36 protein-coding genes (1 of these 36 running past the window's edge) are annotated in these 44,393 nt (G+C 40.6%); 12 read left to right on the top strand and 24 right to left on the bottom strand.

Going from position 1 to position 44,393, the window contains the following annotated elements; translation table 11 throughout:
* Positions 1-640: 640 nt before the first annotated feature.
* The 5 genes from PULV_RS18155 to pomA form a co-directional block, all read right to left on the bottom strand.
* Positions 641-1,498, bottom strand: a complete 858-nt coding sequence (locus PULV_RS18155) for a tetratricopeptide repeat protein (protein ID WP_193332448.1) — start codon at positions 1,496-1,498, stop codon at positions 641-643.
* A gap of 174 nt (positions 1,499-1,672) precedes the next feature.
* On the bottom strand, positions 1,673-3,595 hold the full coding sequence (locus PULV_RS18150) for a DNA topoisomerase III (RefSeq protein WP_193332439.1): 1,923 nt from the start codon (positions 3,593-3,595) through the stop codon (positions 1,673-1,675).
* 50 nt (positions 3,596-3,645) lie between these two features.
* Positions 3,646-4,134, bottom strand: a complete 489-nt coding sequence (locus tag PULV_RS18145) for a hypothetical protein (RefSeq protein WP_193332438.1) — start codon at positions 4,132-4,134, stop codon at positions 3,646-3,648.
* A 174-nt stretch (positions 4,135-4,308) separates the two neighbouring features.
* Positions 4,309-5,235: a flagellar motor protein MotB gene (locus PULV_RS18140; RefSeq protein WP_086744477.1), complete on the bottom strand. Its 927-nt coding sequence runs from the start codon at positions 5,233-5,235 to the stop codon at positions 4,309-4,311.
* A 5-nt stretch (positions 5,236-5,240) separates the two neighbouring features.
* A complete protein-coding gene (pomA, locus tag PULV_RS18135) occupies positions 5,241-6,002 on the bottom strand; it encodes a flagellar motor protein PomA (protein ID WP_086744476.1) in 762 nt (253 codons plus the stop codon).
* Positions 6,003-6,259: 257 nt separating this feature from the next.
* Here pomA and PULV_RS18130 point away from each other — a divergent pair, with 257 nt between their 5' ends.
* The 3 genes from PULV_RS18130 (at position 6,260) to dxs (ending at position 9,365) form a co-directional block, all read left to right on the top strand.
* Positions 6,260-6,505, top strand: a complete 246-nt coding sequence (locus PULV_RS18130) for an exodeoxyribonuclease VII small subunit (protein WP_086744475.1) — start codon at positions 6,260-6,262, stop codon at positions 6,503-6,505.
* Positions 6,505-7,395, top strand: coding sequence for a (2E,6E)-farnesyl diphosphate synthase (gene ispA, locus PULV_RS18125; RefSeq protein WP_086744474.1), 891 nt, complete (start codon positions 6,505-6,507; stop codon positions 7,393-7,395). Before PULV_RS18130 ends, ispA begins: the two co-directional genes overlap by 1 nt.
* A 107-nt stretch (positions 7,396-7,502) precedes the next feature.
* Positions 7,503-9,365: a 1-deoxy-D-xylulose-5-phosphate synthase gene (gene dxs, locus PULV_RS18120; protein WP_193332437.1), complete on the top strand. Its 1,863-nt coding sequence runs from the start codon at positions 7,503-7,505 to the stop codon at positions 9,363-9,365.
* A gap of 81 nt (positions 9,366-9,446) precedes the next feature.
* Here the strand turns inward: dxs and PULV_RS18115 are convergent, their stop codons facing one another.
* The 11 genes from PULV_RS18115 to PULV_RS18065 form a co-directional block, all read right to left on the bottom strand.
* Positions 9,447-12,563 carry a ligand-binding sensor domain-containing diguanylate cyclase gene (locus PULV_RS18115; RefSeq protein ID WP_405127506.1) on the bottom strand — a complete coding sequence of 1,039 codons (3,117 nt, stop codon included), beginning with the start codon at positions 12,561-12,563 and terminating at the stop codon, positions 9,447-9,449.
* 20 nt (positions 12,564-12,583) lie between these two features.
* Positions 12,584-13,072, bottom strand: a complete 489-nt coding sequence (locus tag PULV_RS18110; RefSeq protein ID WP_405127505.1) for a phosphatidylglycerophosphatase A family protein — start codon at positions 13,070-13,072, stop codon at positions 12,584-12,586.
* The gene (gene thiL / locus PULV_RS18105; protein ID WP_086744470.1) at positions 13,069-14,037 is read right to left on the bottom strand and encodes a thiamine-phosphate kinase; all 969 of its coding nucleotides are present in this window, start codon (positions 14,035-14,037) and stop codon (positions 13,069-13,071) included. Before thiL ends, PULV_RS18110 begins: the two co-directional genes overlap by 4 nt.
* Positions 14,038-14,076: 39 nt before the next feature.
* On the bottom strand, positions 14,077-14,487 hold the full coding sequence (gene nusB / locus PULV_RS18100; RefSeq protein WP_086744469.1) for a transcription antitermination factor NusB: 411 nt from the start codon (positions 14,485-14,487) through the stop codon (positions 14,077-14,079).
* A 9-nt stretch (positions 14,488-14,496) separates the two neighbouring features.
* Positions 14,497-14,961: a 6,7-dimethyl-8-ribityllumazine synthase gene (ribH, locus tag PULV_RS18095; protein WP_086744468.1), complete on the bottom strand. Its 465-nt coding sequence runs from the start codon at positions 14,959-14,961 to the stop codon at positions 14,497-14,499.
* A 108-nt stretch (positions 14,962-15,069) separates the two neighbouring features.
* Entirely contained in the window at positions 15,070-16,179 is a 1,110-nt protein-coding gene (gene ribBA, locus PULV_RS18090) for a bifunctional 3,4-dihydroxy-2-butanone-4-phosphate synthase/GTP cyclohydrolase II (protein WP_193332436.1), read from the bottom strand.
* Positions 16,180-16,238: 59 nt separating this feature from the next.
* Positions 16,239-16,901 carry a riboflavin synthase gene (locus tag PULV_RS18085; RefSeq protein ID WP_193332435.1) on the bottom strand — a complete coding sequence of 221 codons (663 nt, stop codon included), beginning with the start codon at positions 16,899-16,901 and terminating at the stop codon, positions 16,239-16,241.
* A 9-nt stretch (positions 16,902-16,910) separates the two neighbouring features.
* Positions 16,911-18,038 (bottom strand): bifunctional diaminohydroxyphosphoribosylaminopyrimidine deaminase/5-amino-6-(5-phosphoribosylamino)uracil reductase RibD, encoded by a 1,128-nt coding sequence (gene ribD, locus PULV_RS18080; protein ID WP_405127504.1) that lies wholly within the window; start codon positions 18,036-18,038, stop codon positions 16,911-16,913.
* The gene (gene nrdR, locus PULV_RS18075; protein WP_086744464.1) at positions 18,031-18,480 is read right to left on the bottom strand and encodes a transcriptional regulator NrdR; all 450 of its coding nucleotides are present in this window, start codon (positions 18,478-18,480) and stop codon (positions 18,031-18,033) included. Before nrdR ends, ribD begins: the two co-directional genes overlap by 8 nt.
* Before the next feature lie 152 nt (positions 18,481-18,632).
* Positions 18,633-19,889, bottom strand: a complete 1,257-nt coding sequence (glyA, locus tag PULV_RS18070) for a serine hydroxymethyltransferase (protein WP_086744463.1) — start codon at positions 19,887-19,889, stop codon at positions 18,633-18,635.
* A gap of 198 nt (positions 19,890-20,087) precedes the next feature.
* Entirely contained in the window at positions 20,088-22,307 is a 2,220-nt protein-coding gene (locus PULV_RS18065) for a patatin-like phospholipase family protein (protein ID WP_086744507.1), read from the bottom strand.
* Positions 22,308-22,647: 340 nt separating this feature from the next.
* Here PULV_RS18065 and ettA point away from each other — a divergent pair, with 340 nt between their 5' ends.
* From ettA to PULV_RS18035, 6 genes are all read left to right on the top strand, one after another.
* Positions 22,648-24,312: an energy-dependent translational throttle protein EttA gene (gene ettA / locus PULV_RS18060; RefSeq protein WP_086744462.1), complete on the top strand. Its 1,665-nt coding sequence runs from the start codon at positions 22,648-22,650 to the stop codon at positions 24,310-24,312.
* A gap of 205 nt (positions 24,313-24,517) precedes the next feature.
* Positions 24,518-24,880, top strand: a complete 363-nt coding sequence (locus PULV_RS18055) for a PilZ domain-containing protein (RefSeq protein ID WP_086744461.1) — start codon at positions 24,518-24,520, stop codon at positions 24,878-24,880.
* A gap of 50 nt (positions 24,881-24,930) precedes the next feature.
* Positions 24,931-26,223, top strand: a complete 1,293-nt coding sequence (locus PULV_RS18050; protein WP_193332434.1) for a MipA/OmpV family protein — start codon at positions 24,931-24,933, stop codon at positions 26,221-26,223.
* 88 nt (positions 26,224-26,311) lie between these two features.
* Entirely contained in the window at positions 26,312-26,908 is a 597-nt protein-coding gene (locus PULV_RS18045) for an XTP/dITP diphosphatase (RefSeq protein WP_193332433.1), read from the top strand.
* A complete protein-coding gene (gene hemW, locus PULV_RS18040; RefSeq protein WP_193332432.1) occupies positions 26,905-28,041 on the top strand; it encodes a radical SAM family heme chaperone HemW in 1,137 nt (378 codons plus the stop codon). Before PULV_RS18045 ends, hemW begins: the two co-directional genes overlap by 4 nt.
* A 92-nt stretch (positions 28,042-28,133) precedes the next feature.
* The gene (locus tag PULV_RS18035; protein ID WP_193332446.1) at positions 28,134-29,969 is read left to right on the top strand and encodes a DUF885 domain-containing protein; all 1,836 of its coding nucleotides are present in this window, start codon (positions 28,134-28,136) and stop codon (positions 29,967-29,969) included.
* A 74-nt stretch (positions 29,970-30,043) separates the two neighbouring features.
* Here the strand turns inward: PULV_RS18035 and PULV_RS18030 are convergent, their stop codons facing one another.
* The 4 genes from PULV_RS18030 to PULV_RS18015 all read right to left on the bottom strand — a co-directional run bounded on the left by PULV_RS18030 (position 30,044) and on the right by PULV_RS18015 (position 34,931).
* A complete protein-coding gene (locus tag PULV_RS18030; protein ID WP_193332431.1) occupies positions 30,044-31,522 on the bottom strand; it encodes a hypothetical protein in 1,479 nt (492 codons plus the stop codon).
* Positions 31,519-32,682 (bottom strand): hypothetical protein, encoded by a 1,164-nt coding sequence (locus tag PULV_RS18025; RefSeq protein ID WP_193332430.1) that lies wholly within the window; start codon positions 32,680-32,682, stop codon positions 31,519-31,521. Before PULV_RS18025 ends, PULV_RS18030 begins: the two co-directional genes overlap by 4 nt.
* Before the next feature lie 37 nt (positions 32,683-32,719).
* Entirely contained in the window at positions 32,720-33,583 is an 864-nt protein-coding gene (locus PULV_RS18020) for a hypothetical protein (RefSeq protein ID WP_193332429.1), read from the bottom strand.
* Positions 33,584-33,668: 85 nt separating this feature from the next.
* Positions 33,669-34,931 (bottom strand): hypothetical protein, encoded by a 1,263-nt coding sequence (locus PULV_RS18015; RefSeq protein WP_086744455.1) that lies wholly within the window; start codon positions 34,929-34,931, stop codon positions 33,669-33,671.
* A gap of 781 nt (positions 34,932-35,712) precedes the next feature.
* Here PULV_RS18015 and PULV_RS22030 point away from each other — a divergent pair.
* Positions 35,713-36,405 (top strand): helix-turn-helix transcriptional regulator, encoded by a 693-nt coding sequence (locus PULV_RS22030; protein ID WP_227009442.1) that lies wholly within the window; start codon positions 35,713-35,715, stop codon positions 36,403-36,405.
* A gap of 81 nt (positions 36,406-36,486) precedes the next feature.
* On the opposite strand, the gene PULV_RS18005 is transcribed toward PULV_RS22030, so the two are convergent.
* Genes PULV_RS18005 through PULV_RS17995 form a run of 3 tightly spaced genes read right to left on the bottom strand, consistent with a single transcriptional unit; the run spans position 36,487 to position 38,417 of the window.
* A complete protein-coding gene (locus PULV_RS18005; RefSeq protein WP_193332428.1) occupies positions 36,487-37,320 on the bottom strand; it encodes an RNA polymerase subunit sigma-24 in 834 nt (277 codons plus the stop codon).
* A gap of 14 nt (positions 37,321-37,334) precedes the next feature.
* Positions 37,335-38,054, bottom strand: coding sequence for an SIMPL domain-containing protein (locus PULV_RS18000; RefSeq protein ID WP_086744452.1), 720 nt, complete (start codon positions 38,052-38,054; stop codon positions 37,335-37,337).
* Between the two features lie 27 nt (positions 38,055-38,081).
* A complete protein-coding gene (locus PULV_RS17995) occupies positions 38,082-38,417 on the bottom strand; it encodes a cupin domain-containing protein (protein WP_086744451.1) in 336 nt (111 codons plus the stop codon).
* Positions 38,418-38,573: 156 nt separating this feature from the next.
* On the opposite strand from PULV_RS17995, the gene PULV_RS17990 reads away from it, so the two are divergent.
* Complete coding sequence (locus tag PULV_RS17990; RefSeq protein WP_193332427.1) at positions 38,574-41,243, top strand: bifunctional acetate--CoA ligase family protein/GNAT family N-acetyltransferase; 2,670 nt, start codon at positions 38,574-38,576, stop codon at positions 41,241-41,243.
* 85 nt (positions 41,244-41,328) lie between these two features.
* Complete coding sequence (locus PULV_RS17985; RefSeq protein WP_086744449.1) at positions 41,329-42,279, top strand: ion transporter; 951 nt, start codon at positions 41,329-41,331, stop codon at positions 42,277-42,279.
* A gap of 86 nt (positions 42,280-42,365) precedes the next feature.
* Here the strand turns inward: PULV_RS17985 and PULV_RS17980 are convergent, their stop codons facing one another.
* Positions 42,366-44,393, bottom strand: partial view of an EAL domain-containing protein gene (locus PULV_RS17980; RefSeq protein ID WP_086744448.1) — the end only. It continues 2,472 nt past the right edge of the window; only the last 2,028 of its 4,500 coding nucleotides appear in the window; its start codon lies off the right edge, out of view; it ends in the stop codon at positions 42,366-42,368.

Genomic DNA, 44,393 nt, shown 5'->3' with positions numbered 1-44,393 from the left:
TGATCAAACTCTTCAATTAAAAGTTTTTAGTCTTTCGACTGCTCAATGAATTCTGATTTTTTCCACAACTCTTAATAAAAAGAGAAAGTGAAATCAAATTGACTGTATAGCCACTCTTTCATTATTGAGACTCTAAATTTTTTGCTTCATTACCGAAGTAACGTAGCTGTTAGAACTCAACCTGTACGAGTGCCCACACAGATGATTGCTTTATATTGTTAAAGAACGTTGCAGCGCCAACTCTAGGAGCTTGCTGCGAAGTGGAGCGCCATAATAAACGCTTCACTTTTCAAGTCAACACTTAATTTGAATTTCTTTTTGAAACCAAACTCAGTTTTACGTAACTCTCTGATTCGACTCTTGCCTCGCTAAGCGTTGCTGTCTGCCGTCTCAGTGGGGTCGCATTATAGAGCGGCGAACTTTTTTGGCAAGGGTTATTTTAATAAAAATGTAAAAAAGTTCACTTTCAGTAAAAATTGCCTATAAACCACTCAAAAAAGCATGTTAAGTATAATTAAACTACTTAACATTGCTTTTTTAAGGTGGAGATTAAGTATCGCTCAACCTTTTATTATTTCAAGGCTTGATGACAAATAAATTACAACACCTTAATAATACTGATTATATTTTTCTGCGTGAATTAATATAACAGGCTGTATAGTTTTCTTCTAAATGTTGCCGCTATCGAATCTCCTTGGGGTAGGGATTCTATAATGGCTAAGTAGTCTTTTTTAGCTTCGCCAAAACTTAGATCTTTTTTAAGCACAATAAACAGCTCGCTCAACGCATCTTCTTTTCGACCTGCTTCTGACAGTAATGATGCTAACTCTACTTTTAAAGATAAATCTTCTGGATTCGTTTCAACATTTAACTGTGCTAGCTTAATTTCTGGCGAATCTAATTCTTCTTTTGCATGTGTTAATTTACTTTGGATGTTTAAAAAATAAGGATCTCTTTCATTTTCTGCGATCGTCTCTAATAAGGCACTTGCATCATCTAGCTTTTTAATGTTTACACATATATCAGCAAAGACTAGCTTTACTTTGGTATTGTTTGAATCCATTTCGTAAGCTTGTTTTGCATATATAAACGCTTGATTATGATCTTCAGATAACAGCGCTTGTTTTGCATTTTCTAGTAATATGTCGATTGGGTTAGGTAAATGCTTCGATAGTGCTTCTTTTAATTGAAGTTCTGTTTGCGGCCCAGACAACATATCAACTGGTCCTGCATTTTTTAACAACACAGTTGTTGGAATAGCTTGCAAACCAATTTGCTGAGCTAATTGAGAAGCCAATGCTTGCTCTACATCACAATTTAACTTAGCGAGCACTAGATGATCTGGATAATCAGCAACAACCTTTTCAATTAATTGATTAAAAACTTGGCACTCAGGGCTTTGCGGAGACCAGAACATCAACGCCACCAATTTAGTTTGTGATACTTCACCTAATATTTGTTGAAAATTATCTGCGGTTAAATCTAGGATATTGCTCATCATTATTTGCCAATTATTTGAATATGATATGTTATATGGTGGTAAAGCTTGATTTTACAAGCAACAAAGAGGCTCTTAATCTATTTTACCAATTCAAAATGTCGAAAGTTACTTTCATATTATGAAGGTTGCTGCAAAATACATTTCACTAAATAATAGCGCTTCTGTACACCATTAGTCTTTTTTATAGGGTTTCTTTATTGGAGTTTTTCTTTTACGTTTATAGCGCTTGGAAGGCATTGGCCCTTTAATCGCTTTAAAAGCACTCGCATCACAACTCGATGATAGCAATATCAGTTGCTTTAGTTGCTCTAATAATGGTTGCATAAATCCTTGGTAGTTTTGCTCTTTACGAGCAATATTTGCTAGCGTTGCCTCCCATTTAGCCGTTAAGTCTGGCCGAGTAATCAAATCAGGGAGCATAGCTATCAAACTTCGACCCGCTATTGTCGATACAATTTTTTTACCTTCTCGTTTTAAAAAATCACGCCTAAAAAGCAATTCAATAATTCCCGCCCTCGTCGCTTCAGTTCCTAATCCATCGGTTTCTTTGAGTATTTTTTTAATATCAGGATCAGTGACAAATCGGCTAATGCCAGTCATCGCGGCCAATAAACTAGCATCATTAAAATGAGATGGCGGTTGGGTCATTTTTTCGAGAAGCTCCCCGTGGGAACAAAGTAAACGTTGACCTAAAGTAAGCGAAGGCAAAAGCTGTTCAGGTTGAAGTTCTGTTTTCCCCATAAGAGCCTTAAACCCAAGCTGAAGTTCTTGCTTAGCTGTTGTAATAAACTTTCCACCAGACACTTCTACTTCAACTTTAGTTTCATTGAATATATATGGAGGAAAAAATTGAATCAGATAATGCCGAGCTATTAGTTGATAAAGTTTTAATTCATCTTTATCAAGACTACCCGCAGCTAGCTTTTTACTCGTAGGAATGATGGCATGGTGCGCTTCCACTTTCGTATCACTCCAGCACTTTGAGCGAATCGTTAAATCAGCTTGCTCAATTAGATAGTCTGACTGACCTTTATTGTGCTTAATTGCGTTAAAGACTTGCTCTGCCTCTGAAAAATGCCCGGTGGGTAAATATCGATTATCTGAGCGCGGATAAGTAATTGCTTTATGTTTTTCATATAAACTTTGACAGACATCTAAAACAGTTTGAGCTGACATGCCATATGCTTTTGCCGCATCTATTTGTAACGACGATAAATTATAAGGTAACGGGGCAGAATGTCGTTTTTCCTTATGAGAGAGCTGTGTTACTTCTGCAGGTTGGTTTGCAATTCTTTTGATTACATTTTCAGCTAATGCCTTTGATAAAATACGCCCATCTTCATCTTGATAGGGTTCACAAGCCGTGCTCGGTCGCCACTTAGCAGTAAATGTCTCAGCTTGGTCAGTATTAAAATGCGCTATAACGTCATAGAAAGGACGCGCAATAAAGTTTTCTATTTCTAAATCTCGGCGAACCACCAAACCTAAAATAGGTGTTTGCACTCGACCAACAGATAAAACGCGATGACTTCCAAACCTTTGGCCAGCCAAGGTAAATGCGCGAGTAAGATTCATCCCAAAGAGCCAATCAGCACGAGAGCGAGCTAAAGCTGAAACAGATAACGGTACAAAATCGTGATTTCTTTTCTGATTCTGTAGGGATTTTTTCACTGCACTTGGGTTTAAGTCACTAATTAATAATCGCTGTACACTGGCTTTTTTTTGCTCATTAACGCCTACAAACTCAATCATTTCATCTACAAGCAACTGCCCCTCTCTATCAGGATCGCCAGCATTAATTAGCTCATCAGCTTGTAAAATTAACTTTTTAAGTATAGTAAACTGCTTTTTTGTTTTTGGTTTTACTTTAAGTTGCCATTTTAACGGAATGATAGGCAAGTGATCGATCTGCCATTTTTTAAATCGAGGGTCATAAAAATCAGGCTCGGCTTGTTCTAACAAGTGGCCGATACACCATGAAACGACATCGCCATTACTGGCCTTAATAAAACCATCACCTTTTTGCAAAGGCTTAGGCAGTACATCTGCAATAGCACGCCCTAATGAAGGTTTTTCGGCAATATAGAGTTTCATTGTTGAACTTTTAACTGTATATAATAACAGTAATGATAAATCTGGATAAGTTATTTAGCTAGCTGTTTTTGGGATTTTGATTTATTGAAAAAAAATGTAAAGAAGGGAATGAAACAAATAAATACAATCGCGAAGTTTATCAATGGTAAAATCGATTTGTACAATAAATCAGAATAAGATAAATCCCATAAGTGCCTATCTAGCAATCTAAAGATTTGAATGATTGGTGATAACGCTACCACTAACTGCCCTATTATGCTCTGCAATAAATACACCTTGTCTTTGATTGCAAGATAAGCAATGCAAGCCATCCAAATTAAATCATTAGAGGCCCAGAAGATATAACGGTAAACAAATGAATTATCATTCTCATAAAGAAAGCCTTGCGCAGCAATGCCGATTAGGAATGAAATCGCGGTGCAAAAAGAAAAAGTGGCAGCTTTGTAATCTTTAATATAAATAAATGCAAAAAAGGCCAAGCACACAAACACTGCATGGCCATTATAGATATAAATTAAAACGCTATTTATATCTATCATTAACGTTACTTAGACGTTTTCTTCTTTGGTGGTGGCTCATCCGCACCACCACCATTGCCAGGCATATAAGTATACTTATCAATTTTTTTCATTTCATTTATCCTTAAATAAAACTAAGACAATTACTTAGCGGTAGCAGTAAATCGTCTTTTATGAAAAAAATCAACCGCAAATTTACTTTTGTACCTCAATAGGGTCAGACTCTTTCGCTTTACCCTGCATAATTGAAATCTCAACTCGTCGATTACGTTTGCGCGAATCTGTATCTTCATTTGGCACTAACGGACGAGTATCTGCGTGACCGATGACCATCATGCGATTTTTATCAAACCCTCTGACTTTTTGCATTTCACTCGCAACGGCCACCGAGCGCTTAGCGGATAAATCCCAATTATTAAAATACAGTTCATTGCTAACTTGATAATCATCCGTATGGCCTGAGACAGTAATCTCACCCGGCACATCTTTCAATAATTCAGCAATTTGTTGAATGATAGGCTTAAATTGTGGCTGTAAAAAGGCACTTCCTGATGGAAAAGACCCATTCTCACGGATACGGATAATAATTTGTTGACCTAGTGACTCAAGCTCAATTGCACCATCCATAATTTGCTCTTCAAGTTGCTGAGCAATCTTTTTAACCAACTCATTAACTTGCTCTTGATCGGCAGCACTTTCAGCTTGACTCGACTCATTTTTAGCTGTGCTTTGAGATTCACCACCGCGTTTATTACCGCGTTGTTCTTGACGTCCACCGGCCGAATCTTCATCACCCGCTTGAAATTCCAACATCTGCTGAGTCATTTCCACTGTTTGCTGCTGAATTGTCTCAATTGGTGAAGGTTCAGGCTTGCCAGGGCGAAACTCCATAGCGATTACACTAGTACCTTTTGGGATATCTTTTACTTCGAGCTTATTTTGAACACCAAATGCAAACTTCATCGAACCGGCTATTTGCTTGAATTTAAGTACATCCATTTCAGACATAGCCAAAAGCAATACGAAGAAACACATCAGCAATGACATTAAATCAGCGAATGTCCCCATCCAAGCAGGCAGACCCGGAGGGGGGCATTTACAGTCTTCAGCTTCATCAGACATAGTTACTAACCCTCAGTGTCTATTTGGCGTTTAGATTCTGGCAGGTAATTTTTCAGGATCCCCTCAATTACTTTCGGGTTTTGACCATCTTGTATTCCTAAAACTGCATCTAAAATTAACTTCTGATTCAGCTCTTCCTCATCTTTACGTTTTTCTAATTTCGCTTGGATTGGAATCGCGATAACATTGGCTAAAAAGGCGCCGTAGAGTGTAGTCAATAATGCTACCGCCATTGCAGGTCCAATCGCTTTTGGATCATCCATGTTTGATAACATCGCAACCAAACCGATAAGCGTACCAATCATTCCCATTGCTGGAGCCACATCACCTAATGCTTTAAATAACGTTGCACCGGCATCATGCCTAGTCGATGTTAAAGAGATATCTTTTTGCAGTGTTTCTCTGACGACATCGGCATCATGACCATCAACCAACATGTCGACCCCTTTTTGCATAAAAGCATTCGGAATTTCAGCTTCTTCTAGGGCGAGAAACCCCCCTTTTCTGGCAGAATCAGCAAGCTCAACAGCTTTGTCGATAAGTTCTTCAGGTGTCTCAAGCTTGAACATAAAGGCTTTGCCCGCAACTTTACCAATACCAAAGAATTGACCCATGGTGAAGTTTGACAAGACAACAAATAGTGAACCACAAAAAACAATGAGCACGGAAGGAATATCAACGAACATTCCCAAGTCGCCACCGAGGATCATTGCCATAACAATAAAACCGATCGCACCAAGCATTCCTATTAACGTTGCTAAATCCACTGGCCCTCCAAGGGAAATTTTAATTAAAATTGGTAAGTTAGCACTTTAAAGTGCTTATCATAATTTAGTTTTTAGTATCGGCAAAAGATTTAATAACTTAAATTCAACTATAGCGTCATTTTTGTAATGACGGCAATTTTCAAGTGAAGATCTCACTTCGCCGCCACTATTTTTGCAAGACTCAGGGAGATAAATTGAAATAGTTCGAGAATCCCCCTAAAATCCCTCCCACTCGTATATAAGCTTGAAGTAATATAATGGCCACAAAAAAAGCAGAAAACCTTAGTTTTGAAGATGCAATGGGCGAATTAGGGCACATAGTTTCAGAAATGGAAAACGGTGCTCTCACCCTAGAGCAATCTTTAAAACAGTTTGAGCGCGGCATTCAACTTGCCCAAGCATCTTCAGCAAAACTGCAACAAGCAGAGCAAAAAGTGAGTATTTTAATGGGAAATTCTACAGATAGTGAACTCATCCCATTTGATTCTACAGAGCAGAAATAGTGACGATTCAAGACGATTTACATCAGAGCCAACTACAAGTAGAGCAAACTTTAATAAATATTTTATCTACGCAAACGGCTGGTGATAAACAGCTACTATCAGCAGCACGTTATAGCTTATTCAATGGCGGCAAACGCTTAAGACCCCATTTAGTATTTTTAACAGGGCAAATGCTTGGAGCCGACATGCAGGCTTTGCAAAAAGTGGCGGCTGCAATTGAGTGTATCCATAGTTACTCTTTAGTTCACGATGATTTGCCTGCCATGGATGATGATGATCTGCGAAGAGGTAAACCAACCTGTCACATTGCTTTTGATGAAGCGACCGCCATCTTGGCAGGCGATGCATTGCAAACACTTGCATTTGATATTTTGTCTGAACAACCACTCCCTCAAGTCGAAGCCGCTACTCAGCTGAAAATTATTTCCGAATTAGCTAAAGCATCTGGTTTAGTTGGGATGTGTGGTGGGCAAGCTCTGGATTTATCAGCCACAGGCAAATCAATCACAGTGCAGGAACTTGAGCAAATTCATAAGTTAAAAACTGGGGCATTGTTAGTCTCAGCTATCACCATGGGAGCTTTATGTGCAAAAGGCACATCTCAAGCGACATTACAGCATTTAGCTGAGTTTGGTCATAAAATAGGATTAGCCTTTCAGGTCCATGATGACATCCTGGATATCGAAGGAGACACAATAACATTAGGAAAACCCCAAGGATCTGATGTTGAAGCGAATAAATCTACTTATCCAGCATTTATGGGCCTTCAAGGTGCAAAAGATTTAACACAATCTCTTTACCAAGAAGCCTTACTATCACTTAGCAAAATCCCAGCAGACACAACTAAACTTGAAGAACTGGCGCATTATATTATTTCGAGAGACCATTAAAGGTCATCACTCTGGCTATACACGGTAATAAGAATATAAAAGAAAAAGATTACCGCTTAAATTGATGTATAATCGGGTCAGTAATCAAAGGATAATCAATACCTGTCATGACAATTGATAATAACAACTATCCCTTATTGGGCTTAATTGATGAACCCCCGCAGTTACGGGAGTTAGCACAAGATAAATTACCAGCATTGAGCCATGAGTTAAGAGATTATCTTCTCAACTCAGTATCAAAAAGCAGTGGTCATTTAGCGTCAGGCCTAGGCACTGTCGAACTCACAGTTGCATTACATTACGTATATAACACACCATTTGATCGCGTCATTTGGGATGTTGGTCACCAAGCATACCCACATAAAATCTTAACCGGTCGCCGTGACTTAATGCACAGCATTCGTCAAAAAGATGGCTTGCACCCTTTTCCTTATCGCGAAGAAAGTCAATACGATACCTTTAGTGTAGGTCATTCAAGTACGTCAATTTCTGCCGCGCTTGGTATGGCGATAGCGGCAAAAAAAGAAGCGCAAAACCGCAAAGTAGTTGCCGTTATTGGTGATGGTGCTGTAACTGCTGGCATGGCATTTGAAGCCATGAATCATGCTGGTGACATTGACGCTGACATGTTAGTGATTTTAAATGACAACGAGATGTCAATTTCGGAAAATGTTGGCGCACTGAATAATCATTTGGCGCGAATTTTATCCGGCAGCTTTTATACCAACATCCGCGAGGGTGGGAAAAAGCTACTCTCCGGTATGCCTCCAGTAAAAGAACTCGCCAGTAAAATGGAAGAGCACCTCAAAGGCATGGTTGTACCTGGCACTTTTTTTGAAGAGTTAGGCTTTAACTACATCGGTCCAATTGATGGCCATGATGTCACCATGTTGTGTGATACTCTTCGAAATATGCGAAACCTGAAAGGTCCTCAGCTTCTCCATGTCCGCACCCAAAAAGGGAAAGGATATCAGCCGGCTGAAGCGGATCCAATTGGTTACCATGGCGTGCCAAAGTTTGACCCGAGTGAATTAAGTTTACCAAAATCAAAACCTAGCGAACCAACCTTTTCAAAAGTCTTTGGCGATTGGCTTTGTGACATGGCAGCTCAAGATAGTAAACTCATGGCAATTACACCTGCAATGCGTGAAGGCTCAGGCATGGTGCGATTCTCTAAAGAATACCCAGAGCAATACTTTGACGTTGCCATTGCTGAGCAACATGCGGTTACGTTAGCTGCTGGTTTTGCCTGTGAAGGACTAAATCCTGTCGTTGCAATTTACTCTAGCTTTTTACAACGTGCGTATGATCAACTCATTCACGATGTCGCTTTGCAGAATTTACCTGTGTTGTTTGCAATCGATAGAGCGGGTATTGTCGGTGCCGATGGCGAAACACACCAAGGTGCTTATGATTTAAGCTTTATGCGCTGCATTCCGAATATGGTGATTATGGCGCCCAGTGATACGAACGAGTGTCGAAATATGCTCTTCACGGGTCATCAGCTCAATCAACCCGCTGCCGTTCGCTATCCTAGAGGCAGCGCAGGTGAATTCGATGCGACTAAACCAATGGAAAAAATAGCAATTGGCCGAGCGAATGTCATTCGCAAAGGCAAGCATATCGCTATTCTATCTTTTGGAACTTTGCTTGAAAATGCTAAGTCTGTTGCCGAAAACTTAGATGCAACTTTAGTTGATATGCGTTTTATAAAACCGATTGATCAAGCTTTATTAACTGAACTCGCTTCTGATCACACTGTTTTCGTGACACTCGAAGACAATGCCATTATGGGTGGCGCTGGCTCTGCTGTTAATGAGTTTGTTCTAAACAATCAGTTAGCAATACAAGTATTGAACCTTGGGATTCCAGATGAATTTATCAAGCATGGCACCCAAGATGAAATGCATGCAGAAATGGGGTTAGACAGCAATGGCTTAACACAAGCGATTGAACAGTTTTTAAATTAGCCTCACCTGTTAATATTATAAAAAACCTAGCAGCTGCTAGGTTTTTTATAAGTAAACTATTATTCATGAAGTGGCTATTTGCTAAACGTTCATCGTCCAACGTTCTTGCATCCACAATTGTAGCGTCGCTAAATTACTAGTGAGCAGATGGGTCAGCTGCGTCTCTATCATTTCACTATCTTCAAATTCAAATGCGTCAAGCTGCTCATCAAACGTGAATGTCGCGACACCATTACGACCTTTTTCTTTTACTTTATGTAAAGCAAGATCCGCTAAATTAATCGATGTTTCCCAGCCAATAATTTGCCCACCGACTAAAGGTAGAGGATAAAAAGCCCAACCAAGCGAAGACGTAAGTTGAATTGACTTACCATTTGGAAGTTTAAATTGGTGCTCTGAAATCGCACGGCACAAATTTTTCACATAATCATCAATCGCATTGCGGCGCATATCCCGTAATAGCAGTAAGAACTCATCGCCACTCCATCGCACCACATAATCTGAGCCTTGGGTTTTACTGTTGAGTAAGGTGGCGACTTGCTGTAAGCAGCTATCTCCAGAAATAGGGCCGTAGGCATCGTTGATCCGACTAAAATCATCCAAGTTCAAAATCACTAATGCCAGTGCTTTCCCTTGCTCCTCAAGGCTTTGACGATTTCGTTGATAATGCTCAATATCTTTAGGCAATTGATCGAATAAAAAACGTCGGCTTCTTAGGCCTGTAAGCTCATCTGAATGACTCACTTGCTTAAGTTGTGAGTTAGCTTGGTTCAGCTTGCTATTTGTTTCAGTTAACTCATGGGTGCGTGCTTCAACGAGCTTTTCGAGTTCAGCTTGTTTTCTTCTTTCTTGTGAGCGATAAAGTAAAAAGCTAACGTACAATAAAGAAATAAACAAGCTCACTATCAATAAGCGAAAATAAACCGTTTCATCAAATCGTTTGGCTATCTCAAAAGTAAAACGAGTTTTCACGCTGTTATCCCACGTCATACTTTGTCGCTTTACTTCGAGTTCAAACGTAAACACTCCAGGGGGTAAATTGGTATAAATGGCTTCTCTGCGTTTATTGGCTATGCGCCATGTATCGTCAAAATTAACCAGCTTGTACCTAAACTCCAGGCTATTAGGCGCATAAAAATCAATTGCTGTATAATTGATGGTTAAATCTCGCTGATCGAGCGATAATGTCTCTTGCTGGTTATTAACTGGCGTTATTCCCTGCTCAGAAGAAATACTTTCTATCATCGGCGACAGCTCTGTGTCGCCAAATAATTCAATATTTTTAGGAATGGCGACTAAGCCTTGTAAGCTTGGGTACCATAGTGATGAGCCAGTAGACATCACTGCACTTTGCCCTTTTCCGGCGCAGCATTGGCTCAGCTTTCCGTCAAATTTACGGTCTAGAGAGTTAATGACTAGCTCGACTTGAACATTTTCGACTTGGCTTGAAAATTGAGACAAAGGCATACGATACACGCCCTTAAGGTTACTCACCCACACTCGATCCATTGTTTGATCATAATAAAGGCTTAAAATTGCACCATAAGGAAGGCCTTTTGAAGCATCGAGTTGATGCCAAACCCCTTCAGCAGTCCGATAAAACAAGCCATCAGTGATCGTGCCGATGAACATAATATTATTCGGCGCTTCAAGAATACTACTGACATTCGCCCCTTCAAGCGCTAATGATTGACCTAACTGCTTTAATCCATTTACGTTGTAATGGTATGCACCTTTGGTCGTGCCAATCCAAACTTCGCTACCCTTATCAATCAAATAAGTAATATTTTTACTGTCCAGCTTGGCATTATAAATAAATGATTTAAAGACACCATCAAAGCCTTGGCGAAATAACCCTCGCTCGGTACCAAACCACAATCCAAATGGACTCGGCTCAATGGCATTGACACCATTAAAACGCAGCGCCCTACCGGGCACTCGGTTCAATTGACCATTTTGCCAATAAAATGCACCATTTTTAGAGGTACCTATGAATAATCGATTTCCCTGAAAGTGCAAGGTACTGACTTTGGCGTTTCCTAACTTCTCATAAGGGATCTGATTGATAAACTCATTATCATCATTAAAATAACCAACCCCAGAGCGACTTGCGACCCAAAGCTCGCCTCGAGCAGAGAGAGTAACGGCTTCTATTTGTTCTTTGATACCCGCAAACGTGCTATGACGCTCGACCTGACCTTTATAAGCCTGCCATAAACCATCGCTTGAGCTGCCAAGCCAAATATTATCTTGGCGGTCACGGATAATATCGCTGAACCATGTTTGCTCTAACTCTGCGGCATCAACAGCTTCCCAATCACTCGAAGTATCACGGTATAACAGCCGTCCTTCAGTAGAGACCCACAGCGCGCCATCAGGATCGCTCATGATTTTATAAGTGGCTTTATTAATCGCGAGCGGTAAATTAATCGGTCTGAGTTCATCTTCCACATCGAGCTTAAATGCCCCAGCTTCAGATGCTAAGAATAAATTACCTTCAAGCCAGCTTAAGTCAGTGACAGGAGTTTGCGCTAAGCTTTCAGGGAGGCTAATTGTGGCTGACACTTCTAGTTTAATCGCCGATTTAGAGCTCAACTGATAAGAAAGTCGCAGTAAGGTTCGATCATTAACTAACCATATCCCATCTGGCGACAGCGCCATTTTACTCACCGAGCCAATAATTCGGCTAATGCGATGCTGCCCACGAGATGTGTTTGTATTTGGCCAACCCATAGTTTGATTATTATCAAGCAATTGATTGAGAGGCATAAACACATCATTGAAATAAAAATACAGGCCATTGGCCGCAATCCAGATCCGGCCTTCATCATCGGCTAATAAATCATGAACCGCGCCTTTTACATTATATTGGGTGAATTCAAAGGTATCTGGATTTAGACGAACCAAGCCAAGCTTAGTGCCAATCCACAGATAACCTTGTTGATCAAGTAATAGCTTAGTGATGGAGTTGCTTTGCAGGAAGTCCGAGTTAGATGTACTGAAATTACTAAAATTCATGCCATCAAATCGGCTTAAGCCAAACTGAGTGCCTACCCAGATGTAACCTTGTTTGTCTTGAACGATACTCGTTACTGATTGTGATGCTAGACCGTCACTTGTACTCCACTGTTTAACGACATAATCATTAATTGCTACAGCGCTGTGTGCAAAAATACATAAGCAAATAAAAGTGAGCAGTCTAAGCACGTTTGACTCTTTTAGATTAAGTAACCAACTTTAAATAAGGCTTGAATAATAATTAATGAAAAAATCCCCGCAAGCACATCATCAATCATAATACCAAAACCACCTTTCACCTTTTTATCAAGTAACTTGATAGGCCAAGGCTTTAAGATATCAAAAAATCTAAATAACACAAAACCCACGAGTAATGACTGCCAACTAATCGCAGCGCCTATCATGGTTATGTAAAAACCAGCTATTTCATCCCACACGATCGCAGGATGATCATGCACTTGCACATCCTTTGCGGTTTTTGCGCACAACCACACGCCAACTATGCTGATAAAAATAGCTAATGCTATTTGCACCATTAAACTAGCCTGTGCCGTGGCAAATATAAATGGTAAGGCTGCTAAGGTACCAAAGGTGCCGGGCGCTTTAGGAGCAAGCCCTAAACCAAAACCTAATGCCAAAAATTGATGCGGCTTTTTTAGGTTAAATGCAATTTTTTGCTGCAAAACTATTCCTCAGCGAAATGTTGATAGCCTTGACCAACAAAAGTAAATTTTTCACCTTGATTGAGTAATTCAATCTGTCCTTCTGTGCCTTTGATTTGACCAATACATACAGCTTCAACACCATATTGACGTAAACTCAAATCAAGCATGCCTTTTTTATCTTCTGGCACAGTAAACAACAGCTCATAGTCATCACCATAGGCGAGTAAAAATGGCCAGCGCTCATCTTCTGTTAGTGACTCTGCCAACGCCTGCGATACCGGTATTTTGTCCACATTGATGGTCGCCCCCACCATAGACATCGATAAAATATGCTTTAAATCAGCAAGTAAACCATCAGAGATATCAATACACGAGGACGCCAGGTTACGTAACACCTGACCTGCAGCTACCCGTGGATTTGGATATTCAAAACGTTGTTTGAGTTTAGCAAGGTTTTCAGGGCGCACATCAAAACGCCCTTTGTGCGCTTCAATTGCAAGACCTGCATCACCTAACGGTCCAGAGAGATAGATCCAGTCACCATTTTTAGCGCCAGAACGCGTTAACGCTTTATCTTTTGGCACGGTTCCTTTAGCACAAATACTGATTGTAAGAGGGCCTTGAGTCGTATCGCCACCGATAATTTGTACATTAAAGTACTCTGCGATTTCATGCATACCAGCGGTAAACTCTTCCAGCCAATCGATATCGGCATGGGGCAAAGTTAATGCCAAAGAAATCCAAGCAGGTTCTGCGCCCATGGCAGCCAGATCACTTAAATTAACGGCAAGCGCTCGATGACCAAGTGCTCTTGGCGACATATCTTTAAAAAAGTGAACACCTTCAACAAGCGTATCTGTAGTGACGACTAATTGACAGTTTTCAGGTACATTCATCACTGCCGCATCATCACCAATTCCTAACTTTACATCTTTGCGAGTGATGCCTCGGCCTTTGAAATATCGGCTTATTAATTCAAATTCACGCATACACAAAAAAGCCGGGCTAAGCCGGCTCCCTCTAATTAATTAAGCTCTAAGCTCTTTTACTGCTTTATCTAAGACACCATTAACAAACTTATGGCTATCTTCAGCACCAAACATCTTAGCTAACTCAATTCCCTCATTAATAGCAACTTTATAAGGAACATCTTCGCGGAATTTCAACTCATACGCTGATAAGCGCAAAATAGCTTTTTCCACAAAATCGATATCTTCATAAGGACGAGCTAAATGAGGAGCTAGAATTTCGTCTAGCACTTTATGCTGTACAGCGACACCACATGCTAAATCTTTAAAATACTCAACATCGACTTTAGTGATGTCATTTTCAAGTAGCATCTGCTGTTCAATATTTGAAATATTGTTACCACTTACTTGCCATGAATAAATAGCTTGAAGTGCTAAAATACGGGCTTTACGCCTTGCTGCAGGTTTCACATCAAATCCTTAAATTTGGTCAAGAACATTTACCATTTCAAGTGCACCAAGGGCTGCTTCACCGCCTTTGTTACCCATTTTGGTGCCTGCTCGTTCAATTGCTTGTTCAATACTTTCAGTGGTTAATACACCAAAAGCGACTGGGATATCATACTCAAGTGATACTTGAGCTAACCCTTTGTTTGATTCACCAGCAACAAGGTCAAAGTGCGGCGTACCACCACGAATTACCACGCCAAGCGCAATAATCGCATCATATTCTTTTTTAGCTGCAACACGCTTTGCAACTAAGGGTAATTCTACTGCACCGGGTACATAGACAACGGTGATATCGTCATCATTTACACCACCAGTACGTTTTAACGTATCTACAGCGCCTTCTAGTAAGCTACTACCAATAAAGCTATTAAAACGAGAGATGACAATGGCAAATTTTTTGCCAGTTGCATTCATGTTACCTTCAATAATTTTCATCCGAAGCCCTTAAACTGGTTTTAATCTGATGCACAAAAATCGGCGCGCATCATAACATAGAAAGCTCAACTTTATTAGCGTTAATAATGAGCTCTCTTTTTTAGTAAATTATGGTTCGACGTATTCCACCACTTCTAAGCCAAACCCTGAAATTGCATGGTATTTTTTCGGTAAACTCATTAAACGCATTTTATGAATACCTAAATCCGCCAAAATCTGAGAACCGACACCCACAGTGCGTGATGTCCCTTGGAATTTACGTAACTGAGTGGATTCGCCTTTATCTTGTGCTTCAAATGCTTTCACAATTGATTCAAGCTCTTCTGACGTTTCTTGCTTACCTAAAATAACCACTACGCCATTTTCTTGAGCAACACGTTGCATTGCATGACTGAGTGTCCAGCTGCGATCTGCAACACGATCAGAAAGTAAAATATCGTTAAAAGTACTTTGTAAGTGAACCCTTACTAAAGTTGCTTCATCTGAATTCACACTGCCTTTAACTAATGCATAATGAAGCTGACCATCAATGGTATCTTTATAAGTAACTAAATCAAAATCACCATGCTCTGTGGGGAGTTTGCAGGTTGCAACTCGCTCAATGGTCGCTTCATTCAAATTACGGTATTCAATTAAATCAGCGATAGTACCAATTTTAATACCGTGCTCTTTGGCGACAATTTCTAAATCAGGGCGTCGTGCCATGGTGCCATCAGGGTTTAAAATCTCTACAATCACAGACGATGGTTCACAACCTGCTAAACGCGCTAAATCACAACCCGCCTCAGTGTGCCCAGCACGGGTCAAAACGCCCCCCGGCTGCGCCATAATTGGAAAAATATGACCCGGCTGAACGATATCTGCAGGGACTGCACCTTTGGCAACAGCAGCTTGAACAGTTCGCGCACGATCGGCAGCTGATATTCCGGTTGTGACCCCTTTTGCAGCTTCAATAGACATGGTGAAGTTAGTCGAGAACTGTGCACCGTTGTTACGTACCATTAAAGGTAAATCAAGCTGCTGACAACGTTCTTGTGTCAACGTCAAACAAATTAATCCACGTCCATATGTCGCCATAAAATTGATTGCTTCGGCACTGATGTGCTCGGCAGCCATAATTAAATCGCCTTCATTTTCTCGATCTTCATCATCCATCAAGATAACCATTTTACCGGCACGGATATCATCAATAATTTCTGCTGCGCTGTTGAGTTTCATTGCATACTCGCTTTTGCTGTTGTCATCTAAATAGCAGGCTATTTAAGGTTAAAATATGTTTAAGACTTTATAAAACCCGCTTGAGCTAATAAGTCCATTGAGACATTACTGGTTTGTGTTTGCTCATTCGCACCCGAACTGAGCAGGCGTTCCATATAACGAGCAAGTTGATCCACTTCTAAATTCACCTGACTGCCAACTCTAAAGTCAACAATAGTCGTTTGTTGCGCTGTATGTGGCACAATCGTTAGCTTAAAGCGATCTTGTTCAATCCCATTGACTGTTAAACTAATCCCATCAATACACACCGAACCTTTGTACGGAATGTATTTTAATAATCCATGAGGGGCACTTAGCCAATAATCGGTGGCACGGGCATTTTGTTCAATCGCGACAACCGTTGCAATGCCATCAATGTGCCCCGATACTAAATGTCCTCCTAAACGAGATGTAGGAGTCAGGGCTTTTTCTAAATTCACTTTCTGACCTACTTTGTACTCAGCAAACCCAGTTAAACTTAAAGTCTCATGAGAAACATCAGCAACAAAACCATCACTTTTAAGTTTTACGACTGTTAAGCACACCCCATTTGTGGCGATGCTATCACCGAGTTTAACGTCGCTTAAATCAAGCTCAGTACTGGTCACAGTCACACTGAGATCACCTCCCACTTTTTGTAAAGTGGTTAACTGGCCTACGGCCTCAATAATTCCTGTAAACATTTAGTTCTTTCATACTCTTTTTGGAGACGCAATAATTTTAAGATCTGAGTCTATAAGGCTCACTTCATCAATGGCCAAATCATAAACCTGATCCATAGATTCTAACACGGGAAGCTGTAAAAGGCTTTGTCCACTGGCACCTATTAATTTTGGTGCAAGATAAAAAATAAACTCATCAACCAAGGCTAATTCGGCAAATTTACCAGCCAAAGTATGGCCTGCTTCTAACCAAAGCTGATTCACCCCTAATTTCCCAAGTTGCTGACACGCATCCGTCAAGTCAACAAATCCATTTAACTCTTTGACAACCAGATGCTGAACGTAATGCGGCCAATGATGGTTATTTTCAAGCTCTGTGGTCAGAATGATAATTGGACTGTTGATTTGAAAAAAAGCCAAATCAGGCGTTAAGCGGTGTTTTGAGTCAACCACAACGCGGATTGGTTGTCGTAACTGCTCAGCAGGGAAAGGCGGTTCGAGCAACTCAGCATAGCGCACATTCATCTTTGCATTATCAACGAGTATCGTGTCGGCACCGGTTAGAATCGCACAACTTTTTGCTCGATAGTCTTGCACCTGCGCCCGAGCTTGCGGTCCGGTAATCCACTTGCTGGCACCATTTTTTAATGCCGTTTTACCATCTAAACTAGCGGCTAATTTGCACTGAATAAAAGGCATGCCTGTACGCATTCGTTTTAAAAAACCACGGTTCAGCGCTTCTGCTTGCGTTTGCATCAAACCAAACGCCGTTTCTATGCCCGCTTGATTTAAAATAGCGAGCCCTTTACCGCTGACTGCAGGGTTAGGGTCGACCATCGCTGCAATGACTTTGGACACACCCGCCTCGACTAATGCAACAGCGCACGGACCTGTGCGCCCCGTATGGGAGCAAGGCTCTAAAGTCACATACGCAACCGCCCCTTGAGCTTTATCTTGTGCTTCGGCAAGGGCATTGACTTCGGCATGGCCTTCGCCTGCTTTTTTATGGTACCCCTGGCCGACAATTTCACCATTGTTGACTAACACGCAGCCAACATTGGGGTTTGGTGTTGTGGTGTACATTCCATTGGCGGCAAGATTAATCGCCAGCGTCATATAATGATGATCTTGGGCTGTGAATTGGCTCACGTTATTCACCTAAGCGGGCGATTTCTTCGCCAAATTCTTTAATATCTTCGAAGGAACGATAAACAGATGCAAATCGGACATACGCTACTTTATCGAGCTTTTTCAGTGCTTCCATAATACATTCACCGACAATGTGGCTGGATATTTCTCGCTCACCCGTTGCCCTAAGTTGAGATTTAATTTGATGAACGACTTCTTCAACTTGCTCTGTACTAACAGGGCGTTTTTCAAGGGCGCGATGTAAGCCATTAAGCAACTTATCTTCGTTAAAAGGTTCGCGGCTGCCATCTTGCTTAATAACACGAGGCATCACCAATTCAGCCCCTTCAAATGTAGTAAATCGCTCATGACAATCAATGCACTCACGACGTCGACGCACCTGATGGCCACCACCCACCAATCGCGAGTCGATGACTTTCGTATCTTTTGCAGAACAAAATGGACAATACATTCTGAATTCCCGTTCAAATAAGCAGATTGAAACACAAGACCTAAACCGAAGTGCTTTCATGGCGTTGACATAAAAAAAGCCGCTTTAAAAAGCGGCCTTATCATAGCAAAAAATAGTTAGCTTGTGAGCTAAATTAATTTTGCAAGAAACAATTATGCGTAAACAGGTAACTTCTTACAAATTGCTTGTACTTTTTCTTTCACTTGTGCCTGAACTGACGCATCTTCAATGTTGTCAAGAACATCACAAATCCAGCCAGCTAGCTCTTTTGATTCTGCTTCTTTAAAACCACGACGAGTAATAGCAGGTGAACCAATACGCAAACCAGATGTTACAAATGGCGAACGTGGATCATTTGGCACTGAATTTTTGTTAACAGTAATGTTTGCATTACCTAACGCTGCATCTGCATCTTTACCTGTGATGTCTTTATCGATCAAATCAAGCAAAAATAGGTGGTTATCTGTTTTGCCTGATACCACTTTGTAACCACGCTCTTGCAACACTTCAACCATAGCTTGTGCATTTTTAACAACTTGAGCTTGATACGTTTTAAACTCTGGTTGTAACGCTTCTTTAAATGCGACGGCTTTAGCTGCAATAATGTGACATAAAGGACCACCTTGGCCACCAGGGAACACTGCACTATTTAATTTTTTATAAATCTCTTGATCACCACACGCAGAGATAATCAAACCACCACGAGGGCCGGCTAACGTTTTATGAGTTGTTGTTGAAACAACATGTGCGTGTGGCACTGGGCTTGGGTATACACCCGCAGCAATCAGACCTGCAACGTGAGCCATATCAACAAACAAATATGCATCGACTTTATCAGCGATTTCGCGGAATTTAGCCCAATCAACGATCCCTGAATACGCAGAAAAACCAGCAATAATCATTTTTGGTTTGTGCTCAAGCGCTAACGCTTCAACTTGTGCGTAATCGATTTCGCCTGTTTCTTCATTTAAACCATACTGAATCGCATTGTATGTTTTACCTGAAAAGTTAACATGAGAACCATGAGTTAAGTGACCGCCATGGGCTAAGCTCATACCCAATACGGTATCGTGTGGCTGTAACAATGCTTGGAATACTGCAGCATTTGCTTGAGAACCAGCATGCGGCTGAACGTTTGCGTAATCAGTACCAAATAACTCATTTGCGCGATCAATCGCTAACTGCTCAACAACGTCAACATGCTCACAACCACCATAGTAACGCTTACCAGGGTAACCTTCTGCATATTTGTTAGTAAGTTGAGAGCCTTGAGCCTCTAAAACGCGTGGGCTACAGTAGTTTTCTGAAGCGATCAGTTCAATATGCTCTTCTTGGCGAGCAGTTTCTTTATTAATAGCTTCAAATAACTCTGGATCAAAATCTGCGATGTTCATGCTGCGTTCTAACATGGGTTCTCCTAGTTGCAACGTAATAAAGGATCAAAGAAGGCGATATTGTACGCGCAAATAGCGTATTTGCCTACATTGACAAGGTGAGCATATTTAAACAGCAATTGAAATTTTTTCACAGTGCTTTAATAATGATATTTTTTAATCATTTACATAAATAATAAATATACACTTACAATAAACCATAAATAAATTTTATCACCACCAATTTTTTCCAAGTGAAATAAACACACTTGTTTCACCCCCCTTTGCAAACCCAACACCCAACGCAATTGGCCCTGCGCCGGTATCTGTTCCTAAGTAAACACTCCCGGACAGCAACAAGTCATCTAAATCAATTTGCTCAGCAAGCGACCAGACATTGCCAGCCTCAACACTTAATCCCGAATACAAGGGGTAATTGCTGAGATTCAATATATCGCGCCCTACATCATATTGATAAATGACAGCAGCAAAGGCTTTATGCGCACCAATCAGCGTATTTTTACCGTAGCCTGACAAATTTAAAAAACCACCTAACTCAGTCACATTGGCTGTAAACTCGCCCCTTTTATCTATTGTTGAAAAAGACGCTGCGCCGACCAGTGCATGATTATTAAGGGTCATAGCGCCTCGCCAATCAACTGTTAATTGTAATGAATCGGCGTCTTCGATAGGAGCAAAGTAATCATCATATTCTTCTTGGCGTTGGTGCACAGTGAATGCAAATTTATTGCCATCAGTTGGAAAATTAATGCTATTTAAATCATCGAAATTAAGCGAGAGGTAATACCCTTGCTGATTATAATCAGACACCTGCTTCGCCCAATCTTGGTTACGTAGTTCCCCTGACTCAGCAGCAAAACCAACTTCAACAACCCAGTCATTATTGAAATAGTACCCTGCCGCTACCTGCCCCAACAGGGACGTTTTTTGTAAATCAACATAAATACTTTCTGAGTTTTTCAACCGCCGCTCTTCTTTTAAATATCCAATTGAAGCAATACCATAAAAATCTTCAGTGCTATTCAATGGCTGATAAAACTCAGATTTAAGTGCCTTTTCGTAGCCTAGTGAAAGCTGATTTCGCCACTGAGCACCTAACTGGTTAAGGCCACTTTTTGTGTAAGCAATATCTAACGAGAGTACGGAGTCACTTTGAAAATCATCTTGGTAACTTGCGCCCACATCAAGAAAGTTTGGACCCCACGACTTAGCTTGGGTATTAAGCAACAGTATACGCCCTGTCGGCGTTTCTTTAAACGTGGCATCAACCGTTTCAAACGCATCTAAACCATACACACGATCAATGGCGTCTTGGACATCACGCTCTGTCACTAATGCACTTTGTTTGATGGCAAATTCCCGCAAAATAAGATCATTATGCACAGACGATTGATTGTTTAGTTCAATCGCCACCAACGGACGATTCATAGATGCAAACCACACTTCGCTGCGCTCAAAAGCTTGCTGTTTCAAGGTAAGGTATTGTGCTTCCTCCATACTTAACTGACTTAACTGTGACTTTTTTTCTATAGCCGCTTGCTGACCACGTTCAAGGGCTAGCGGTAAAACCGCCCAGTCAGTTGTGCTCAATGCTCCCACATCGGGTCGAATTAAAATATCTTCAGGAGTCATTTTTAGCAGCTGATGCTCTGTAGAAGCGCGGGTTAAAATCGTGGAGAGCTGCATCAGCACATCCACAGAATTTTGAATATGCTCTTTTTGAGCCAGTGAAGATCCAATATCGACAGCAATTACCACATCGGCACCCATCGCCTTAACGACATCGATAGGTAAATTATTGGCAATCCCGCCATCCACCAGCGTTTTCCCCTCTAATTCGATGGGTTGGACAACCCCCGGTACTGCGGCCGATGCCTGCATAGCATCAATAATACTGCCTGATGAAATAATCACTGCGTGACTGGTGACTAAATCAGTAGCAATGGCTCGAAATGGAATGGCTAAATCATCGAAACTATCAAATGAGCGGACTAAATTAGTTGAGCTTCTCAGTAATCGATTAACATTTTGCCCAGCAAGTAACCCTTTGGGTATTTTTAATTGCTGCTCTTCAATGCCTAATCGCAGCGGTAAGTTATAGGTATCACGATGTTGTTTGTTACGAACATTAAGTGAGTTACGCGGAATCGTATCTGAATACCCTTCATCCCAATTTGAATCAAGCATCACTTGCTCAATTTGAGCAGGGCTATAACCTAACGCATACATACCACCAACATACGCCCCAATACTGGTTCCTGCTATGTAATCAATCGGGATATTTAACTGCTCTAGCTCTTTTAATACACCGACATGGGCACTGCCTTTTGCCCCTCCGCCGCCAAGCACTAAACCGACTTTTAATCGCTCTTGAGCAGCTAGCTCAATTGAAAAAATGAGTAAAAAACTAATGACACTTATAATTCGGAACATGTGGGCACGATGATCAATACATTTAATAAGTAACTTACACAAAATAAACACAAAATGCGAAGCATGTTGACTCAAGCAATGGCAAAAGAAATGATCTATTCAATTCCATTGATGAATAACACTCCCTAATGTTTAAGATATAAATAACTCTTTTGATTACGCGAGTAGCCGCTATCTTTAATCTCACCGACAACAGACTATCCAGATAAAGCTCTCCCATAAAATACAAATCAAATGACTAAACACACCCAAGTACAGCTATTTCCATTTCAAACATTGCCCCAACTTGCGGGTTCTTCTAAAATAGCGCTAATTTCATCATTCAAAAGTGGATTTTTTAATGGCTCAGTATATTTATACTATGTCTCGGGTGAGCAAAGTTGTGCCGCCGAAACGTACAATTTTAAAAGATATTTCTTTATGTTTTTTCCCTGGAGCCAAAATTGGCGTACTCGGTTTAAATGGTTCAGGTAAATCAACCCTGCTACGCATTATGGCCGGCATAGACAAAGAATTTGAAGGTGAGGCACGTCCACAGCCTGGTACTAAAATTGGTTACCTGCCGCAAGAGCCGGTATTGGATGAATCAAAAACAGTGCGCGAAGTGGTTGAAGAAGCCGTCAGTGAAGTTAAAAATGCCCTGTCTCGCCTTGATGAAGTGTATAACGAATATGCATTAGACGGCGCTGATTTTGATGCATTAGCCAAAGAGCAAGGTGAGCTCGAAGCCATTATTCAAGCTCATGATGGTCATAACATTGATAACGTACTTGAGCGCGCTGCCGATGCACTTCGCTTACCTGAATGGGACGCTAAAGTCGCAACTCTGTCTGGTGGTGAGCGCCGCCGTGTTGCTATTTGTCGTTTATTGCTTGAAAAACCAGATATGCTTTTACTGGATGAACCGACCAACCATTTAGATGCTGAGTCTGTCGCATGGTTAGAGCGTTTCTTACATGATTACGAAGGTACCGTCGTGGCCATTACCCATGACCGATATTTCCTTGATAATGTAGCGGGTTGGATTTTAGAGCTGGACCGTGGCCATGGTATTCCGTGGGAAGGTAATTACTCTTCTTGGTTAGAGCAAAAAGACGCACGTCTTAAGCAAGAAGAAAAAGCCGAGCAAGCTCGACAAAAATCAATTGCGCAAGAGCTTGAATGGGTGCGCTCAAACCCTAAAGGCCGCCAAGCAAAATCAAAAGCGCGCATGGCTCAATTTACTGAAATGCAGCAATCTGATTACCAAAAACGAAATGAAACCAACGAGCTGTTCATTCCGCCTGGTCCTCGCTTAGGTGATAAAGTACTCGACGTTACCAATTTACGTAAGAGCTACGGCGATCGCGTCTTAATTGACGACTTGAGCTTCTCTATTCCTAAAGGTGCAATTGTCGGGATCATCGGTGCCAATGGTGCTGGTAAATCAACTTTATTCAGAATGTTAAGTGGCCAAGAGCAAGCTGATGCCGGTGAGATTGTCTTAGGTGAAACAGTCCAACTTGCAACAGTCGAGCAGTTCCGTGATGACATGAATGAAAACAATACCGTTTTCAACGAAGTCTCTGATGGACTGGATATGCTAAAAATTGGTAATTTTGAAATTCCAAGCCGTGCATACGTCAGCCGCTTTAACTTTAAAGGCAATGATCAACAAAAGTTCGTTAAAGAACTCTCTGGTGGTGAGCGTAACCGTTTACACTTAGCTAAGCTATTAAAAGCCGGTGGCAACATGATCTTACTCGATGAGCCAACCAATGACCTTGATGTTGAAACATTACGTGCCCTTGAAAATGCGATTTTAGAATTCCCTGGTAATGTAATGTGTATCTCACATGACCGTTGGTTCTTAGACCGCATCGCAACGCATATTTTAGATTACCGTGATGAAGGCCAAGTCAATTTCTTCGAAGGTAACTTTACTGAATATGAAGATTGGATGAAGAAAACATACGGTGCGGAGTCAATTCAACCAAAACGAATTAAATATAAACGCATTGGTTAACCCCCTCTCTAAAACGCCCTTTTATGGGCGTTTTTACTATTTATTCAATCAAATTTCACCTGTATCTCTGTTCAAGCAATTTAAAACACCCTAGCGCTATCTCACTCAGTTTGTTTTTAAATCTCTAAGATGTTAAAACGAATATAACTGCTATTATTGAGTTAATAATTAAGAGAAATTAACCACTAAAACAAGAGTGTTAATAATGGAAGATAGACGTCGCTTTACTCGCATTATTTTTTCAACGCCCGCTTTCCTATCGAACATGGGCATCATCTGGTCATGCACGCTTATCGACCTGTCGCTAAAAGGTGCATTAGTTGATAAACCCGATAACTGGCGTGATGGTGAAGTCAAAAATGTGCTTCTCACTTTCACTTTGGCCGATACGGATATCGAAATCACAATGAATATGAATGTGAGCCATGAAGCACAGCATCACTTAGGCTTGCAATGTGAACAAATAGACATCGATAGCGCGACCCACCTAAAACGCTTAATTGCCCTTAATGTCGGTGATGACTCTTTACTCGACCGCGACCTTGAAAACCTAGTCCACCCAGAATAAGCTACTTTTTGGCTGCAAATTGCAGCCTCTTTCGTTTGGAACCTTATCTCGTGCGTATTATTTTAACTCGCTTACACCTTTTTATTATTCTTATTGGCTATCACTCTGCGCTTTGGGCAACAGAGCAAGATTGGGGGCTTGGTGCTTTTGTTCGGCACGCTGAGATACCATTTGCGACTCAATCAGATACTGTCACAAGCTTTGTCCCTATGATGTTTTATCAAGGCGAGCATTTTTTTATTAAAGGCACCGAAGGTGGAATGCACTTTTGGCAAGACTCTCACAACGAAATAAATGTTATCGGTAGGCTTCGCTTTTTTGATATTCCTGCTCAATATCAAAATGCAGTCCAAGGAGACACTATCGACATTGGTCTGCAATGGCACCATCAACTAAACGCTCAGACCCACCTTGATAGCGAAATATTAAGTGATTTAAATGGCGATATTTATGGTCAATTTACAGCAAAGCAACGCTATGAATCTGGCCGCTGGGAATGGATGCCTGAAATTGGCGCAAGGCTCAAAACCAGTGCATTTAACAGTCGTTATTATGCCCTAGAGCTTTTAACAAATGAATCTATCGGAGCTGGCATTGAGTTTAATACTAAACTAACAGGCCGTTACCATGTAGGGTCTAATTTTTATTTACTGGGCTCAATAGGCGCCAATACTCTCGATCAAAATGCCAAGCATGCCAGTGCTACCGACAAAGATTGGCAAGCTGAGGCCTATTTGGGCTTCGCTCTGTTCAATGATAAAACTCAAACAAAGAAAAAACATTTGCGACAATCTGGCTATATTCGTGCAGCCCATGGCTGGGCTACCCCATCAAACATTGGCGAGATCCTCAGTGGTAACACAGTTAAAGACCAATATAATAATCAATTAACATCTATTTTCTATGGGTTGCCTTTAACCGACGAAGTGCTGGGAATGCCCCTAGATGTTTACCTTACCCCTGGATTTGTTTTTCATCATGAATCTCAAGTGCAGGAGCGCATTGAAGAGTACGTACTGGGTATTAAAGCGTACTACACTTTTTCTTGGCCGGTACGCTGGCGCCTTGGCGTTGCTGAAGGACTATCCTATGTCTCTGATATTACTTACATCGAACGAAGTGAAATGGAGCGAAAAGGCTATCGACCTAGTGAGCTATTAAATTATCTCGACTTTACAATTGATGTAAATTTGGGCGATGTATTTAATATTTCGCAATGGAAAAAAACGTGGCTCGGCTACAGTATCCATCACCGCTCAGCTATTTTTGAGTCGGCCTCACAATTTGGCAGAATAAAAGGAGGCAGTAACTATAATACCCTTTACATACAAGTCCATTTTTGAGCATTTCCCTCAATCAAACCCAGTTTATCGCTGGCTTTTTTAAATGGGATACGTATGATCATCACATTCATGATTTAGGGTCAATCCCATGCAAAAAATAGTACTCGCAACAGGTAATCAAGGCAAAGTGAACGAGCTAGCGGCGATGCTGGATAATCTCAAAATCGAAGTGATTGCACAAAGTGAATTCAGCGTGCCTGACGTTGCCGAAACTGGCACTACCTTTATTGAAAATGCGATCATCAAAGCACGCCATGCCGCAAAAATTACTGGTTTACCTGCTATCGCTGATGATTCAGGCCTAGAAGTGGATGCCTTACGCGGTGCGCCGGGTATTTACTCGGCACGCTTTGCCGGTGACAATGCCAGTGATCGCGATAATATTGACAAATTACTCTCAGAGTTAAAGGGCGTACCAAAGCAAAAACGCACCGCTCGTTTTTGGTGTGTACTGGTTTTGATGCGCCATGCTGATGATCCTACGCCGCTGATATGTCAAGCCAGCTGGGAAGGAATGATTACCGAACAACCAGTGGGTGACGCTGGGTTTGGCTATGATCCGGTCTTTTATATTCCAAACTTAAACACGACCTCTGCAGAGCTTTCAAAAGCGGATAAAAACGCAATTAGCCACCGTGGCCAAGCATTACAACAACTTCTCACTCATTTGCAGGCTCAACTGTGATTTTACCCCCTCTGAGCTTATATGTTCATATTCCGTGGTGCGTGCAAAAATGCCCGTACTGTGACTTCAACAGCCACGGCCAAAAAGGTGAGATACCAGAAACCGCCTATGTTCAGCATTTATTAGATGATTTACATCAAGATTTACACTTTGTACAAGGGCGAAAACTTCACTCTATATTTATTGGCGGCGGCACTCCTAGCTTAATGTCTGAGCAAGCTATTCATGATTTACTCGCTGGCATTGAGCAAGCAATACCCTTCACTGAAAACATCGAAATCACGCTCGAAGCTAACCCTGGCACCGTCGAAGCAGGGCGCTTTGAAGGTTATGTGCGTGCTGGCGTCAATCGAATCTCGATTGGTGTTCAGAGCATGCAAAATGACAAGCTCAAAGCTCTGGGCCGAATCCATGATGCCAACGAAGCCATCAAAGCTGCAGAGCATGCTCACTTAGCGGGGCTTAACAGCTTTAACCTTGATTTAATGCACGGTTTACCTGGACAAAGTCTTGATGATGCCTTGAATGATTTAAAAACGATTATCGAGTTAAAGCCCAAACACATTTCGTGGTATCAACTGACTATTGAGCCCAATACGCAATTTCACTCTAAACCCCCAACTTTGCCCGAAGATGACATTTTATGGGACATTCAGGAACAAGGTCAGGCTATGCTTGCCAAAGCTGGGTATGAACAATATGAAATTTCAGGCTATAGCCAGCCCGGCTACCAATGTCAGCACAACCTCAATTATTGGCGCTTTGGTGACTATTTAGGTATAGGCTGCGGCGCGCATGGTAAAATCACTTTACCCGAAAAAGAATGCTTAATTCGCACAGAAAAAGTGAAGCACCCCAAAGGGTATATGGATTTAACCAAACCCTATATTTATAAACGTTGGCAAGTTGAACATTCAGATTTAGCATTTGAATTTTTTATGAATCGCTTACGTCTATTTGAAGCCTGTGACAAAACAGCTTTTCATGAATTGACGGGATTGCCTCTGCACCAAGTTGAAGCTGCATTTGAACACGCTATAAAACAGGGATTACTGCAGCATACCGCGCAACAATGGCAAGTAACCGTAAAAGGGCACCGATATCTCAACAACTTGTTAGAATTGTTTGTCTAACCTAAAGTTAAAAAATTGTTACAAAATGGCTCTTAAGGCAAAGAGCCAAATACACTACAATCCATTATCAAAAATCAAAAAGGTAATAAATGATGCGTAAAATGACTCTCATAGCAGCCACTATTAGTGCTGCTCTTTTGGCTGGCTGCCAACAAGCGCCAAACGCACAAAGCACACCTGCGCCCGCTCAAGTTCAAGTTGTGGCCAGCGAAGTCGAAAAAGCGAATGCATTTTTTGAAGAAGTCTTCATGCGCGGCGTCATGCGAAGCCCTGTCTATCAAACATACATGGGCATTAAACAAGATTACGATAAATGGGATGATGGTTCAGAAGAGCGTGCCCTTGAAGACTTAGCACTGACCAAGAAAGATTTAGCCACTTTAATGACCATTAATCGCGATCAACTGGATCCTATTACACAAACCAGTTATGACCTATTCAAACAAGGGTTAGAAGAGAACATCGCGGATTTCAAATGGCGTTATCATAACTATCCAGTGAATCAAATGTTCGGCACACATTCTATGGTACCGGCATTTTTGATTAACCAACACCAGATCAGCGACGTAGCCGATGCAAAAGCTTATATTTCTCGTCTAAATGGTGTGCCGACTGTATTTGAGCAGCTTGAAAAAGACCTCGAAGTCCGTGCGCAAAAAGGCATTATCGCTCCAAAGTTTGTCTTTCCTCATGTAATTGATTCAAGTAAAAACATCATTAAAGGTGCACCATTTGAACAAGGTGAAGATTCTACACTTCTTGCTGACTTTACTCGAAAAGTGACAGCACTCGACATTGAAGAGTCAGAAAAAAAAGCTTTAATCAGTGAAGCTACACAAAGCCTTAAAGTGGCGATCAAACCGGCTTATAGCAAGTTAATTAGCTACTTAGAGCAACTTGAAAAACGCGCTGATGAACGTGATGGTGCGTGGAAATTCCCTGATGGCGAAGCGTTTTATAACAACGCCCTAGCCCGTACCACTACAACCGCTCTTACCGCGAAAGAAATCCACGCGATTGGTTTAAGTGAAGTAGCCCGTATTCATGATGAAATGCGTGAAATAAAAGAAAAAGTTGGCTTTAAAGGTGACTTAGCTGCTTTTATGGAATTCATGAAAACTGACAAGCAATTCTATTACCCCAATACCGCAGAAGGTAAGCAAGCGTATTTAGATGAAGCTGTTAAAGTCATTGACGATATGAAAGCACGTTTAGACGAGTTATTTATCATCAAACCTAAAGCGGATTTACAAGTTAAAGCCGTTGAAGCATTCCGTGAAAAAGCCGCCGGTAAAGCGTTTTATCAACAACCAGCGCCAGATGGTTCGCGTCCAGGCATTTACTATGCGAACTTGTATGACATGGAAGCAATGCCAACTTATCAGTTAGAAGCACTGGCTTATCATGAAGGTGTGCCAGGCCACCATATGCAAATTGCGATTGCGCAAGAGTTAGAGGGTATTCCAAAATTCCGTAAGTTTGGTGGTTACACAGCCTATGTTGAAGGTTGGGGTTTATACTCTGAACTTGTTCCAAAAGAGATGGGCTTATATGCAGATCCGTACTCTGATTTTGGTCGCCTCGCGATGGAACTCTGGCGCGCCTGTCGCTTAGTCGTCGACACAGGTATTCACGCGATGAAATGGACTCGCCAAGAAGGGATTGATTACTATGTAAACAACACGCCGAATGCGACGTCTGACGGTGTCAAAATGGTTGAGCGTCATGTTGTCATGCCATCACAAGCAACGGCTTATAAAATCGGTATGCTGAAAATTCAAGAGCTACGCGAACATGCTAAAAAGCAGTTGGGTGATAAGTTTGATATTCGCCAATTCCATGATGTTGTACTAAAAAATGGACCGCTTCCACTTAATGTTTTAGAACGTTATGTTGATGAGTATATCGCTTCAGCCGGAAAAGCTTAATTCAATACAAACAAAGCTTAAGCTAATAAAAAACCAGTCATTGTTATGACTGGTTTTTTTGTTTCATGAAATCGTTATTGGCAATTAGCGACATACCTGAGCGGCACATCAATATCCCCTTCAATACAGTCAATGGTCATATAAGTTGAAGCATTGAGCATCTCTATTCCGTTCAAGTAAACATTAAAGCTAGATGATGGCTTGCTTAACAATCGCCAATAATTTGATTTTAAGATATATCGCGCTTCCCAAATTGGAGGTGGTGGTGGGTAACACTCACCTCTAGCTGAATATAAACAAGGCTCAGGATCATGACATTGGTAAGCTCTTGTCGAATTAACAGCGCTGGTGTATGGGCACTGAGGAGGCGGGTAATAAGCTGAAGCCTTATTGACATTGATACTGTAAACTGGTTGAACAACTCTTTCGTAAACATGATCAGAGTTTTTACGCCACTTTCTTTCCACCTCTTCAAAACTAGGTGTTGTGTAAGGTAAGTGTGGGTTAATCGGATCCGGTTTTGACACTAAATTAGTCAGCACATTTCGCGGGCTAAAAACAGGGATGAATAACTCTTTTCTTAATACATGTAATAAGTTGTTTTTTATTCTATTTTTTTGACTCGCGTCTTGCGGTGATTGTGAAGTTAAGCCATTACTATGGAAATACAGTACTGAGATACCACTGCGGTTATTTATGGCTTGGGTTAATATTCTATCTAGTTTACTTTTAGTAATTGACCAATAACGATTCTCTATCATTTTTGTAATCATATACTTAACTAAATCACGCCATTTTACAGTAACGCGCGCATCTCTAAGTTGAGTATTCGTTTTCAATTTCCAATCTGTTAATAATTGGATTTCAGCATCCCAACTAGAACCTGTCACCAATAAATCTGAAATAGCCATATCCCAACCAGGAAGTGTTTGCCCCTTAAATGGAATATCTTGATTGATACTCCCTGCGATGGGCAACATGGCTAAAAATGAAGATAAAAAGTCAACTTCTTGCCAGTTTCCTTGATCGTCCAAAGCCTTACAAACAGGGATTTGAATTGGCCCATTTGGGCTTTGCCATATTTCAATGTCACAAGTGGTTTTTAGTTGTCCGTCATTATCTAACTGAAAACCTGCCAATAATACACGAGTATCCGCGGCTGATATCTCAGCCGGTTTAATCAACAAACCTTTGCTTGACGCTTCTGCATTTAATCTTGCAATCAAAGAAGTGCGACTCAATGCATTAAACTTTCCTTCAAAATTCACCGCACTTTCACCAGAAAAAGGGCCTGTTTCGATGGTGGTTGCAAACACTGAAAACGCCGGACTATTACCGACCCTTTTAATGCCGCCAACTTTAGGGATATACCACACGGTTCGGCGATTTAACGAATCAGAGAATAAATGAAATTCTCTTTGGATATCAACGCTAAATCGGCTGGCGATATTATCAACTTCAGGCGATACTGGAGTTGCACTGCTCTGATTGCTAACGATTAAGCACAATACAATGGCGCATATCAGCTGCAGCTTGAAATACATGACTTTCATTTAACCTTCTTATTATTCAATTTATTATTTTTGCAAAGCACTTCGTTGTGTAAATCAACACAGCCATTTTTTATCCAACGGCTAATTAAAGAAGTCACTTCCATGGGGACTGGGGGTTTGGTCATTGGCATGCCAGGGCGCTTAGCTCCAATCCCAAATTGAGATTCTTTTTTCCGAGTCACTAACCGAGCATATAAATCAAACGGGTCATTGGTGGTTACCCAACGAGTAATACCAGCTTCAGAGGTATCAAAAGCACGATTTGCTCGCCCTTCAATACCATGACAATGAACGCAGCTATTATCTCGCCACAGTCGTTTCCAAAGATAAAAACGCTCTCCCTTTGAAAGTGGGGAACTCTCATCTTGTTTAAAAATAGTGGGAATATCGCGGAGTGAATTATCTAGTTGACGCTCTTGATTGGCGCGCTCAATATTAAAAAAAGCAGCCAATTGCGTAGCTTCAGCTTTAGTTATTGCAACAGTTGGCATATTACGTTCGGGCGTATCAGTAGTTGACAATTTATTGGCATACTTAAATAACCACCGCTCCGAAAATAAGCTAAGCCCGACAGTGTTGTAACCACTCACAACACTATCTCTATGACACGCTGCGCATTTTCTTTCAAAAACAGTCTCGCCAACTAAAGTAGCAGTGGCATCATCTGATGGAGTTACATTATTACTGCTACTTTTTGTTGATGGGGCTAGCCATTGAGCGAAATGCTCTAAGCTTTGCTTTGATAATTTTGGGTATGCCATCATCGTTGGTGCTTGGCAACTTCCAGACTGATCACACTTGCCGAACGGTCTTTTCAAAAAACCTTCCAAAGAAACACGATCAAATCGCTCTCGTTTGGCGGAATGTCTCACTGGGTTAAGAGGCGCATTTAAATAAGATAAAGCATGATGGCCGATTAGCTTCAATTTAGTGTCACTAACAGGCAAGCTAAAATAGCGTTTATCTTTTTCTCCTGAATTAAACTTAACCGCAATCTGGGTAATTTCTTGATGACAACCAAAACATTGCGCATCTGTCCATTTACCAAACCCATTAGAAAAGCGCTCTTCGACCACGATACGGTTGTCGGTATGACATCCTTGGCACTCACTAATTAAGGTGTCTACTTCGGCTTGGCTCTCATAAGAAAGTGAAAGCAAAAGTAGAGCCCAAATCAGTATTAAGTAACGAATCAACTTAAAAGTTCACACTCAAAATTTGCTCTTGACTACCTGGGACAGTCACTTCAACCTGCTGTTCCACCTTGCTTTTATCAAGTAATAATGTGGCTGAAGTCGAAAACTCATGTAAATCGATGAAGCGTTTCCAATCAGTATATTCAAGCTGCTCACCATTGGTTTTATCACTTCGAAACAATGAGCTCGCATATTGAGCACTTTGAAAAAGCACCTTGTATGCATCGCCTGTATAGCGCTCTTTTGGCACATCCAGCACCAAGATGGAGTCATCCACTAATGCAGACACAATAGCAGGTGCATCCATATAAACAGCAGGTGTCGCTGAACTTAAAATATTGTAACTAACATTGATGACTTTATTTTGATTAATAAAATCAACTATCTCAGCTTCTTGTTGTTCATTACTAGTTTGATATTTTAACTGTAAAGAACAGACGCTCGGGTAATTCCCTGTATTAGATTGAAGGTTGTAATAAATTCCATAATCCTTCAATTTATTGACCAATGCGTCTGTTGCTTCACATAAAATAGCGTCTGTTGGTAAAATGTTTTGTCGAATATCAAGGATGCTATTAGCAGAAACAAAATCAGTATAGACATTATTATTATGGCTTTGTGGAAAAGCTCTAACCGTAATTCGTTTTATTCCCCAACCGGCGCTAGAAGGTCCCACTACTTTTTGTTGTATATCTTTATACCAAAAGGCACCACGATTGGAGGTTGTACCTTTTATTGGCGCATACAGTAAGTCTTGCGTTTCGATTGCGCTGGCAAAATCTATTTCATCTAATGTCGTCGCACCAACGTTGATACATGTTAAACCACTAAAAAGTAGCGTGCTCAATACTATTTTTGTATTCATTTTTCTTCCTACTTGGAGCTGATAAATAAGGCCATAAAGCTTGAAACCTTAACTGGGTTTCAAGCTCAATATGTACTGTGGATAATTATTGACCCGCGATATTTCTACACGCAGCATCATCCATATCCCAAGTTACTTGCGTACCAAATCCACCACGAACACATTGAATATTCATATTTGTAGCGGCATTAGTCACACTTGAACCTGGATTCCAAGATACGTAACGAGTTTCGTTACGTTTAAATACTAATTTTTCATAATTAGCTCTTAAGGTGTACATGGCTGTGGCTTCTCTATTCACATCACCAATTTGAGATTGGCCATAATCACGCATCTCATTAAACAATTCATCACGCATTTCTTTGCGAACTGCTTCAACTGTTTGAATGAAGTGCTCTTCAGAAGTTGGTTCTTTGGCATATGAACCATCTGCTTGTAAATACTCAACTGTAATACCCGATTCACCATTTTGGTTATCAAGTAAACGCTTGAAGAAAGTCCCAATTTCAACTTCTAAGCAAGCATTATTATGAATTGCAAAAAAAGTGCTCGCTTGCTCAAAAGTACGTGACCAATCAATATTGATTCTTGCTACACGCACTTTTTTGACTGTGGTCAGTTCCCACTCAGCTACAGCTTGAATATTCGCATCCCAGTTTGAGCCCGTTTCCATCCACTCTTGAATCGTGAAATCCCAATCAGGCATGCTGGTCGCTTGGAATGGGATATAAGTCGATACAGTGCTATTCCCTCGTGGGGTCGCAGCTCTAAATTTCGACAGGAAGTCAGTATTAACCCACTCTCCTTGGTTATTTAATGCCTTACATACCGGAATAAGCACAGTGCCATTAGGGCCTGTCCACTCTTCAGTATCACAATGAGTGTCAATTCGACCATCATTACCAACAACCAAATCAGTTAATAAAAACTTAGTTGTTACTTTTGCAGCTTGAGCTGGAGCGACTCGAAATCCTTGAGCTTGTGCTTCACTTTCTAGCTTTAAAAGCGCACCACGGTCACCTGAGGTATTAAATGCACCACCAAAATGAACTAAATTTTGGCCTGCAAAAATACCCGTCCAAGGTGCGCGAGAATAAACTGAAAAACGAGGTTTAGGGGCGGAAGTGCTGGCTCCCGACAAAGCAATTTGGCCTACTTTAGGAACATACCAAACTAAGTTTTGATCAGCAGAATCAGCATATAAATTATATGCTTGCTGAGTATCGACAGAGAAAAAGCCTTGAACATCTTTTTCTGATTGATCTAATGGCGCAGCGGTTGCAAATGCTGAAAAAGCAGCAGCAGTCAATGCTAATGCTAGTTTCGATTTTTTGATTGTTGATGTCATGATATTTATCTAATCTCTTAAATTTTAAGTGTATTGTTTAAATTAACGTTCCCTTGACAAATACTTGTTACAACTCAAACCTATAAAGCACCTACCTGATTACATATATTTAAATCCCTCAGTAATCAGATAAATATTTTCATAAATTCAATGTACAAAGGTTCTTAAGCCCAAAGATGATTTAATCTTCATTAAACCGACATGAAAGCTCGATATGATTCTCTGGGATGAAAATTTTAAAAACAATTAAACCTGATAAATATACCAGTACCCATAAAAGGCACTATGAATCACTAATAATTCTTGTTATCATTATTTATAAGAAGTTTTTATTAGATTAATTGAAATGATTAATACGGCGTGGGCACGAGTCAAATTAAACAGTTTAAAACCAGCAATAAGTTCGTACTTGTTTAAAAGAAAAACAACTAAAAAATCTCTAATTAGTAACTTTAAAGTAAAAAAATCAGATTACCAAACTGACTTAAAATTGACATCAAACGGTCACAAATCCGAAATTGAAATTGAAATTTATATAAAAATAAACAAAACCAGTATTTACAATAAGAAATCTTCAACTATTAATCACAGTCCCAACTTAATAATTAAATTGGCATTAACATCAATAATTAATTTTATTAAATCCAAAAACCATCCTATGCAACCATTAAAAATAGCTATTCATACATGCTATTAATTCGCTAAAATTCTAAATTAATATGTTAACTTTCATTTTTAGCTTTTATTACTTGCAACTTTATTTAAATTAATGGTGAACTAAGTGCTCTCTGAAGTAACAACTAATAACCTAAAAGGCTCAACAAGAAAACTCGAAATAGTGAATTCGCTAGCTGAGTTAGAATGTGAAATAAAGTGCATAGCAAAAAATTTAAACGCTATCAGTTACGCACTCTGTGTTTTTTCTGTCGATCTACCAGAGAAAGATTCTGTAAATATATATGGAACTCTAGGCAGTGCACTTTCTCAATTAATCATAGAAAGTCAGTTAATTAAATCTTATTGTCAATCAGATTTCAAACCAATTAGAATCAACGAAATAAGTAATTACTACCAATTAAAAGATTTAAAAAAGAAAAAAGCTTTTTATATTTTTAGCGACACATTACTCATTCCTTTTAAAGGTTCAGCATATGAATATGGCTGCTTAATATTAAGAACAAAAGATGAAAAAACACTAAAAGACGAGTATTTTAAATCTATTGTCCGTGTTCAATATATGTATGATGCATTTAAAAGAAGTAAAAAAGGTAAAGCAAATGAAATAAAATTCACGAAACGGGAGATTGAGTGCTTAAAATGGGCAACTGAAGGAAAAACATCGTGGGAAATAAGCCAAATATTAACCATCACAGACCGAACAGTTAATTATCATATTGCTAATTGCATTCGAAAAACTAATAGCACGAATAGGCAACAAGCTATCGCAAAGTTTTGTGCCATGGGTTTTGTATAGATTAATTGTTAAATATATTCCCCTTTCAATGCCAGTATAAAAAACTGTTATTGACTAAAATCAACATGTATATCTAGTGATTTATAACAAAGAGCAACCTTTGGAGTTAAGCTCGCACCGATGTCCGTGATAAAACTCAATATCTTGATGCAAAATACATTCATCAGTATCGATATTAATAATATCGCGCATTTGTTCAAGTAAACACCAAAAGCTGAGATCGCCCATAAATATCACTTCTTCTTGGTTTTGATTCGCACCAAATAATTGCGCCAATGATAAAGGCCCATTCGCGAGGGCTTCTATAATTTGCCATTGAGTCCGATTATAACCATGATTCAAACGCTTCTCTTCTAAGTAACGTATCATCGCAGGTTTAAGATTTGGCCAAAACTTAAAATCAAGTGTCAATGTATGCTCGAGCATACTCAGAGAAGTCACCAGCCCTAACCACACTTGTTCAGCTAATTGAATAAACTCAGCGCTGGGATTAAAACGACTTTGATAATGTTGTGATATTTGTTCTGGATTTAAATCGTGAGGCGGCAAATACTCCGGAAGCATCACGATAAAAAGCTGGTTTAATGGTCGACCCGTTGCTCGGTACCAAGCTAAAAACTGCAACCCTATTAAGGCATCAAATAGTTCTGGAGTCAGCCATAGCGTGATAGCTTCATGCTCAGGTAATTGAAGCAGTGTATCATCACGCTCAGCGAATTTTTCTTGTACAATTTTTAAATCAATACAAAAATATTCAGCCAAAAAATGACCGCGTATTTCGCTGATGTCTTTTAAGTCAGTATGAGCCGTAATTTGCCCTTCATGTAAAGCATCTTGCCAAGCCTGAAACTCACCTTGAATACCGATTCTTTTAAGGTATAAATTCGCATTATCGCCATTGGTAATATGAAGCATCGCTGATTAGCCCATTAATCTGATAAGTAATATTCGACGGTTGAAACTACACGCACGTGTTTAATGTGTGGGGTATTGGAATCGCGATCTGATATGCTAAATTGCCCTTGTCGCGCAGATTTTATTTTACCTAATTTCGATTTCGAGTCATTTGCAAATTTCTCGGCAACTTCGCGTGCTTGCTCGGTCGCCGTTTGGATCATCTGTGGTTTGAGATCATTTAAACCGGTAAAAGAATATTGCACTCTGCTTTCGTAATTTTGTCCTGCTATCGCAATATTTTGCTTCGCTAGCTGGCTAATTTTACTTAATGCATTATTTACTTTTTCAGGCTCTTGGCTATGCACCGTGATGGTTGAGCGAACTAGATAACGATATTGAACGCCTTGATTATTACTATATTGATCGGCCAACTTATCAATCACCGCCAACGCCCCTAACGACACGTCATTTGGATCAAAGCCATGTAGAGCCAAAAATGCATTAATCGCTTCATTTTTGGATTGAACCTGTTCAATAAGCTCAGCTAAATCATTGCCTGTGTCGCTAAATTGAATTGGCCAAATAACGGTGTCGGCGAGTACTTCTTGTTCAGCAAGCCCTTTGACTAAAACGGTACGCTCCATCGCTTTGTACTCAAGTAAACCCGTTTTGATTTGCCAGCCTAATGAACTCAAACCAATAGCCAATAACGCCCCTAAAATCAGCGGTTGTTTAATCGAAAATCTCTCCATGGCGTTCTTCCTTTATTATCTAATTTTTTAACCTAATACAGATAACACTTTGACATCTTGGTCAAAACCAAGCAATACATCTAACTCTGAAGTTGGCACCGAAATGTAATCACCTTGTTTTACCGAAAGTGATGAACCATCGACAGTCACCGTGCCATGACCGCTGAGTACATAAATGCGTTCAGTTTTTTGGTAATTAACCATTAAAGGTATCGACTTTTTGATAAACATCAAATGCTCTGTGCCCGTTTCAGGCGATCCTAAGGAATGAACAGTGACTAAATCTTGTTGATGGGATGGGATCATGTGTTTTAAATCAATAGCACTTGCACCTAAGGCTGCACAAATAAGCAATAAGGTCATGTTGACGCCTGTAAGATAAATAAAAATAAGCGTTTAGCTTGTTACAATATAACGACACTATAAACTAACCGCTAATTGGAATCTAATTCTAAACACGCTAGTTTATGGCTAAATCGGCCAAACAAGGCCTCTAAACAGCATATTTGAGGGAAGAATATGAGTGTAAAGCGGATCAGTCAGTTTTTTAATCCTCGCTCTGTCGCGGTCATTGGCGCTTCGAATCAAACGAACCGAGCTGGGTTTGTTGTGATGAGAAATTTACTACAGGGCGGATTTAATGGGCCCATTATGCCTGTTACACCAAAATATAAAGCCGTTCATGGCGTACTCGCTTACCCTGATATCGCTTCTTTGCCGCAAGTCCCTGATTTAGCTATTTTATGCACCAATAAACATATCTCAATCGCATTAATCAAAGCGCTCGGCGAAAAAGGCTGTAAGCATGCCATTTTAATCGCCTCAGGTTTTAAAGAAGCGCAAAAACAAGCATTACAACAAGCTGCGAAAGAACATGGGGTTAACTTACTTGGCCCAAACTGCTTGGGTCTGCTGATCCCAAGTATTGGCCTGAATGCGAGCTTTTCTCATACTATCGCAAGCCCTGGTAAATTAGCTTTTATTTCTCAATCAGCTGCGGTGTGCTCAACCATTTTGGACTGGGCACAAAATAAAGGCATTGGCTTTTCTTATTTTGTTTCTATGGGTGATTGCTGCGACATAGATTTCCACGAGTTAATTGACTTTTTAGGGCGCGACCCTAAAACCCAAGCCATCTTGTTGTATATCGATAATATCGCCAATGCACGCAGCTTTATCTCGGCCGCACGCGCTGCAGCAGTCAATAAGCCCGTTATTGCGATTAAAACCGGCAAAACCAATTTAGGTGCAGCGGCTGCTCAACTGCATACAGGCGGTTATACCAGCGCAGATGCTGTTTACGATGCGATGTTCCAACGCGCAGGTATGCTACGAGTAAACGACTTACGAGAGCTCTTTGCTGCCACGCAGACCCTAGCACTTCATCCAAAACTTCTTAAAAAAGAGCACTTAACTGTGTTAACGAACGGCGGTGGCCCAGGTGTAATGTCTGTTGATACCTTAATCCAAAGCTCAGGTCGCCTTGCGACACTTAGTGAGGATACCATTCAGCAACTCAATAAAGTCATGCCGCAAGATGACATGATTGCAAACCCTGTTGATATTTTTGGTGATTCTGATCCGAGCCGCTATCAAAAAACCCTTGAAATACTGCTAAAAGCGCCTGAGGTTGATAATTTATTAATTTTACACAGCCCATCTGCGTTAGCCCCCAGCGAAGAGTACGCAAAAATTATCGTCGATACCGTTAATGCCCTTCCAAAAATGCAGCGCCCTTATGTTTTGACTAATTTCATGGGTGAAGATGCCGCTTATGCTGCACGCAAAGTGTGTAATTTGGGTGGGATCCCAACCTATCGCACCCCTGAAGGTGCTGTTGGGGCGTTTATGCATTTAGTGCAATATCGTCGCAACCAAAAGCATTTAACCCAAACACCTGAATCATTGCCACAGTCGTACAGTGTTGATAATCGTTCAGCCAAAAAAATGATTAAACAGCATTTACTCGACGAACAAAGCTATTTATCAACCTATCAAACCCGACCTATTTTGCAACATTACGGCATTGATATCATTCAAACCGAAGTGGCACTCACTCCAAGTGAAGCAAAGGAGCAAGCCCAAGAATTAGGGTTCCCAATCGCACTCAAACTGATTAGCCCCAGTATTGAATCAAAATCTGATGTGGGTGGAGTTGTGCTTAATTTAAATGATGGCGATGAAGTCGAGCAAACAGCTTTTGCGATGTTGTTACGCATCAAACAAACCTATCCGGATGCCATTATTGAGGGCTTTTCATTACAAAAAATGGCGCCAAGAGCGGGTGCACAAGAGCTTCGCATCGCAATCAAGAGTGATCCCTGTTTTGGACCCGTTATCTTGCTCGGCGAATCCGGGACAGGTTTGAGTTACGCTCAGGCGGCTGTTGCGCTTCCCCCTCTTAATATGAACTTAGCTAAGTATTTAATTGCTGCCGCTCACGATAAAGGCTTTATCAAAGACAAACACCTTCCTGATAAAATTGATAAATACACTTTATGCGCCTTATTGACTCGTGTGTCACAACTGATTGTTGATCAACCCGATATTGCTTCTCTTGAGCTCAATCCTGTGCTGGCTATTGATGGTCAATTTTTAGTGCTTGATGCAATGATGACGCTAAAAAAATATCAAATTAAAGGCACGAAACGCCTCTGTATTCGCCCGTATCCGAAAGAATTAGAGCAGATCATTACCTTAAAAGATGGTTCGACAGCTTTACTGCGGCCAATAAAACCAGAAGATGAAGCGGCCCACAGAGAATTTGATTTATCCCTCAGCAAAGAAGATCGCTACAAGCGTTTCTTTGGGGAGTTGCCTGATTTTAGCCATGAACAACTAGCAAAAATGACTCAGATTGATTATGACCGTGAAATGGCCTTTATTGTGTCTAAAGAAACATCACAAGGTTGGCAAACTCTAGGGGTGTCACGTGTGCTAATGGATCCTGATAACCATGAAGCCGAATTTGCGATTGTGATCCGATCAGACCTAAAAGGTTTAGGCCTTGGTAGAGTATTGATGCAAAGTGCAATCGACCATTGTAAAAATCAGCAAGTGTCTATCATTAGCGGCATTACGTTACCTGAAAATACCGGTATGATTGCATTAGCCAAAAAACTAGGGTTTATCGTGAAGCGAGACTTTGAAGAGGGCACCGTTACTATGGCGCTCGATCTCACCACCTGACGCTTCAAAAAAAGTAGTCTAAAGATTGTATCAAAGGCTTATAGTTCTTAAACTAATCAATAATTTAAATAGATTGGATTACACTGTGCGCGCGATTCGACAAGTTCTCGCCGAGATCCTTGAAGGCTCTGGCAAAAATGTAAACAAAGGTCGCTGGCTTGATGCTGTATTAGTGCTACTGATTAGTATTAATATTATTGCCATAGTGCTTGAGTCCGTCAGCTCCATCGCCCAAGCGCACAAACAATTGTTTATTTGGATTGAAATAATTTCTGTCGCGATATTTACGATTGAATATTTCACCCGAATTTGGGTGAGCGTTGATTTAGAGCAATATGAACACGCAACAGATAGCCCATTCAAAATTCGTATCAAGTATATGTTTAGCCCGCTAGCCCTTATTGACCTAATAGCTATTTTGCCATTTTATTTAATGTTTTTTATTAATCTTGATTTAAGATTTTTACGTGCTTTACGTTTATTGCGGATCTTCAAACTCACTCGCTACTCCCGTGCGATGCAACTACTGTTGCAATCATTTAAAGAAGAAAGTAACTCACTCCTCGCTGCTTTTTTTATTATGGCTGTTGTTTTAATCATGGCTTCGTGCGGCATATATTTACTCGAACATGATATTCAACCAGACAAATTTGGGTCAATTCCTGCGGCAATGTGGTGGGCAATGGCGACCCTCACCACCGTTGGATACGGTGACGTTGTGCCAATTACCCCTGTTGGTAAATTTTTTGGAGGTGTGATCACCGTATTAAGTATGGGTATGGTCGCTATCCCTACCGGTTTACTTGCCTCTAGTTTTTCTGAACAAATACGAAAACGTCGCGCATTATTTGCTGACCATGTCCATGCTGCATTAGAAGACGGTAAAATAACCAAAGATGAGCTTATGAAGCTTGAAGAATTACGATTAAATTTAGGCTTAAGCAAACTAGAAACAAAAGCGGCTATCCGTAATGAACTCAACGCTAACAGCCAATTAAACTACTGCCCTCACTGCGGAGAAAAGCTCAATCACTGAGCTATGCTTTAGATAGTTAAATGGTTAAATGGTTAAATGGTTAAATGGTTAAATGGTTAAATGGTTAAATAAAGTTGGATAAGTACTTAAAAATACGTTCGCCAATCAGTGTTTAACAATGATTCAATATTCTCGGCTGGCTGTGGTTTAGAGAGCAAATACCCTTGCAGGTAATCACAACCAAACATTTGTAAAAACTCAGCCTGTACTTGTGTTTCAACACCTTCTGCAACACAAGCTTTGCCCAAACTATGCGCTAAAGCCAGCGTCGAATGAATAATCGCCTCATCACTCACATCTTGACCTATGTCATGCACAAAGCTTTGATCTATTTTAAGTACATCAATAGGAAAGCGCTTTAAGTAAGCCAATGAGGAATAACCTGTACCAAAGTCATCCATATAAATTCGACAACCCAACTCTTTTAATTTCAGCATGACTTCGAGTGCTTTTTCTGTATCTTGCATCAGCGCACTTTCTGTTATTTCAAATACCACATGCTGTGCTTTAATGCCTGCCTGCTCAATACGTAAGGTTAACTGCTCGGCAATGCCTTCAAAATCAAAATCTCGCGCCGACAAGTTAATGGATATATAACAATCTGGTTGTACTGTCAGCCAATGTGCCAAATCTTTTAGCGCTCGCTCCAAAGTTGCTAACGTTAGTGTGGTAATAATTCCCATACTTTCAGCCACAGGAATAAATTCCCCAGGTGACACCACGCCTGTAAGCTGTTGCCAACGCAATAATACTTCAAAGCCTTTAAGTTTATGCTCTGTGGCACAAATAATTGGTTGATAGTAATTGATAAACTCGTCGTGTTGCACGCCCTCTTTGAGTTCAATTTCAAGTTGCAATTTACGTTGAATTTTTTGATTCATCTCTTGGTGGAAAAATTGATAGGTACTTCCACCCTGCTTTTTAGCGTGATACATCGCAATGTCAGATGACTTCAACAATCCCATTGGATCTTTACTGTCATCAGGGTAAATCGCAACACCAACACTTGGAGTGACATTCATCAGGTGATTACCCAGCTGCACAGGTAGCCCTACTTCATGGCAAATTTTACGACAAACCGGTATGAGTTCATCAATCTCGTCAATGTCTTCTATTAAGATCACAAACTCATCGCCGCCCAGACGTGCGACCGTATCTTGCTCTCTTAAAATGTTTTTCAACCGATTAGCCACAGTGATCAATAACTTGTCACCATAGTCATGACCTAAAGTGTCATTGACTTGTTTGAAGTGATCTAAATCAATAAAAAGCAGTGCAACTCGACTATGATGTCGTTTACCGAGCTCTGTCGCATGAGCAATGCGATCAACGAGTAGTGAACGATTGGGCAATTTTGTTAATGGATCATAGTTAGCAAGCACTCTGAGCTCTTTTTCAGCCTCTTTTTGCTCAGTAATATCTGTAATAACAACAATATAGTTATCAATACAGTCATCTTTATTACCCATGGTACTGACTTTAATAATAACAGGATGTGATACACCATCTGCAGTTATTACCACCTCATCAGATTGAAAGTGTTCGCCTAAATTGAGTTTAGCCATGATGCGTAAATAATTAAGACGCGTTTCTTTACTGAGCCCCAAAGTTAATGAGCGACTTGTCTGAGACTCTAATGTAAATGAAAACGCGTCACTCAGGACTTTATTCACCGCGCGAACGCGGTACCGTTTATCTAAAATGAGTACCCAGTCACGTGTATGCTCAAAAGCCGCACTGAATAACCGCGCACTTTCTTCAAACGCGAGTTCTCGGGTCATATTGGTATAGGTCCCCGCGACTTGGCTAGGCATATCGTTTTGCCATGCCATCACTTTGCCAAAGTCTTTATACCAGCGCCAATGACCAAGGTGATCTTTGACGCGATACACACATTCAAAAAAACCTTTGCTCGTTGATAAAAACTCCAACCACTCGATTCTAAATTTAGCCCTATCGTCTGGATGAATTTTATTTAAATACTCTTCTAATGATAATTGCTCTGATTCGTAACCAAGCTCATTAATTAAACGCGGTTGATAAATCATCGCTGAATGAATATTCCAATCCCACACACCTGATTGGCTTCCTTCCAAAGCAAGCTTTAACCTCGC

This window comes from Pseudoalteromonas ulvae UL12, from assembly GCF_014925405.1.
Classification (GTDB): Bacteria; Pseudomonadota; Gammaproteobacteria; order Enterobacterales; family Alteromonadaceae; genus Pseudoalteromonas; species Pseudoalteromonas ulvae.
This window is presented reverse-complemented; position numbering and strand designations above follow the sequence as displayed.

What these genes read in the sequence shown, in the direction of transcription:
- PULV_RS18155 (WP_193332448.1), bottom strand. Translation starts at nt 1,498, where the DNA reads ATGAGCAATATCCTAGATTTAACCGCAGATAATTTTCAACAAATATTA.
- PULV_RS18150 (WP_193332439.1), bottom strand. Translation starts at nt 3,595, where the DNA reads ATGAAACTCTATATTGCCGAAAAACCTTCATTAGGGCGTGCTATTGCA.
- PULV_RS18145 (WP_193332438.1), bottom strand. Translation starts at nt 4,134, where the DNA reads ATGATAGATATAAATAGCGTTTTAATTTATATCTATAATGGCCATGCA.
- PULV_RS18140 (WP_086744477.1), bottom strand. Translation starts at nt 5,235, where the DNA reads ATGTCTGATGAAGCTGAAGACTGTAAATGCCCCCCTCCGGGTCTGCCT.
- PULV_RS18130 (WP_086744475.1), top strand. Translation starts at nt 6,260, where the DNA reads ATGGCCACAAAAAAAGCAGAAAACCTTAGTTTTGAAGATGCAATGGGC.
- dxs (WP_193332437.1), top strand. Translation starts at nt 7,503, where the DNA reads ATGACAATTGATAATAACAACTATCCCTTATTGGGCTTAATTGATGAA.
- thiL (WP_086744470.1), bottom strand. Translation starts at nt 14,037, where the DNA reads ATGCGTGAATTTGAATTAATAAGCCGATATTTCAAAGGCCGAGGCATC.
- ribH (WP_086744468.1), bottom strand. Translation starts at nt 14,961, where the DNA reads ATGAAAATTATTGAAGGTAACATGAATGCAACTGGCAAAAAATTTGCC.
- ribBA (WP_193332436.1), bottom strand. Translation starts at nt 16,179, where the DNA reads ATGAAACTCAACAGCGCAGCAGAAATTATTGATGATATCCGTGCCGGT.
- PULV_RS18085 (WP_193332435.1), bottom strand. Translation starts at nt 16,901, where the DNA reads ATGTTTACAGGAATTATTGAGGCCGTAGGCCAGTTAACCACTTTACAA.
- nrdR (WP_086744464.1), bottom strand. Translation starts at nt 18,480, where the DNA reads ATGTATTGTCCATTTTGTTCTGCAAAAGATACGAAAGTCATCGACTCG.
- glyA (WP_086744463.1), bottom strand. Translation starts at nt 19,889, where the DNA reads ATGTTAGAACGCAGCATGAACATCGCAGATTTTGATCCAGAGTTATTT.
- PULV_RS18065 (WP_086744507.1), bottom strand. Translation starts at nt 22,307, where the DNA reads ATGTTCCGAATTATAAGTGTCATTAGTTTTTTACTCATTTTTTCAATT.
- ettA (WP_086744462.1), top strand. Translation starts at nt 22,648, where the DNA reads ATGGCTCAGTATATTTATACTATGTCTCGGGTGAGCAAAGTTGTGCCG.
- PULV_RS18055 (WP_086744461.1), top strand. Translation starts at nt 24,518, where the DNA reads ATGGAAGATAGACGTCGCTTTACTCGCATTATTTTTTCAACGCCCGCT.
- PULV_RS18045 (WP_193332433.1), top strand. Translation starts at nt 26,312, where the DNA reads ATGCAAAAAATAGTACTCGCAACAGGTAATCAAGGCAAAGTGAACGAG.
- PULV_RS18035 (WP_193332446.1), top strand. Translation starts at nt 28,134, where the DNA reads ATGCGTAAAATGACTCTCATAGCAGCCACTATTAGTGCTGCTCTTTTG.
- PULV_RS18030 (WP_193332431.1), bottom strand. Translation starts at nt 31,522, where the DNA reads ATGAAAGTCATGTATTTCAAGCTGCAGCTGATATGCGCCATTGTATTG.
- PULV_RS18020 (WP_193332429.1), bottom strand. Translation starts at nt 33,583, where the DNA reads ATGAATACAAAAATAGTATTGAGCACGCTACTTTTTAGTGGTTTAACA.
- PULV_RS18015 (WP_086744455.1), bottom strand. Translation starts at nt 34,931, where the DNA reads ATGACATCAACAATCAAAAAATCGAAACTAGCATTAGCATTGACTGCT.
- PULV_RS18005 (WP_193332428.1), bottom strand. Translation starts at nt 37,320, where the DNA reads ATGCTTCATATTACCAATGGCGATAATGCGAATTTATACCTTAAAAGA.
- PULV_RS18000 (WP_086744452.1), bottom strand. Translation starts at nt 38,054, where the DNA reads ATGGAGAGATTTTCGATTAAACAACCGCTGATTTTAGGGGCGTTATTG.
- PULV_RS17995 (WP_086744451.1), bottom strand. Translation starts at nt 38,417, where the DNA reads ATGACCTTATTGCTTATTTGTGCAGCCTTAGGTGCAAGTGCTATTGAT.
- PULV_RS17990 (WP_193332427.1), top strand. Translation starts at nt 38,574, where the DNA reads ATGAGTGTAAAGCGGATCAGTCAGTTTTTTAATCCTCGCTCTGTCGCG.